46 protein-coding genes and 2 tRNA genes (1 of these 48 only partly in view) are annotated in these 57,671 nt (G+C 42.5%); 14 read left to right on the forward strand and 34 right to left on the reverse strand.

From position 1 onward, the window contains the following. Positions 1–242: 242 nt before the first annotated feature. The gene (locus ACFQ1M_RS04030; RefSeq protein WP_386404238.1) at positions 243–1,433 is read right to left on the reverse strand and encodes an LETM1-related biofilm-associated protein; all 1,191 of its coding nucleotides are present in this window, start codon (positions 1,431–1,433) and stop codon (positions 243–245) included. A gap of 162 nt (positions 1,434–1,595) precedes the next feature. Between ACFQ1M_RS04030 and ACFQ1M_RS04035 the strand changes: the two genes are divergently transcribed. The 5 genes from ACFQ1M_RS04035 (at position 1,596) to ACFQ1M_RS04055 (ending at position 7,194) form a co-directional block, all read left to right on the forward strand. After that, positions 1,596–2,279 (forward strand): DUF4331 family protein, encoded by a 684-nt coding sequence (locus tag ACFQ1M_RS04035; protein WP_386404241.1) that lies wholly within the window; start codon positions 1,596–1,598, stop codon positions 2,277–2,279. Positions 2,280–2,302: 23 nt separating this feature from the next. Continuing rightward, entirely contained in the window at positions 2,303–2,890 is a 588-nt protein-coding gene (locus ACFQ1M_RS04040) for a DUF4331 family protein (RefSeq protein WP_386404244.1), read from the forward strand. Between the two features lie 50 nt (positions 2,891–2,940). Next, entirely contained in the window at positions 2,941–4,233 is a 1,293-nt protein-coding gene (locus tag ACFQ1M_RS04045) for a tetratricopeptide repeat protein (protein WP_386404247.1), read from the forward strand. Positions 4,234–4,299: 66 nt separating this feature from the next. Then, positions 4,300–6,516, forward strand: a complete 2,217-nt coding sequence (locus ACFQ1M_RS04050) for a TonB-dependent receptor (RefSeq protein ID WP_386404250.1) — start codon at positions 4,300–4,302, stop codon at positions 6,514–6,516. A 204-nt stretch (positions 6,517–6,720) separates the two neighbouring features. Next, a complete protein-coding gene (locus ACFQ1M_RS04055; protein WP_386404253.1) occupies positions 6,721–7,194 on the forward strand; it encodes a hypothetical protein in 474 nt (157 codons plus the stop codon). A 5-nt stretch (positions 7,195–7,199) separates the two neighbouring features. Here the strand turns inward: ACFQ1M_RS04055 and ACFQ1M_RS04060 are convergent, their stop codons facing one another. The 6 genes from ACFQ1M_RS04060 to ACFQ1M_RS04085 form a co-directional block, all read right to left on the reverse strand. Next, positions 7,200–8,018, reverse strand: a complete 819-nt coding sequence (locus ACFQ1M_RS04060; protein ID WP_386404256.1) for an anti-sigma factor — start codon at positions 8,016–8,018, stop codon at positions 7,200–7,202. Continuing rightward, positions 8,008–8,550, reverse strand: coding sequence for an RNA polymerase sigma factor (locus tag ACFQ1M_RS04065; protein WP_386404259.1), 543 nt, complete (start codon positions 8,548–8,550; stop codon positions 8,008–8,010). The genes ACFQ1M_RS04060 and ACFQ1M_RS04065 overlap by 11 nt, the downstream gene beginning before the upstream one ends. A 75-nt stretch (positions 8,551–8,625) precedes the next feature. After that, complete coding sequence (locus tag ACFQ1M_RS04070; protein WP_386404262.1) at positions 8,626–9,213, reverse strand: superoxide dismutase family protein; 588 nt, start codon at positions 9,211–9,213, stop codon at positions 8,626–8,628. Positions 9,214–9,278: 65 nt separating this feature from the next. Next, on the reverse strand, positions 9,279–9,782 hold the full coding sequence (locus ACFQ1M_RS04075; RefSeq protein ID WP_386404265.1) for a YdeI/OmpD-associated family protein: 504 nt from the start codon (positions 9,780–9,782) through the stop codon (positions 9,279–9,281). Positions 9,783–9,785: 3 nt separating this feature from the next. Further along, the gene (locus ACFQ1M_RS04080) at positions 9,786–11,003 is read right to left on the reverse strand and encodes a bifunctional alpha/beta hydrolase/OsmC family protein (RefSeq protein ID WP_386404267.1); all 1,218 of its coding nucleotides are present in this window, start codon (positions 11,001–11,003) and stop codon (positions 9,786–9,788) included. Continuing rightward, on the reverse strand, positions 10,972–12,429 hold the full coding sequence (locus ACFQ1M_RS04085) for a pyridoxal phosphate-dependent decarboxylase family protein (protein ID WP_386404270.1): 1,458 nt from the start codon (positions 12,427–12,429) through the stop codon (positions 10,972–10,974). The genes ACFQ1M_RS04080 and ACFQ1M_RS04085 overlap by 32 nt, the downstream gene beginning before the upstream one ends. Before the next feature lie 107 nt (positions 12,430–12,536). Between ACFQ1M_RS04085 and ACFQ1M_RS04090 the strand changes: the two genes are divergently transcribed. Then, the gene (locus ACFQ1M_RS04090; protein WP_386404273.1) at positions 12,537–12,797 is read left to right on the forward strand and encodes a DUF202 domain-containing protein; all 261 of its coding nucleotides are present in this window, start codon (positions 12,537–12,539) and stop codon (positions 12,795–12,797) included. On the opposite strand, the gene ACFQ1M_RS04095 is transcribed toward ACFQ1M_RS04090, so the two are convergent. The 17 genes from ACFQ1M_RS04095 to thrA all read right to left on the reverse strand — a co-directional run bounded on the left by ACFQ1M_RS04095 (position 12,794) and on the right by thrA (position 33,465). Beyond that, positions 12,794–13,498: a DUF2490 domain-containing protein gene (locus tag ACFQ1M_RS04095; RefSeq protein ID WP_386404276.1), complete on the reverse strand. Its 705-nt coding sequence runs from the start codon at positions 13,496–13,498 to the stop codon at positions 12,794–12,796. The genes ACFQ1M_RS04090 and ACFQ1M_RS04095 overlap by 4 nt on opposite strands. Positions 13,499–13,628: 130 nt before the next feature. Continuing rightward, on the reverse strand, positions 13,629–14,321 hold the full coding sequence (locus tag ACFQ1M_RS04100) for a DUF2490 domain-containing protein (RefSeq protein WP_386404279.1): 693 nt from the start codon (positions 14,319–14,321) through the stop codon (positions 13,629–13,631). A gap of 90 nt (positions 14,322–14,411) precedes the next feature. Further along, positions 14,412–17,615: a VPS10 domain-containing protein gene (locus ACFQ1M_RS04105; RefSeq protein WP_386404282.1), complete on the reverse strand. Its 3,204-nt coding sequence runs from the start codon at positions 17,613–17,615 to the stop codon at positions 14,412–14,414. Positions 17,616–17,822: 207 nt separating this feature from the next. Beyond that, positions 17,823–18,821, reverse strand: coding sequence for a pirin family protein (locus tag ACFQ1M_RS04110; RefSeq protein ID WP_386404285.1), 999 nt, complete (start codon positions 18,819–18,821; stop codon positions 17,823–17,825). Between the two features lie 170 nt (positions 18,822–18,991). Further along, on the reverse strand, positions 18,992–19,567 hold the full coding sequence (locus ACFQ1M_RS04115) for a YdeI/OmpD-associated family protein (protein ID WP_386404288.1): 576 nt from the start codon (positions 19,565–19,567) through the stop codon (positions 18,992–18,994). Then, the gene (locus tag ACFQ1M_RS04120) at positions 19,567–20,901 is read right to left on the reverse strand and encodes a GntP family permease (RefSeq protein WP_386404291.1); all 1,335 of its coding nucleotides are present in this window, start codon (positions 20,899–20,901) and stop codon (positions 19,567–19,569) included. Before ACFQ1M_RS04120 ends, ACFQ1M_RS04115 begins: the two co-directional genes overlap by 1 nt. Then, positions 20,898–22,763: an NADP-dependent phosphogluconate dehydrogenase gene (gndA, locus tag ACFQ1M_RS04125; protein WP_386404294.1), complete on the reverse strand. Its 1,866-nt coding sequence runs from the start codon at positions 22,761–22,763 to the stop codon at positions 20,898–20,900. The genes ACFQ1M_RS04120 and gndA overlap by 4 nt, the downstream gene beginning before the upstream one ends. Positions 22,764–22,805: 42 nt before the next feature. Continuing rightward, a complete protein-coding gene (locus ACFQ1M_RS04130; RefSeq protein WP_386404297.1) occupies positions 22,806–23,408 on the reverse strand; it encodes a short chain dehydrogenase in 603 nt (200 codons plus the stop codon). A 10-nt stretch (positions 23,409–23,418) separates the two neighbouring features. After that, positions 23,419–24,312: an alpha/beta hydrolase gene (locus ACFQ1M_RS04135; protein ID WP_386404300.1), complete on the reverse strand. Its 894-nt coding sequence runs from the start codon at positions 24,310–24,312 to the stop codon at positions 23,419–23,421. 14 nt (positions 24,313–24,326) lie between these two features. After that, complete coding sequence (locus ACFQ1M_RS04140; protein ID WP_386404303.1) at positions 24,327–24,794, reverse strand: YybH family protein; 468 nt, start codon at positions 24,792–24,794, stop codon at positions 24,327–24,329. A 23-nt stretch (positions 24,795–24,817) separates the two neighbouring features. Next, positions 24,818–25,249 (reverse strand): VOC family protein, encoded by a 432-nt coding sequence (locus ACFQ1M_RS04145; protein ID WP_386404305.1) that lies wholly within the window; start codon positions 25,247–25,249, stop codon positions 24,818–24,820. Beyond that, on the reverse strand, positions 25,237–26,571 hold the full coding sequence (locus ACFQ1M_RS04150; RefSeq protein ID WP_386404308.1) for a M28 family peptidase: 1,335 nt from the start codon (positions 26,569–26,571) through the stop codon (positions 25,237–25,239). The genes ACFQ1M_RS04145 and ACFQ1M_RS04150 overlap by 13 nt, the downstream gene beginning before the upstream one ends. 57 nt (positions 26,572–26,628) lie before the next feature. Then, entirely contained in the window at positions 26,629–27,801 is a 1,173-nt protein-coding gene (locus ACFQ1M_RS04155; protein ID WP_386404311.1) for an MFS transporter, read from the reverse strand. Positions 27,802–27,810: 9 nt separating this feature from the next. Further along, complete coding sequence (locus ACFQ1M_RS04160) at positions 27,811–28,683, reverse strand: TolB family protein (RefSeq protein WP_386404314.1); 873 nt, start codon at positions 28,681–28,683, stop codon at positions 27,811–27,813. Between the two features lie 83 nt (positions 28,684–28,766). Next, a complete protein-coding gene (thrC, locus tag ACFQ1M_RS04165) occupies positions 28,767–30,068 on the reverse strand; it encodes a threonine synthase (RefSeq protein ID WP_386404317.1) in 1,302 nt (433 codons plus the stop codon). A 3-nt stretch (positions 30,069–30,071) separates the two neighbouring features. Next, complete coding sequence (locus ACFQ1M_RS04170) at positions 30,072–31,022, reverse strand: homoserine kinase (protein WP_386404320.1); 951 nt, start codon at positions 31,020–31,022, stop codon at positions 30,072–30,074. Between the two features lies 1 nt (position 31,023). Continuing rightward, entirely contained in the window at positions 31,024–33,465 is a 2,442-nt protein-coding gene (gene thrA, locus ACFQ1M_RS04175) for a bifunctional aspartate kinase/homoserine dehydrogenase I (RefSeq protein WP_386404323.1), read from the reverse strand. A gap of 80 nt (positions 33,466–33,545) precedes the next feature. Between thrA and ACFQ1M_RS04180 the strand changes: the two genes are divergently transcribed. After that, complete coding sequence (locus ACFQ1M_RS04180) at positions 33,546–33,719, forward strand: hypothetical protein (protein ID WP_386404326.1); 174 nt, start codon at positions 33,546–33,548, stop codon at positions 33,717–33,719. A gap of 45 nt (positions 33,720–33,764) precedes the next feature. Next, complete coding sequence (locus tag ACFQ1M_RS04185) at positions 33,765–35,312, forward strand: NAD(P)H-hydrate dehydratase (RefSeq protein WP_386404329.1); 1,548 nt, start codon at positions 33,765–33,767, stop codon at positions 35,310–35,312. 75 nt (positions 35,313–35,387) lie between these two features. On the opposite strand, the gene ACFQ1M_RS04190 is transcribed toward ACFQ1M_RS04185, so the two are convergent. Continuing rightward, a complete protein-coding gene (locus ACFQ1M_RS04190) occupies positions 35,388–36,755 on the reverse strand; it encodes a TlpA family protein disulfide reductase (RefSeq protein WP_386404332.1) in 1,368 nt (455 codons plus the stop codon). Positions 36,756–36,891: 136 nt separating this feature from the next. Here ACFQ1M_RS04190 and hutH point away from each other — a divergent pair, with 136 nt between their 5' ends. Continuing rightward, positions 36,892–38,406 (forward strand): histidine ammonia-lyase, encoded by a 1,515-nt coding sequence (gene hutH, locus ACFQ1M_RS04195; RefSeq protein WP_386404335.1) that lies wholly within the window; start codon positions 36,892–36,894, stop codon positions 38,404–38,406. On the opposite strand, the gene ACFQ1M_RS04200 is transcribed toward hutH, so the two are convergent. The 3 genes from ACFQ1M_RS04200 to ACFQ1M_RS04210 form a co-directional block, all read right to left on the reverse strand. Continuing rightward, positions 38,372–38,764: a SpoIIAA family protein gene (locus ACFQ1M_RS04200; protein ID WP_386404338.1), complete on the reverse strand. Its 393-nt coding sequence runs from the start codon at positions 38,762–38,764 to the stop codon at positions 38,372–38,374. The two genes, hutH and ACFQ1M_RS04200, sit on opposite strands and share 35 nt — an antisense overlap. A gap of 99 nt (positions 38,765–38,863) precedes the next feature. Continuing rightward, entirely contained in the window at positions 38,864–39,262 is a 399-nt protein-coding gene (locus tag ACFQ1M_RS04205; protein WP_386404341.1) for an STAS/SEC14 domain-containing protein, read from the reverse strand. 264 nt (positions 39,263–39,526) lie between these two features. Continuing rightward, entirely contained in the window at positions 39,527–42,082 is a 2,556-nt protein-coding gene (locus ACFQ1M_RS04210) for an ATP-dependent Clp protease ATP-binding subunit (protein WP_386404344.1), read from the reverse strand. Positions 42,083–42,341: 259 nt separating this feature from the next. Here ACFQ1M_RS04210 and gyrA point away from each other — a divergent pair, with 259 nt between their 5' ends. Beyond that, complete coding sequence (gene gyrA, locus ACFQ1M_RS04215) at positions 42,342–44,864, forward strand: DNA gyrase subunit A (RefSeq protein ID WP_386404347.1); 2,523 nt, start codon at positions 42,342–42,344, stop codon at positions 44,862–44,864. Between the two features lie 27 nt (positions 44,865–44,891). Beyond that, a complete protein-coding gene (locus ACFQ1M_RS04220; RefSeq protein ID WP_386404350.1) occupies positions 44,892–46,139 on the forward strand; it encodes a tetratricopeptide repeat protein in 1,248 nt (415 codons plus the stop codon). Positions 46,140–46,228: 89 nt separating this feature from the next. Here the strand turns inward: ACFQ1M_RS04220 and ACFQ1M_RS04225 are convergent, their stop codons facing one another. Together ACFQ1M_RS04225 and ACFQ1M_RS04230 are read right to left on the reverse strand one after the other, a co-directional pair. Continuing rightward, positions 46,229–46,981, reverse strand: a complete 753-nt coding sequence (locus tag ACFQ1M_RS04225) for a C40 family peptidase (protein WP_386404353.1) — start codon at positions 46,979–46,981, stop codon at positions 46,229–46,231. A gap of 23 nt (positions 46,982–47,004) precedes the next feature. Then, positions 47,005–48,183, reverse strand: a complete 1,179-nt coding sequence (locus tag ACFQ1M_RS04230) for an acetyl-CoA C-acyltransferase (protein ID WP_386404356.1) — start codon at positions 48,181–48,183, stop codon at positions 47,005–47,007. 128 nt (positions 48,184–48,311) lie between these two features. Here ACFQ1M_RS04230 and ACFQ1M_RS04235 point away from each other — a divergent pair, with 128 nt between their 5' ends. From ACFQ1M_RS04235 to ACFQ1M_RS04245, 3 genes are all read left to right on the forward strand, one after another. Next, positions 48,312–50,387, forward strand: a complete 2,076-nt coding sequence (locus ACFQ1M_RS04235; protein ID WP_386404359.1) for an HD family phosphohydrolase — start codon at positions 48,312–48,314, stop codon at positions 50,385–50,387. Between the two features lie 139 nt (positions 50,388–50,526). Continuing rightward, positions 50,527–50,608, forward strand: a tRNA-Ser gene (locus tag ACFQ1M_RS04240). A gap of 234 nt (positions 50,609–50,842) precedes the next feature. Next, a tRNA-Pro gene (locus tag ACFQ1M_RS04245) sits at positions 50,843–50,920 on the forward strand. Between the two features lie 268 nt (positions 50,921–51,188). On the opposite strand, the gene ACFQ1M_RS04250 is transcribed toward ACFQ1M_RS04245, so the two are convergent. The 4 genes from ACFQ1M_RS04250 to ACFQ1M_RS04265 form a co-directional block, all read right to left on the reverse strand. Continuing rightward, a complete protein-coding gene (locus ACFQ1M_RS04250) occupies positions 51,189–52,235 on the reverse strand; it encodes a UDP-glucose--hexose-1-phosphate uridylyltransferase (RefSeq protein WP_386404362.1) in 1,047 nt (348 codons plus the stop codon). Between the two features lie 4 nt (positions 52,236–52,239). Next, positions 52,240–53,379, reverse strand: a complete 1,140-nt coding sequence (locus ACFQ1M_RS04255) for a galactokinase (RefSeq protein WP_386404365.1) — start codon at positions 53,377–53,379, stop codon at positions 52,240–52,242. 29 nt (positions 53,380–53,408) lie between these two features. After that, on the reverse strand, positions 53,409–54,491 hold the full coding sequence (locus ACFQ1M_RS04260; RefSeq protein WP_386404368.1) for a formylglycine-generating enzyme family protein: 1,083 nt from the start codon (positions 54,489–54,491) through the stop codon (positions 53,409–53,411). A gap of 187 nt (positions 54,492–54,678) precedes the next feature. Next, a protein-coding gene (locus ACFQ1M_RS04265; RefSeq protein WP_386404371.1) for a glycoside hydrolase family 2 TIM barrel-domain containing protein crosses the window boundary here: on the reverse strand, positions 54,679–57,671 show its 3' portion. It continues 217 nt past the right edge of the window; the window shows 2,993 of its 3,210 coding nt (coding positions 218–3,210); its start codon lies beyond the right edge, outside the window — the gene reads right to left on this strand; it ends in the stop codon at positions 54,679–54,681.

Here is a 57,671-nt window from a genome sequence, read left to right on the forward strand (position 1 = left end):
CATACCCACTAAAATAGCACAATTTTGCGGGCAGAGCCGTTTCTAACCGTTAAAAACAGGTAATTTGAATAGTCTATAAACAGGGAGATACACCTCTTAAATGCAGTCTCATATAAAATTCCTATAGAAATCAAGAATTTTCAATGACGACAAGGGGAAAGCGCGATGTAAGCGCTTACAAACACTTACAAATGTTTACAAGCGACTACAAACGTTTAAAAATTCTTAATCGGATAATTGCGCTACTCCACCCGATTGTCATCAAAGGCCGAGGGTAGCAACTTCGGAATGAATTTTATCAATATGGGAAGCAATACGGTGCCTCCAGGAAGGGCAAAAATGGCCAATGAGGGGATGGTCTTGCAGATATCCAGGAGTTGTTCTCGTACTTTTTGTTTTTCAGTTTCGTCCAGTTCTTTTGAGGTGCTTTTAGATAACAAAACCAACAATTCTCTACTTTCGGTAAGTTCTTTCGTCAAGCGTTTCCTGTTTCTTAAGATCAGCATATTCACCATCTTAGATGATTGATCATAGAAGTGCTTTACAGGATTGCTGTGATTAAAGAAGGAGATCTTGTCCTGGTGTTGCATAATGAAGCCATGAACAAAGCTGATGGCAAAGCTGATTTCTTCTTCTTCTATTTCTAGATCCTTTCCTAGCGCCCAAATAAAATGATGTTCTCGTTTGTCCAACGCCTTATCATTCCACACGGCCATGGCAGCCATATCCATGATATAAAGACGCTCTAGCGTATTCCGATAAGGAGCGACCAATGCGCATAGGTCTGCAACAGAATGCTGTTCTGGAATTTGATGATATCGCAACGAAGACTGAAGTAACTTTACTAATAGCTCATCGTAATTGGTCTTTTCTTCTTTGGCGTTGAGGGCATTCAAAATAACCGATGTGATCGATTGCTCTAGATTTTCGGCATAGCTTTCAACCTCTTTATTACCATTGATAAATGCCTTAAAAGCCAAAACATCTACAAATAATAATGCATTGGTGATGATGTTGCTAAAGTTTCTCGTAAAGATATTCTGATTGGCCTGTACGCGGTAATGTAACACCTTCTCCAATTGAACAAGCTGCTTATTGCCTGCGATGATCTTATCGATCATCGTCAGCTTTTTTGCCTTTAGGTCTTTGTAGAATTCTAGGATATGACTTACGGCTCTTTTGGCATCGATCTTTGGATGATGCTGCTTGTAGGTAAATAATAAGGCTAGCAACAAGTTTACCTTGGTGACTTCCTCTTCGGTCAAGGAATGATCGGTTTTTAGTGATAGCCAAGGTGAAACATTGGTTCCATAGATAAACCCCGAGTGTCGTAATCTATGGTAATAAGAGTTCAGCGAAATACCGTTGAAAGCATCGCCCTCATCCAGCAGTTTCCAAAGCTTTTTGATCCAACCAGCAGAAGATGGGTTCATAACGCAGGTTTTTGTCTCGCTACGAATATACAATCTTCATCTTAAACAATGCCTCCAACGCTTTTATGAAATTGATAATTGCATTTTTTTTTGGACAAATGAAACCCTTTTAGACAAAACTCCGTAAGTGTCCGCAAATAATAACTTTTTAAGATTTCAATTATGAAAAAAATCAAAACCATTTACACGATCGGGGCATTGGCCATCCTAGCAGGTATTGCTATAGCCGCGGACCATCTAGAGGCGCCAAAAGTACGTATGGCTGCCACTTCAGACATTACAGACCTTTATGCTTTTGAAGGAAGCAATGCAGACAACACCGTCTTTGTTGTTAGTGTGCAGAGTTCGCTGGCAGCAGGAAACAATGCAAGCTTTGACGAAGACGTAATGATCGAGATCAACATCGATAACGATGGAGATCTTGTCGAAGATCTGGTGCTTCAAGCTGTACCGCGAGGCGATAGAATGTACTTTTTTGGTCCTGCCGCACCAAGTACCACTGGGTTGATCAGCTCCGTAGTGGATTCATCGGCAAGAAATGCCGTAAGAATTAGCGGTACTGGCGATGAGTTCACAGCAACCGATGATCGAGGCATTCAGTATTTCGCAGGATTGAGAGACGATCCGTTCTTCTTTGATTTTACACAATTCAATCAGGTAGTGCAGGGACCGTCCGTGGCGCCCAATGGATTTAACGATCCTGGTAACAACGACTTTTTAGACACCAATGTACTATCTGTGATCGTAGAGGTGCCAAACGCCCTCTTAGGTGGAACATTCGCACACCCGGCAGGCACAGGGACACAAGTATTTAATGTCTGGGCCGAATCAAAAAGAAAACAATAATTAACATGCTAATAAGACAAAAGATGAAAACAATCAATATAATTAAGACGTTGACCAGTTCTGTAGTAATGGTCACCTTTATGGTAGCTGCCGTTAGTTGCAGTAATGATGATGACAATGGAGCCACGGCCTTGGATTTTTCTGGAACCTTTGCCCAAGAGGATCAAATGGGGCGTCCTGGAATTGCGACAGTGTTTCCAACCACTGCCACAGAAGAAGATAGCTTCAATGTGACCATCCCTTCGCAGATGGGCGCTAATTTTCAAACCATTTTCGAAGATAAATTGAATGGTTTACATGCGGCTTTTGGTGTGAATTATGAGAACAATATCCTTGGATTGGATGCCACCACACTGACCACGGTGTTAGCATCAGATGTACTTCAAGTAGCACCCGATGAGATCACCACCTATTTCGATGGTACCAATGTCCTTACAGGAAGAAATCTTACCGATGATGTGATCGATATTTCATTAGTACTGTTATTCGGAGGTAATGATGGCCAGCGTTTCAATGGCGAAAATGGCACTCCTGAGCTTGTAAGCGATAATGTTGGTTCGCAAGACGAGCCAATTCTTTCGGTTTTTCCTTACGCAGGCAGACCCAATTAAATTCATCATAGGGAGTGCATTCGTGTACTCCCTTATTTAAACCATTCATTATGAAAACAAGACTTATAGCGACCTTTCTATTGGCCTCCATATTTGTTGGCTGTACTGGTGGGTCAGAAAAAATTACGGACCGAAGCGATTACGACACTTACCTCATGGTCGATTCCAGCGAAAAAACTTCAAATCTCAAAAGGGAGGTTGCATTCTGGAGCCAAAAGGTGAATCGCGATAGTATTCAGATAATATCCTTGGGAAAACTTGGAGACCTCTATACCCAACTTTTCGATAGAACAGGGGACATCCAATTTTTGAAGGATGCGGAACAGGTTCTTGCCAAAGCTGCCGATGTGGCGGCCATCGGGAAAGATTCCTACAGATTCGCATTGGCTAGAAACTATGTTACACAGCATCGTTTTAAGGATGCGCTAGCGCTGTTGCAACAGGTAAACGAGGATACGGGTGTTGTGAGTAAGCCACTTGCCATGCAGTTGTTTGATATACATCTGGAACTGGGAAATGATATGGCCGCAGAAGAATACCTAGGGATATTTAAGAATGACTACAGTTTTGATGCGTTGATACGCATAGCGAAATGGCAAGATAGTTTGGGCGAATTGGATGCTGCCATTTTCTATATGGAGAGCGCGATGAAATTGGCAAAAAAGAGCAAGAACAAATCGCTGATGCTCTGGAGTTATTCCAACCTAGCAGATTTCTATGGGCATGCAGGAAGATTGCAACAGTCCTATGAATACTATTTGAAGGCATTGCAATTGGATCAAGACGATACGTATGCACTAAAGGGTATTGCATGGATCCTTTTCTCTAAGGAAGGCGATGCAAACGAGGCCAGCAGAATTTTGGATGCCATTTCATTAAAGAAGAACACTCCAGACCTACAATTATTCAAGGAGAAGATCGCACGCTCCTTGCAAAATGAAAAAGAAGTGGAACAGCAACGTCTGGCATATTTCACTCAAGTGACGGATGCGAATTATGGCGTCATGTATGATTCGTATTCGATAGAATTGCTAGTAGAAAACCCAACAACTCTAGAAAAGGCGATCTCACTTGCAAAGAATGAAGTGAACAATCGGCCTACACCAGAGACGTATGGTCTATTGGCCTACGCACTTTTTAAATCGGGCGCAAAACAAGTGGCACTTCAAATCATCGAGGCGCATGTCGCGGGCAAAACGTCCGAACCGAAAACATTGTACCACATGGCTGCCATCTATAAAGCGAATAATAAGACTATGGAAGTTATTCCGCTTAAGGACGAACTAAAGGCATCATTATTCGAATTAGGTCCTATCTACCACGAAAAGATAGATCATTTATAAAATTCCTTTATAAATGGACTTATCCAATTCAGATTTTCACCAATCTTCAAATCCTAAAGAATAATTATGAGATATATCCTTATGATATCCATATTTTTCATCAACTGGCAAATATGGGGACAGCATTTTAGTGCTCAGATCTTAGATGAAAACAACGCTGCAATAGCAGATGCCTATGTGTATAACCTTCAAAACTCAGCACATGCACATTCAGATGTGAACGGATATTTTCGCATGATGCCTACAGAAGTTGGCGATACATTGCGAATAGGACGACTGGGTTTTGAAGTACATAAGCATGTGGTAAAGGCAAAGGATATAGCAACTATAGATACCATAATCTTAAAGGAATTACCGCTAAGCCTAAATGAAATAGTGATAAGTCCAAAATTGAACGCGCTCAAACGCATAGCAGCCGTAGATTTAAAGCTTACTCCAGTAGCATCTTCTCAAGAACTGTTGCAGCATGTGCCAGGATTATTCATAGGGCAACATGCTGGCGGCGGAAAGGCCGAGCAGATATTTCTAAGAGGTTTTGATATCGACCACGGAACGGATATAGGCATCGATGTTGATGGTATGCCAGTAAACATGGTGTCGCATGCGCATGGACAAGGCTATGCCGATCTGCACTTTGTGATCCCAGAAACGATAGCAGACATCGATTTTAATAAGGGAGCTTATGATGTGAGTAAAGGTAATTTCACTACGGCAGGTGCGGTAGGCTTCAAGACAAAAGACTATCTTGATTCAAGTACGTTGGGCATAAACTTAGGTAAATTCAACACAAAGCGTCTCTACGGTCTCTTTAACTTAATGAAAAATAACAACGGACAGAATGCCTACCTTGCTTCAGAATTTCTATCGAGTGACGGCTACTTCCAGTCCTCACAAAATTTTAGTCGATTTAATGTGTTTGGTAAATACAATGCTTGGCTGTCGGATAAAGCCAAACTCACCTTGTCTGCTTCACACTTTACCAGCACCTGGGATGCCTCTGGCCAAATTCCGCAAAGGGCAGTCGACGACGGTACAATATCTCGATTTGGAGCGATTGACGATACTGAGGGAGGACAGACCGCTCGAACAAATCTTAATATGTCATACTATAATAATATTGATGATAAAACCTCGTTGAAAACCAATATCTTCTACAGTCAATATGATTTTGAGCTATATTCCAATTTTACATTCTTTTTAGAGGATTCTATCAACGGAGATCAGATACGACAGAAGGAGGAACGAGAATTACTTGGTCTCCATACCAAATTGAAGAAGCAGCTTAGACCGAACGTATCTTTAACCTCTGGATTGGGGTTTCGATATGATATGATCAGCGACAACGAACTTTCTCGCACTAGGAATAGGAATACCACGCTTTCAAACACACAGTTAGGTGATGTCGAAGAGCTAAATTATTTTGGATATACCGGTCTAGAATTAAAATTTGGAAAGCTGATACTGCTGCCTGGCTTGCGATGGGATCATTTCAAATTTTCTTACGAAAATAAGCTAGCAACCGCCTTTGACAAGCGTTCTAAAGAAGAATCCGTCTATAGCCCTAAATTCAATGTATTGTTTTCTCCGAATGAGAGCGCTCAGATATTCCTGAAATCTGGGATGGGATTTCACACCAATGACAGCCGGGTGATCACTGATCGATCAGTGGACCATACCATTCCTCAGTCTTTTGGAGCAGATATCGGAACTATCTTGAAACCTACAAAAAGATTGATCCTAAATACTGCACTGTGGTACCTTTTTCTGGAGCAGGAATTTGTTTATGTAGGCGATGCAGGCATTGTAGAACCCAGTGGAAGGACCCGACGTCTCGGGATCGATGTCGGAGCACGTTATCAGATCAACGATCACTTGTTCTTTGACGGTGATCTCAACTATGCATACGCCAGAAGCATCGATGCCGACAAAGGTAACGATCGCATAGCGCTTGCACCAGATCTCACCTTTACCACGGGTCTCAGCCTAAATGATTATAAAGGCTTTTCAGGTGGATTTCGAACTCGCTATATCAAAGACCGTCCGGCTAATGAGGATAACTCTATCATTGCAAAGGGATATCTTGTCACCGATCTTAATGTCAGTTATCAAAAGAACAATTTCCAAATGGGATTGGTGCTCAACAATCTTTTCGATGTAAAGTGGAACGAGACCCAATTTGCAACCGAATCTCGTTTGGCAAACGAACCAAATTCGGTGGAGGAAATACATTTCACGCCCGGAACACCGTTCAATGCAAGCTTGCAGTTCCGATATAATTTATAGAGACAGGGTATAAGCCAAAGTGATAGCAATGATCTTTTGATTTTAGGTTGTTTGGTTAAGTTAGGTTGTGAAGCGCCTGCATTCGATTTTGGATGTGGGCGTTTCTTATGGTTACTGTATTTCTTTCTAATATTGGTATATAACATCAGACGCAACCTTTTTCTCTATAAAACATCCATTGGATAACAACTAACCTTAACAGAAATGAAAAAACTCGCTACCATTGTTTTAATATCAGTCACCATTTTAGGCTGTAGTTCAGATGAATCGTCATCAGAACAGTTCATTGTTGACGGCATCATATTTGGGGAGATTTACGGTTTTTGCGCTGGAGATTGTATCGAATTATATCTGTTGGATGATGAAAATATTTATAAGGATGCCGATGGTAATACCCAATATGGAAATTGGGAGGATACTGCTTTTGAACGAACACCGCTTTCAGTTGATGCATTCACCCTTGCACAGTCACTTTTAGAGATACCGGCGGCATTACTTACCACAGATGAGCCTGTCGGAAATCAGACGATAGCGGATTTTGATTATTATTTACATATCAATCGAGATGGCGTTATCAAAACTTTCATATTTGATGAACCCATGGATGGGGTGTCTACTTCCGTAAAAGAATATTTGGAAGAACTTATAAATGTCAGTGATCAATTATCGGAGAACTAACGTTGCTAGCTTTTCACCACGCCTAATGTATATAACTGCTCCAGTGTAGGTGACTCGCTACCGCCAGCAGGCTCTAAAGTGATCCCGAAGGCTTGGGATTCATTGGTGTTGGCCAATGTGAATACTTTATTGTCATCATCTACAAAGTCCTCTAGTAGCCCAAGGCTCGTAGGGGTAAGTGGGTCTAGTTTTAAAGACCATACCTGATATACCTTGCCCGCAGGAGGTTCTGGCAATCCTAAAGCGTCGATATATACCGTCTGCGTTTCCTTGTTCCAAAAAGCGGTTGCATACGAATCTGGAGCAACGTTTTGCCCATCCAATTTGGTAGCGACGATATTGCGGTCTCTGAGGATATCCACAAGCTCCTGTGCCGATTTTAGGCTGTTGTTAGCCTCGGCGATCTGTTGTTCGAGAAAATTATTTTCGAATTTGGTGGTCTGTAATTCGGATTCTAAGTTGCTTTTCTCTTGGTAGAAATAGAAAAGTCCAGCTGCCAGCAGCACTGATGCGGCCCATCCGGTATAACTTGTCCAATTCGTTTTCTTTTTTGAAGCTATCGGGATCACTTTAGGCGCTTGTGACTCTTTAGGCGCGTCTGTTGACAAAGCAGCTTCTCTTATGGTATCTTGTAAACCCGATGTGGCCTTTGGCGAGGCTGCGGCCGTGATCTGTAAAATGGCCTGCTCTATCTTTTCGACCTCTTCTTTGATCTCGGGATGCTGCATCATTAGTTCGTACACCTCCTGATTTTCTTTTTCAGAAAGTGAACCAGCTACGTACAGCTCTAAAACGCCTGATGCTATGTACTCTTTAATGTCCATATGATGCAGGTAATTTCTCCCTTAGTTTTGAAAGACAGCTACGATTTCTTGTTTTTACGGTTCCAATCGGAATCTCAAGCGTTTCTGCAACTTCTTTCTGTGTGAATCCTTTAAAATATAGGAGGTCGATGATCTTTTTGCACTTCTCCTTAAGGGTTTCCACGTAGTTTATAATTCCTTTTAGGTCGATCATAGCATCGACCCGATCATTCGATGCGAGGATATCTACGAAATAATCAGCAGTAAGGTTCTTTTTTTGGTTTCCAAAACTTTTAGAACGAAGAATATCAATTGCGCCATTGCGAGCAATGTTCAGCATCCAAGTGAATAAGCGGCCTTTGGCACTAGAGTAGCTTGTGGCGTTATTCCATACTTTGATAAATGTATCTTGGAGCACTTCCTCGGCAATTTCTACATCTTTTACAATGGCGTATATCACCCCTTGTAAACTCTCAGAATATTTTTGGTACAAAATATCAAAGGCCTTGGGGTCTTTTTCTACAAGTTGTTTTATGAGCTGTTCTTCGGTCAAAAATTTTTCATTCTTTAAGGTATAAAAATAACAAAAGCCACATTGAATGCGGCTTTTTTTATTGAGAAAAATATGCTATTCGATAATTCCTGCGCAGCTTATGCGTGCACCAGCTGCTCCGCTGGGTTGCGACGTGAAATCATCAACTCCTTGATGAACGATGACAGCCTTTCCGAGAATATTCTTGTTGGGGTCATCACAGCCAATACACCATTGGTCGGTCTCAAAGGTCACCTTTGCCTTTCCTTCTGCGTCTGCTTTAAAGTTACCGATATCCCCCTTGTGATATCCTTCCGATGCGCCCCATTTTCCGTGTGGCTGATGCGTAGGATTCCAATGACCTCCTGTAGATTTGCCATCTGCCGAAGAGCAATCCGCTTTTTCATGCAGGTGAATGGCATGCTCACCTTCGGTCAATCCCGAAAGGTAGGCGACCATCATCACTTTTCCTCCTTCTTCCCTAAAGGTGACTTCTCCAGTGACACCGCTATCGCTTTTGGCTTCCAAAGGAAACTTTACCTCTTTGGCCATAACTTCCTCAACTTCTTCCTTTACCTCCTCTACAGTTTCTTCTATGACCTCTTTGGCCTCTTTCTTTTCTTTTTTACAGCTTGTTGCAAAGATGAATAGCGAACAAGCCGTAAGTAAGGCTATTTTTTTCATGATATTAAGTTGGTTTTAATTCAATTACCAAGTTACTGTAATATTTAACTAATTGCAAAGATTGCCTAAAACTGTTTGAGTATTTCTCTGTGATCCCGAATACCTCTTTTGATATTCTCGCATAGGAGCAATGCCTTATCGATTCGAGTTTGGGAGTTTTTGAAGCGAGCGATCATATAGATGATACTTCTTTTTTTTCCCGGTGTGAAAGATTCAAAGATCTTATAAGCTTCAGTATCGGTCTCGAGCACTGCGGCTAATTCTTCGGGTACATCGACACCATATTTGGAATGATCTTCAAAAAGCTGAAGTTGAAAATAATCACTTGGAAATAGCCCTAACTGCTTTTGCTTGGATTTTCCAAAGGTAAGCCGATAGCGGCCTTGATATTTTTGTAAGGCCGCATGAAATTCAATGCTTTTTCCTTCAAAAGTTGCAATGACTCTTACCCTCTGTTGTCCGGCATCTATGAATGGTGTCACTATAGATTCTGGAAGGTCTATTGCATGCATCCCCTTTATCGTAACCTCAAAGGGGGTGGATCGTATTTTTTTATCGTCAATGGACATTTTTTACTTGAGAAGGGAGGTATTCACGTTTACCTCCGCGTGCAAGGTACGATGCACAGGACATTTATCGGCGATTTGCAGTATACGCTCTATTTGCTTCTCGTCCAGATTTCCTTCGAGTTTTATCTCGCGGTCAAAAGTGTCAATTCTTGCCTTAGGGTCATTCTCACAAGCCTCGCAATCGTCCGCATGTCTTCGGTCGTAGCTGGTGTGGACCTCCACATTTTGAAGATCCCATCCCTTTCGTTCAACATACATTCTTATGGTCATGGCCGTGCATGCCGACAATCCTGCCGACAGGAACTCGTAAGGAGATGGCCCAAAATCATTACCGCCAACATCTAAGGGCTCATCGGCCACCATATAGTGATTTCCTACCTTCATTTGTGTTGTAAAACCATTTTCGATGTCCAAACTGGCCACCACATGATGTACACTTCGTAGTGGTTCCGATTTTGGAATGCTCACATATCTCGAGGACCATCCGGCGATCACCTTTCCAGTATATATTGAATCTTCTTTGCGCGAAAGTAGGTGGTCGGCACCATCTAAGGTCACGAAACTCTTAGGATGATGCGCCGCATGATAAAGCTCTTCGGCATTTCTTATACCTACCGTATTATCTTGGGGCGAATGCATGATGAGCAATGGCTTTCTCAAGTTCTTTACAGTGTCTGGTAGCGACTTGGTTTCAAGATCATCTACAAATTGTTTTTTGATGGTAAAATCACGACCACTGAGATTGACCACCGCATGGCCATTCGCTTCAATTTCCTGTAAACTGCTCTTTAGTAGGTGTGTCACATGTTTAGGGTTGGAAGGAGCTCCGACGGTGGCGACCGCTTTCACCGCATCGATCTTGGCGGCTGCAAAGATCACCGCAGCACCTCCTAATGAATGTCCAACAAGCAATGCAGGAGCCTGATGATTCTCGGCTAAAAAATCTGCAGCTGCGATCAGGTCATCTACGTTTCCGGAGAAATTCGTATCGGCGAAGTCGCCATCGCTTTCCCCTAGACCGGTGAAGTCGAACCTTAGAACACCAAAGCCCTCCGAGGTCAATGCTCTCGAAATGTTTTTAACAGCACCTAAGTTTTTCGTGCAGGTAAAACAATGCGCGAAAAGTGCAAAATTATGCGGATGTTGGTCGGCGGGAAGTTCTAGTCTTCCAGAAAGGGTATGTCCTTCCTTATTTTGAAATGTGACCTTGGATAATTTCATCTGTTGATTTTATTTGGTTGGCGATATCAATGATCTTGTCTAACAATTGCTGGAAATGTGGTCGTTGGGTAAAGGGATTCATTACGGTAACACGTAAATAGTGCTGCTCGTTGATGGTGGTCTCTACGATATAATACGCTCCGTCATAGAGAAGGTGCTCACGTAACTTCTTATTAAAAGCGTTGCGTTCTTCCATATCAGTGTTGGTATATCGAAAACACACAATGTTGGAATCTGGTGTTAGCAGCAATTCAAAATCCTGCTGTTCTTCGATCATCTTAGCGAATCGTTTAGCCGAATCATACAAGGTATTCACATAATCGCTAAAGAAGTCGGTGCCATAGGCATTGATGATCGCATAGAATCGCAGGCTCATCATACTCTTGGTGCATTCAAAGGTGCGCCGAGCCATGTTATACCAATCTTCTTCTTCTCGTCCCCAAAGATATTGTGCCTTTTGGGTAAAGGTCTTATAGGAGTTCTTGTTCTCTTTAAAGAGCAATGCTGTTGTGATGCTAGAGGTGGCCATCATCTTATGGCCATCGATCACTACAGAATCTGCGTATTTGATGCCTTTTAAAAGAGATCGGTATTTTGCAGAAAAGATCGCAGCTCCCCCGTGTGCCGCATCCACATGAAACCAGAGCTGATGTTGCTTGCAGAAGCTTGCGATGTCACTTAGGTTATCATACATCCCGGTAGAGGTAGATGGCGCACTACCAACCACGGCGATCACCTTGTATCCTTTTTTAAGAGCGGCGTCATAACATTTTTGAAGTTGAGCAGTATCCATCACAAATTTTTCATCCACCGGAACTTTCACGATACCATCTTCGCCCAGCCCCATGATCTTTACAGCGCGAGTCACGCAGTAATGTGCCTCTTCACTTACCATGATCGCAAGTTTTTCTTGGAGTCCTTCGTTCCAACTATCGTTCTTGGACATCACATTTCGTGCACATAAAAGTGCGGTAAGATTTCCTAGCGTTCCACCAGAGGTTAAAAATCCTCCTGAACTGTCATCAAAACCAATGGCCTTATTGATCGTTTCGATCACAATGCGCTCCATAGCCGTCGGTGCCATACCCATTTCATATACCGCCATACCATTATTGAGCAGAGCGCTCTGCAAGGTGGCAAGCGCCGATATGGGAACGGTTGGAGATACTTGGTGCCCAATACATTTCGGATGATGTGTTTGTGTGATACGTTTCAGCACTTCGGAGAAAAGATCGCTAGAGGCTGTTTTCTTGTGAAGGAAATCATTCCAGAAGGCCAATTCATCTTCCGGAGATTGATAGTCGATCACCTTTTGATGATTTCCTGTGGTGGCACCTTCAAGATAATCTGATAGTATATCGATCAGTTGATGTCCCTCGTTTCTAAATCGATCAGCGTTGTATGCTTCTGCAAGCGTATGAGTCATGCGTCGTGGTTTTCTTCGAATACCATAAAAATACTACCTTGCTGATAGCTTTCAAAGGAAGGAAACCTAATTTTAACCTTTGTATATAACCATTCTATTCCATGCTTATGATCGATAATAACGATTTGATTACCAGAGATTGGCTTGCTATTGAGCGCACCAAATTGGCGAACGAACGGACATTTCTTGCTTACTTGAGAACATTCATAGTACTATTCGCCAGTGGGGTGGGTATTTTAAAGATCGATCTCTTTAGCGAACTCAAAACCCTAGGATTGATGCTCACCATTTTATCGCCCATTATCTTTATTGTAGGGTTATTGCGGTTGCTTAGGGTTCGAAAGAGAATCAGAGATCACTATTCTTAGTCAGCAGTGTTTTTTCGATAGTCTAAACGGAACGATAGGCAAATACGTATTCGGTCGAAGTTCGCATCACTAAAGGCGTTTCTCATATAGCCAATATCTAGACTTATATCATCATTTAGATAAGCCCCTAAACCTACGTAGCTCCTGTTTTGATTGAATGGTGATTTTTGAAGGTTGATGAATAGTTCGTTAAAGCCTCTTATATAATAATTTTTACGGATCGGATGTTTCAATTGAAACCGATATCGCAGGCGATGATAAGGATGAAAACGTTCACCGTCTTTTCGTATCCAACGTGTTTCATGCCGAAAGCGATGATCGAAAGCAAATTTCTGTAGATGAGACCTCAGATAGACTTCTTCATACATCCAATGCTGTGTTCCGCCTTTAGCTTCCCTATTTTTTGAAAAGGGCTCGGAACTGAGATATCCGTAGCCTATGGTAGTTGTTACTTTAGGGTTTAGATGAAGGCTGATACCTGTTCTAAAGAAGGCGAATTCGTAGTGGTTGAATAACTCGTAATGCTGCAAGATGCCAATCGTGGGGATACTGATCTTTTTATCTAGTCGATGATCGATAGAGAGCACTGACCAGGACCCTAAATAATCTTCTTTGTTATTTTGTGCAGAAAGAGGTGTTGTAAACAACATCCAGAGGATAAAACCTATGATATTTGATAGGCGCTTAAGGGTCAATTTCAAATGAATTTACCACAAAAGTATGCGCTAACGACAAGGCCAAAACTGACGGTTGTCAGTTGATAAAATCTACAACGTTATAGTTGAGAAATTTATCAAAAAAAGAAGGTTTTTCCCTTGATGAGAGATGCTTTCAGCTTTTAGGGTCGGTCTTTTTTCTTAGGTCAGTGTTGAAGAATACGCCCAATTGCAATCGATCGAATTGGGCATTTTGAAAGTGGTTCTTTAGGAAGCCCAATTGGATCTGAAAGTCTTTTTCGATCTTGTAGCCCACGGCGCCATACAAACGATTCTGACCAAACAGGTCGTTTTGAAAGTTGATGAACACTTCGTCATAGGCATTCAAGAACCATTTTTCTCCCAGCGGATAGGTTACCTGAAGGCGGTAGCGACCTCGGTGTTCTGTATCACTTCCATTTTGGCTATCTATAAAGCGCTGTTCGATGCGATAACGATGTTCAAAGGCGAATTTACCCTGTTGGTTCTTTAAAATGAATTGTTGGAAGATACGATGTTCTTTGGAATTTTCTTCGCCCTCCACATCCTCGAACGTACCGTCGGTATTGATATAGGCGTATCCAAAGGTGGCAATGGCCTTTTCGGAAATATGGTAATTTGCGCCAGTTCGCAGAAGTAGTTGGTTAAAGTTGGAAGCGGTCTCAAAGAATCGAAACTGTGCTTCAGTATGAATGCTCCAGCTTTCTGAGACCTTGTTCGTACCAAAATACATATACCAAGCTCCAAGATTGTCTTGACCATCAGATTGGGCATTCAATTTTATCAAACAAAAAATTACTGCAACAACAGTTATTAAGTTGCACTTCATACATAGAAATTTTATTTTTTGAAAATACGCTCCCTTTATTTTAAGGAGAAATAAGTTAACCTTTAGAAGGGGCGTATCCGTATTTTGGCACTACTCCATGCCAAACTTCTCAATCTTTTTAAAGGGGGTTAGTTCCACTTTTTTCATTTGGTCTTGGTACACGCTCCATTCTTTACTGAAAAACTCATTGGTTTTGACCAACGCTTCCTTTAAGGCATTTTGAGCCTGTGTCATCAAACGTGTTTCTGTCGTGGTCAGACCAGTTTTCCTTGAGCTTACATAAGCACTGGCAGTACCTATACGCTGAACGACATTCGGTTCTGGGCTGCGAATGATGCCCTGTCGCTTATCTTCCTTGCCAAGATAGATGGCAATGAGCTCATCTATCTTTTTAGTGATATCTTTTGAGGCCTTTATTTCCCCTTTGTATTTTTCCTTGTCCCCTTTCTGTTCTTTTTTGAGTTTGGACTGGAAGTCCTTGGCGATATTCTTGCTCTCTACCAATTGCTTTGTGGCATCAGCAGCTGTTTGCATCATTTTTTCCAATCGCTTGCCCGCTGTATATACCTCATTGATGTTCTTTTGAGATACCTCAAGTCTGGGGTCACTTTCTACTTTGATACTCGATTCTGAAACTTGATCACCAAAGAGCATCTTTAATTTATAGGTGCCTGGTTTCACAGCAACACCACCGCGTTCTCTCTTTGTTTTTGGGATGGTTCGAGAAGGCCGATCGGGGCCAGCCTCATCTAACCCCCAGTACATCCTATGGAAGCCATTCTTCTTTGGAACTTTGCGCTTTAATGTTCTTATGAGTTTGTTACCGTTAAAAATTTCCAAATTAATGGAATCCCATTTTACTTCTTTGGTTTCAGTACTATCCTCCTCCGTCTCTTTTTCGTCATCCTTTTCGGCCTCCTCCAGCTCTGGCTTGTTTAGGTAATAGGTGAGCATGGCACCACGGTCCTTGTTGGTGCCCTGGTACATGGCATCTGCCCCAAATCGGCTGCCAGTTGGTTGTTGATAAGCTGCCAGATATGCTGTTGGAGCATCAAACAGATGGATTTTTTTAGCGAGTAAGCTTTTGTTTTGCGCAAGTGCTCGGAGTGGACGGATATCATCCAATACCCAAGCGGCTCTTCCAAAAGTGCCGATCACCAGATCGTGCTCCCTTGGCTGTATCACCAGATCTTTGGTTGAGACCGTAGGAAAACCTTCGGTCCATTTTTGCCATTTGTTCCCAGCATCGAGCGAAACGTAAAGTCCATCATCCGTACCTAAGAAAAGTAAATTCGAGTTGATGGGGTCTTCCACGATAGACAGTGTATAGCTTTGAACATCATTTTGGTCGACTATCCGTTCCCAGGTCTTTCCATAATTCTTGGTACGAAAGGCGTAAGGCGTATAGTTGTAGCGACGATAATCATTGGCGATCAGTAAGGCTTCACCCTTATTTTTGTTTGAAGCTTTTATCTGGGGAATCCAAGTTCCAGCGGGCAAACCTTTAATATTTTTAGTGACATCGGTCCACGAAGCACCGCCGTTGGTCGTATAGTGAACTTTTCCGTCATCTGTACTTACCCATAGCATATCTTTTTCTATAGGAGATGGCTCAATCACTAGAATTGTGCAATAATTCTCAGCACCCGTTGCGTCGAGTGTAAGTCCACCACTCTCATGTTGTTTTTGCTTCTCTTTATCGTTAGTTGTAAGATCTGGAGAAATAATATCCCAAGTAAGACCTTTGTCTGTAGAACGATGTACGAACTGGCTTCCAAAATAAAGCGTGCTATGGTCGAAAGGGTCAATGTTGATCGCGGCATTCCAGTTGAATCGAAGTCGTGTGTCTGGGTCTGGATGCGTGGGACGCACTATATAGTTGTCACCTGTTTTCCAATCGTATCTCAACACAAAACCCTGCTGGCTCATGCTCCATCCATACTGACCATTGCTAGGATCTGGAACGACATCAAAACCATCTCCAAAAGAGATCTCTTGCCAGTAGCTATTTCGAATACCTTGATCTTTCCATACATAGGCTGGCCCTCTCCAAGACCCATTATCTTGCATGCCTCCGTACACATTATACGGAAATTCATCATCAACTGCGATATGATAGAACTGTGCAACGGGGATATTTCCGATGAAGCGCCATGTCTTTCCTCCGTCTTTAGAGATATTCAAACCGCCATCATTACCATCGATCATGAATTGTCCATTTTCGGGGTGGATCCACCAGGAATGATGGTCTGGATGTACCCCATTATCCACGCCGTAGGAGCCCATAAGTTGGTTAAAATTCTTTCCGCCGTCTTCGGAGACATTCACAAAGGTGAAGATAGAGAATATCCTATTTTCATTTTCAGGATCTACATAGATCTCCGAATAATAAAAAGGGCGATTGCCAATACCTGGTTTATCACTGACCTTTGACCATTTGAACCCGCCATCGGTACTTTTGTAAAGGGCATTCTTTTTAGCTTCAACCAGCGCATACACCACATTTGGTTTGTTGCGTGCGATGGCAATACCTATTCGGCCCAGCTCACCCTTTGGCAAACCATCCTCATCGTTTAGTTTTTTCCAATTTTCGCCACCATCATGTGTCATATACAGACCGCTGCCATCACCGCCAGATTTAAAAAACCATGGGTCGCGTTTGTGCTCCCACATAGCTACGAATAGTTTATTGGGGTTTGTAGGATCCATCACCATGTCAGCGACGCCAGTTCTATCGTTATTGAATAGTATCTTTTTCCAAGTTTTTCCTCCATCGTTCGTTTTATAGACCCCCCTTTCTTTATGTGCTCCCCAAGGCGAACCTATGGCGCCTACATAAATGGTATTTGGGTCGTTGGGATGGATAATGATGCGATGAATATGTCTTGTCTCGCGCAATCCCATCGACTGCCAGTTCTTTCCACCGTCTAACGAACGATAGATGCCGTAGCCTCCATTTAGAGAATTTCGGGGATTTCCTTCTCCAGTTCCTACCCAGATCACAGATGGATTGGACTGCTGAATAGCCACCGCACCTATCGAAGCTGTCACTTCCTTATCAAAGACCGGTTCCCATTTGATTCCGCCAGAGGTGGATTTCCAGAGGCCTCCTGAAGCCGTTCCTACATACATGACATCTGGGTCATTATGCACAACATCGATTGCTGTTACGCGGCCACTCATACCTCCCGGACCAATGTTTCGAGGTTTCATGTCTTGAACGAGGTCCATATTGAAATCTTGCCCGAAGAGGAATGGAGAGATGAAGAGTAGGGGGAGTAGTAATTTTTTCATACTGTTATAATATTCTAATCGCATTAATTGTCCTTATTGGTCAAAAGAATATCTTACCGCAAAGATTCTCTTTCAAAAAAGAAAATTGCGGTAGTCTTTATCGCAGATAAGCAAAAGGATTTCTAATCATGAAATTAACAAATGACTATAAAGATTTAAAAATACGGAAAAGAATGATGAAAACTCTAAAAAAGGATGTTAATGATCTTATACACGAATATCTTCGCTTCCATCCTCATAAATGGCGAATCTTCCCTTTTCTTTTGGATGAATTGGATCGTGCCTGTCCCATGGCCAACCACCAAATTCGGTAGCGCGATATTCTGCGATCGCCTCATTCATTTCTTGTTGAGAATTAGCAACGAACGGGCCCTGCTGCACGACAGCTTCGCCGATAGGTCTCCCCTGTAGCAGCATCAAATGGGATTCATGTTCGCCATTTTCCATGCTAAATTCTTCTGCCGCGTGCAAGTGCAGCCCATGCATTTTTGGGATTTCATATCCTTCGGCGTAGACGTGGCCTCCTTCATAAAAATAGAGGCTTCTATTTACGTTTGAAGTATTCTTTGGAAGTGTAAATGTAGTTTTCGGAGCTAACTTTATGAGCCAAATATTCACGTCGTTTTTGGTATCCGCTGCCCATGAATTCGGGGTAGGAGCGGGACCGCTGACATTGACATAGGTTCCAGCAATGACCTTTATGGAAATACCATCTTCTTCAACGATCGGAATATCTTCATTCCAAAGCATCTTATAATGAGCGGGGACTTTCTTGTCCTTGGCTGGTAGATTCAGCCAAATTTGAAAGAGCAATAATTCATTCGCTTCTTCACTATTTAACAATGGAAACATCTCACTATGTTGGACGCCCTTGCCTGCGGTCATCCATTGTACATCGCCTTTGCCAAAACGGCCGTGAGCACCCAAAGAATCAAAATGATCGGCAACTCCTTTTTCAACAATAGTTACCGTCTCAAAGCCACGATGTGGATGATGCGGAAAGCCAGGGACGGTGGTACCGTGATACATGTTCCAGCCGTCTTTATTGGCAAAATCCATCCCGATATTGCGTCCAGTAATTGAGTCCTTTGGTCCAAGGTCTTCATTTCCTGCAGGAAAGTGGTCATGATGATAGGCACAAAACAGAAAAGGGTCTTGGGTCTGCCATTGATTGCCGAGTTGAATGATCTTTTTGATAGCGGTCATATACTTTGGTTTCAACTTTTATAAGCCATAATGAACCTAAATTTTTATGTTAGAAAATAGTGATTTCAATAGGGCATATTTATTAAATAATCAATTAAATATATTCGATTAATTCCATTAAGTCATCGGATTCTAAAAGTTCCATTTTAAAGAACGAGGAAAATCTTATTCTATAACCACTTGGACTTTATGTTTCCCTCACAAAGTCGTATGATCTCCTCAATTCTATTTTGCCTCGTAGCTTCACGCTTGGCTTGATGCAACCAAGAAAGGTAACTTTTGCGATAGCCACGGGCGAAGTTCTGATAATTTTCATAAGCACGCAGGTTTTCGTCGAATGCTTTTTGGAGATCCTTTGGAATAATGCCATTCTCCACATCGTCCATTTCTGACCAGGACCCGTCTTTTTTGGCACGTCGAATAGCATCTAAGCCGCTTTGGTGAATAAGCTCTTTTTCTTTTAACTCTTTAACATGATCTTTGTTTACCTTGCTCCAAGGACTTTTAGGGTTGCGAGGACAAAAATACTGTCTTCGTTTTGGACCTCCCATGTTCTTCACCGTAGAATCTATCCATCCAAAGCAAAGTGCGGTCCTTACAGCCTCTTCCCAACGCATTGTTGGAATACCAGCCTCCAGTTTGTAAAAAATCAGATATACGCCCTGCGGATATTGATCGTGATTGTTCAATAACCAATCGTACCATTCCGTGTCATTCTGAAAGTATAATTCTGGTCTTTCGTCCATCAGATCAATAGATATATGATAGAAACAAAGATAAGTCCTGTCACGGAAAGTACGGTTGTAGTGGTCGTCCAATAGCGGAAGGTTTGCCTTTCGTTGATGCCCAAATATTGCGAGATCAACCAAAAACCACTATCATTTACATGTGAGGCGATCGTTGCTCCCGAAGCGATAGAAATGACCAGACAGGCCAATTCCATCTGACTAAGATCTGTTCCAGCAATGAGTGGAGCGACCAAGCCGGCACCAGTGATCATGGCTACCGTTGCCGATCCTTGGATGACCCGTATCAAGGCCGCAGCTAAAAAAGCAAATAATAACAATGGAAATCCGATGTCGGCGAGGGATTTTGCGATCATTTCTCCACCGCCAGTATCTACTAACACTTGTTTAAAAACACCTCCAGCGCCCGTTAAAAGAATGATGGTCCCCGCTGGGGCGAATGATTTGGTGCTGATGTCCAATAGTTTTGCTCTGGTGAATCCTCTTTTAATTCCTAAAAGATACCAGGCTAGGAGATTGGCGATGATCAGTGCGGAGAACGGATGTCCCACCAATAAAACGATATTTGCAATATTTGTCGGAAGTTGAATGATCTCTGTCGAAACGAAACTACTTAGAAGAATTAGTAAAATGGGAATCCCGATCAAGCTGAAGGTCAACCCGATGCTAGGTAAATGTTGTTGTTCTTCAGCAATCATGATGTCTGGAGCGGCGATATACTCCTTTTTGGTAATGCGTTTAGCATACACGAGCCCAGTGATCAGTGCCGTTGGTATTCCAACCATTGCCCCGATGAATATCACATAACCAAGTTGAACGCCAATGATCTCGGCTACCGCGATCGGGCCGGGTGTTGGAGGAATGAAAACATGCGTGGTGGCCAATCCTACTAGCAAGGGTATGGCGAATACCAAAAGTGATCTTTTGGTGGTCCTTTGTAGTGAATAGATCATTGGAACAACAATGATGAATGCCACATCGAAGAAAACGGGAATGGACATTACAAAACCTGCGATGACCATGGCGAGTGGCGCACGTTCTGTCCCTAATCTTCGCACCAAAAAATTAGCAATGGCCTTGGCTCCTCCCGAATGTTCTAAGATGGCACCAAAGATGGCGCCGAGACCGACAACCGTAGCGACGAAGCCCAATATGCCGCCCATACCATTCTGAACGGTCTCCATCATTTTTGCAGGACTTAGGCCCGAAAATAGCCCTACAAAAATACTTGCGATCAAAAGGGCTAGAAACGCGGATAACTTTATTCGAATGATCAAAAAAAGCAGTAGCAAGATTCCGAGTAGAATTCCTGCGAGTAGTTGATAGTCTATCATAATGGGTCGTTTTTCCAGTTGGTATGAAAAGAGCCTTCCTTATCAACGCGTTGATAGGTGTGAGCACCAAAATGATCGCGTTGCGCTTGGATCAAATTAGCAGGGGAATCTGATGTTGAAATACCATTGAGATAGGTAAGCGCTTCGGTAAAACAGGGAAGCGAGATATCATTGTCGATCGCCACTCTTACGATCGATCTTAGTGATGCTTTGGTATTTCTAACAAGCGCTACGGTATCAGTTTCAAAAAGTAAGGGTAGTTCTGACTTCATCGACCTACTTAGGGTTTTCATCAACCTAGAGCGAATAATGCAGCCGTTCGTCCAGATACGCGCAATGTCGTTAAGGTTTAAGTTCCATTTAAAGTTTGAAGAGGCAGCTTTTAACAGTTCGAAACCTTGATGGTGATTGATCACACGGGCTAGTTGATATGCATTCTTTAGGTCTTCAATGCTGAAATTAGGCACAGTTGATTCGCCTCCTAAGAGCAAGGCTCCCTTTTGACGTTCTTCTTTAAATGCAGAAACATATCTTGCAAAGAGCGCACTGGCTATCATCGTACTTGGCGTGCCCAACGCTGCTGAGGAAACCGTCGTCCAATTGCCTGTACCTTTATTCGCAGCCTTATCCAAGATCTTATCGATCAACCAATCATCACCTTCCTTTTTCTTCAGAATATCAATTGAAGTTTCTAACAAAAAGCTATTTAATTCGCCCTTATTCCAAGCTATAAATACCTTTGCTATCTCATCTGGGTTCTTATGTTGAAGTTTTAAGAGGTGATAGGCTTCTGCCAGCAATTGCATTTCGGCATATTCGATACCGTTATGGACCATTTTCACATAATGTCCGCTTCCTTCAGGACCGAGATAGGAACAGCATGGCGTTCCATCCGCGTCTTTTGCCGCGATCGTTTCGAGATATTTACCGACTTCTTTGTAGGCTTCCATAGCTCCTCCGGGCATGATCGAAGGGCCCTTCAGCGCGCCTTCTTCACCTCCCGATATACCAACTCCCATAAAATGAACGCTCGATTCCTTTAATTGGACCATACGTCTATAGGTATCCTTATAATGCGAATTGCCACCATCGATGATGACATCACCTGCGTCCAACATGGGTTGTAACTCTCTGATCACCTTGTCCACAGCTTCACCGGCATTGACCATGAGCATGATCTTTCTAGGGGTGGCGATCGAATGGATAAAGTTTGAAATATCATCAAAGGCCTTAGCGTCAGATAGCTCCTGATAAGAGGATTTGAAGTCGATGGCAATCTTTTCTTCCAACTGGGTAACATGACGGTTGTACATGGAGATCTTAAAACCGTTTTGCGCAAGATTTCTACAAAGGCTTTTCCCCATCACACCCAAACCGATCACACCAAATTCGGAGGGGTTGAAAAGGATATCATAAATATTGTGTACGATCTCTTCTGGAGAAAATTCTACGGAAAGTGTGATAGCATCATTCGGCTTTTCGAGGGTCTCGAACTGTGATCTCAAAAGATCCGTTGGCATAAAATGGTCTGTTCGTTTGACCATTCTTTCTTTTATAAGTTCAAAACTACCTTCTAAATGAACAAAATATATCCGCTGTAACCTTTTTTTAAGTTGAATCCGATACTTCTCCTTTAAGGCAGAGCATGCAATGATGGCACCTTTACGTTCCTGTTCCTTGTTGGCTAGATCATTTAATGCCTGCAACCAAGAAGAACGATCCTTATCGGTCAACGGATTTCCTGATGCCATTTTTTGTTTGTTCGCTTCAGGATGAAAGTCATCGCCATCAAAAAAGGGAAGATTGGTGCGACCGGACAGCAGCTTTCCCACCGTGGTCTTACCAACTCCTGAAACGCCCATTATGATAATGATTGAACCTTTGTTATTCGCCACTTTTCGAAATTAGCTATAAATTCTGATGATCTCTCCTTTTCCCTTTCCTTCGATACTTCTAAGATAGCCATTTACAACCTTATCCATGGGAATCGGATGATGTCCTGGGAAATAATCGCGATATTTTTCCACGGCATCGACCACCAGACCTGAGGCAACGACGTTGATGCGATGTCCGTTGGCAAGTTCTAAGGCGGCTGCTTTTACAAAACTATGAATACCTCCATTGACCATGGCGGCACTTGTGGTCATATCAACGGGGTCGTCTGCGAGGATACCTGTTGTGAGTGTAAAGGATCCACCATCGGATAAATAGGCACTTCCGATGCGAACCAGATTTACTTGTCCCATGAGCTTGCTTTTTATTCCAATGTAGAAATCTTCTTCGGTCATTTCGTTAAAGGGAGCCCATTTGGCTTCGCCAGCAATACATACGATGGCATCAACAGTTCCTGTTTTTTCGAACATCTCTTTGATGGCCGTCGTATTTGCAATGTCAACTAGAATATCACCTTTTGTTCTTCCTGCGATGACGAGATCGTGTTTTCTGGAAAGGTGTTGTGTTACTCTTTTGCCAATAGTTCCATGTCCTCCAATGATCAAAATTTTCATATGCGAGCAATTAATTTAGCAGAAATAAGAGTGGGATATGTACGCGAGCGCGCCAGCTTTTCTCGCTATGGTCCGCACCTTCAAACTTTTTAGTGACCCAGTTCTCTCCTTCAATATATCCGGCATCGCGCATCAGCAGGTCCACTTTTTTTTGATGAGGTTCGTAAAGCGAATCCAAGGTTTTGGTTCCGTAATCGAAATAGATCCTATGATTGTTGGGCGAGGGGAGGCTCTCGGGAAGCGTATTCATATAGGCACCACCGATCATCGGTACAGGCCAGTGCGTAGAAACGCATCCTGCGGCGCCAAATTCATTTGGGTATTCACAAATGGCATACAGCGAGATAAGACCGCCCATGGAAGACCCCATGATGGAGTTGTCCTCCACTTTTTTGGAGACGTTATAGTTCCTTTCGATATAGGGTTTTAATTCTTTTACCAAAAACTTCAGGTAATCATCCGAAAGTAAGCTGTCTACACCAAAATTTTGTTTTAAAGAGGTTTTGGCCTCATCTGATGCAGTGATAAAGGCGGGTGCCTTTGGCATATATTCCGGAAAGCGTTTTTGCCCATTATTCCATGAGGCAACAACTATGGTAGGTTCGATTTTCTTCAAGGCCATTAGGCTGTCAATGGCTTCATCAACACCCCAATCTATCTTTGTATAGGATGTTTCAGGATTAAAGACATTTTGTCCATCATGCATGTAAAGGACCTTATATTGCTTTTTAGCGGTTGGGTCATATCCTTTTGGGAGAAAGATCTCTACATTTCGTGGGTCTACAAAGTTCGACTCAAAGTTTTCAAGAAGGATTATGGTAGATTCACTGGAAGAAGACGACGGCTGTCCTTGGCAGCTGAAGAGAACAAATGACAGTGAAAATAAGATGACAAAGTACTTCATTGGTAATGGATTTGCTATTTGATATCGGTCCAGATTCGTTGTATGATCTTCCAATCTCCATTGGTATCTTTACTATAGATTGAAGTCGCGGTACTTTTGGAGCTCTTGGTTATTTGATGATCTCCTTTTGTATAGGTAAAGGAAAGATCTCCACTTTCTAGCGTATATGCCAGTTTTTTACTTACATGTATCGATAAGATCTCCAGATCATATTTTGTGACCTTTGTGGTTGAACTATCTCTTGGGAACCAAAAAGCTGTCATCGCGTCTTTACCATTGATCGGTACGCTACCGCTTGGAATGATCACTGCGTTCTCGTCAAAACAATCGAGCACCTTTTCTTTATTGCCTTCCAGCCAGCCATTTACATAATTATCGCTTACAGCTCTTATTTTTTTGAGGTCGGATGTATTTTCGGTTTCGGGGGTTTTCTCACAAGATATAAAAGTGAGAAAGGCAAGAAGTAATGCCAATCTTTTCATAGAATTAAGTTTGTCTATTGATGTTATACATTTCCATCACTATCCAGCGGCAGGTATGGGTTAAAGGCAATTTCCCAAAGATGGCCATTCGGGTCTGCGATATAGCTGCTATAACCTCCCCAGAAGACTTTCTGAGGTCTTTTAACGATGTTAGCGCCTTTTGCTTCAAGCGTATCGATCAGGTCGTCAACTTCTTCTTCGCTACGGGTATTGTATGCGAGGCTAAACCCCTTAAATCCGCTTCCCTCTGCACTAACTTCCGCATCTTCTGCCAATTTATCTCTAGGATAAAGCGACAAGAGGATTCCGTTGAGTTGAAAGAAGGTGATATTTTCATTGCTCGAATCTAACTTTTTCCATCCGAACACCTTTTCATAGAAAGTATTTGATACTTGAAGGTCATTTACTCCAAGTGCTATGATCGTGAGTCGTTGTTCCATAGCTAGTTTCTCCATATTTCGTTGGGAAATACCACAACACTTTCATGGCCGTTCTCGCCAACTGCTGCAACGCCAAAATAGAAATTGTCAATAACGATTCCCTCTAAAGTGAACTCTGAGACATCTCCAACGTAACGACTGTGGTCCCAGGTGGGTGAGGTGGTATCACGCCAGTAGACCTTGTAGCCTGTTGCTCCTTTCACCTTGTCCCATTTCAGTTTGGCCGAAGGTTCCACGATACCGCCGATAGCCACTTTCTCGGGTGAAGGTGGTGCCCAAGCCAAACTCGCCATATTTATAACGTTCACCGAGGTCAATTTTTTGGCATACTCAAAATTCACATGTTCAAAGGTGTCGCCGTAGTCAATTCCATTTTCGGTACGAATATCCTGATGCTGCTGAGTGTAATTCTCATGGGCTTCCATAATCCTAATTCCAGGATAACCAGCGTCATTAAAAGGACGGTGATGCCCACCTCGACCAAAACGGTCCAAGCGGTAGACCATCATCGGATTCATTTCGGGCATATAGGTTTTGGTAGTTTTATGAACGTAGCGGGCCAATTGACGAGAGATGCCATCTACCTCGCCTCCAAAGAAGCGACGCGCTCGGCGCTGTCGTTCTGTTTCGTTCGGAGGTACGGGTTCGGAGAAGATCCGGAAGGTGCGATTGTCGATCACGCCGTCCACACCAGTGATATTTCCTATCATGTCGTTGTTAAGGACGCCGATGATGTCCCAGCCTTTTTCCTTCGCATATCGGGCCAATCCCTGCCCACCAAAAAGTCCCTGTTCTTCGCCCGAAAGTCCGACGTAGATAATACTATTGTCGAATTGATATTTGGAAAGTACTCGTGCTGCTTCAATGGCACCGGCCATCCCACTTGCGTTATCATTGGCGCCAGGAGAATCGCTGGTATAATCCGTGGGATCCGAAACTCGAGAGTCGATGTCTCCGCTCATAATGATATAGCGATTTGGGAATTTTGTACCCCTTTGAATGGCCACTACATTTACCACTTCGACATCTTTTACAATACGCTGATTGGTACCTTTTTTTACAAGGTCCTTTTGATAGAAAACCTCTAGACAGTTCTTACAATCTTTAGAGATCTTATCAAATTCTGATTTTATCCAACGCCTGGCGGCACCTATTCCACGAGTTTTGGAGACAGTGTCACTTAAGGTATGCCTTGTGCCGAAATCGGCTAATCTCTTTATATCATTTTTGATCCTCTCGGAAGAAACCGCATCGATAATATCGTAGATACGAGCATCGGTCTGTGCAAAAATAAAAGCGGAGAAAAGCAACAGGAGGGAGGTGGTTATTATTCGCATGGTTAATTTTTCCCCCTAAAATACGTCGATTTTCACAAATAGTATATCCGAACCTTATTAAGAACTTCTTTTTGCAATGCTCACCAGTCCAAAAATAGGTCCGATGGCCAAGGGAAGAAAAAGATAGGTGATGGATTGCTCAGAAAAATCCTCACTGAATGTAGATAAAAGTTGAATGCTGACGATGGTGACAGCAAATCCGATACAATTGGTGAGGGTCAATGCTGTACCAGTCAATTTAGAAGGTGCCGCTTGCGCGACCAAGGTAGAGAATTGTGGGGAATCCGCGATTACGGCCATGCCCCAGAGGATATAGAAAGTTAAGAATACTCCGGTAGGTAACTTAAATAGAACGGGAGATAATAAGCAACAGCATCCAGAAATGAGGAGTGATGTCATGGCTACTTTCCGGCTTCCAAACTTTAAAGAGAGTTTCCCACCGATGATACAAGATATGCTGCCAATACCGATGATCAAAAACGACCAAAGAGGGATGTTGATGTTGGCATCGGTAAGGCGATTATGTAGGGCCAGAGCGAGTGGAACAAATGCCCAAAAGGCATAGAGTTCCCACATATGGCCAAAATATCCGAAAGCAGCTCTTCTGAATGATGATACACCGAAAATTTCCCAAAAGGCATTTAATTTCAATCTTGATGCGGGCTTTCTGTAAGGACCGTCGGGTACTAGAAACCATAACATCACACCTCCTAAAGAAGCCAGTATTGAAATGCTGACAACTACAAGTCGATAGTCATTACCAATATCGAACCATTTTAGTAAATGAGGAAAAGCAGTTCCTAATACCAAGGCACCAACTAAATAGCCCAATGCTTTGCCAAGGCCTGTGTTAAAATAATCCGCAGCGATTTTCATCCCAACAGGATAGATGCCAGCAAGAAAGAAGCCGGTACCAAATCGCGCCAGTAATAAAGGAGTTAATGATATAGATTTTGATAATAGATAGATATTGCACGATGCAGCTAGCAATGCACTCACCAAAAAAACCCGAGAAGGGGAGAATCTGTCTGCGATCATCAAGAAAGCAAAGCTCAAGGTTCCGACAATAAACCCAAGTTGAACCGATGAAAGTATATAAGGTATGAGCTTTGATCCTAGGTCGATGCTTTGTACAAGATCATCGGCGACCGCATTTCCAGCAAACCATAAGGAAGTACAGGCAAATTGTGATAGGATAATAATCGGAAGGATATGTTTCTTTGGTCTCAAAAGAAGAGGCTATTCTTTTTCGGCTACGACGACCGCAAGCTTCTTGCCTTTTGGGCTTAATGCTATTCGGGTGGCTTCCCCTAACCCAAAATCTTTCAGATCGGCAAATTTGACCCAACCTTTTTGATCTTTGGATTTGGGGTCAAACTTGAAGAGTTCCGTTCCTTTGGTCATTAAGATCACGCCTTTTGATGTCCAGCACATATCTTCACTGCCTTCCAAGGTATGGATAATGAAATTCGTCTGGCCATTCTTAGGGTTCAGAGAACGAATCTCCCAATGATCCTTTTCTTTAGAAATATAACTAATCAAGTCTGTTCCGGGTATTACATGCAATGACCGACCAATATTTTTTGCAACAGGAGTATTCGTTTTTTTACGTAGTTTGGAAACCATTAAGCTCGAACCTTCATCCTCCAAGGCAAAAGAAACGATCGTATTGCGGTTGGCCCAAACATAATAGCCAACTTTAATACCTTTGATCAATTCCCATGGCTCTACATGGATGCGCTTACGTTTGTATTCAAAAAGTCCTTGGGCGCCATCCTTCTCCAATTTAACCGCAGTCAACGTATGATCGGATGGTGTGAGTTGCGGAGAATATTCATTTGCTTTTGTATCTGTAAGCCAGAAATGACGCTCATTGAAGAAATTATAGGTTCTTACATCGGTTTGCCCGTCGCGTGTTGCCGTAAAATAGATCATGCGGTCATCCGGAAAAAAGGGTTGGTTGTCATATTTCCCTGGATTGTTAGAAATATTGACAGGTTCACTCAATTGAAACTTTCTATCGAAATCGAACAGATAAACTTCAGTTGCTGTTTGCGCAACGCAAAACATACTGCATAGTAGGAGGGGTAGGGTAACGTTTAGTCGTAACATGGCAAATAAATTTGAACTAAAATAATGAAAAAGAAATAATCAAAGTACGTGCCATTCTGGGTCGAGCCCCTGTAGGATGTAAGTCATGACATAAGATACGACTTCAACTCATTATAGTTATTGATGCTAATGCTCACCTTTTCTTTATGCATGATCTCTTGAATTTGACGAGGGATGTCAACAGTCATTTTTAAGGTATTCTCAACGACCTCTAGAAATTTGACAGGATGTGCTGTTTCTAAGAAAACCCCCATGACCTCGGGATGGTCTTTCGCGTATTCTTTTAGGCCCAAATATCCGACAGCGCCGTGGGGGTCAGCGATGTAATGACTATTCTTGTAGATGTTCTTCAGGGTCTTTTTTGTTTCTTTATCGTTAAAGCTCCAACTGCTGAAAATGGTCTTCAATTTGGTCTGATCATTATTCACTAGGCGTTGAATACGTACAAAATTGCTAGGATCCCCAACATCCATGGCATTGGAGATCGTTGCCTTTGAAGGTTTTGGTTCGTAAAGGCCGCTTTCCATGTATTGCGGTACGGTATCATTGACATTGGTCGCTGCAATAAAGTGTTTGATAGGGAGCCCTAACTTATGCGCCATCATCCCGGCACAGATGTTTCCGAAATTCCCACTTGGCACAGAGAAAACAACATCTTTTGCTTTTCCTTGAAGCTTCAATTGTTTGTAGGCAATGAAGAAATAGAACATTTGAGGAAGCCATCTAGCTACATTGATCGAATTCGCCGAAGTAAGATTTTTCACCTTTTTTAGTTCATCATCCAAAAAAGCCGTCTTTACCATATCCTGGCAGTCATCGAAAACACCATCTACCTCCAATGCCGTAATATTCTGCCCGAGCGTCGTCAATTGCTTTTCCTGAATATCGCTTACCTTCCCGCTTGGATATAGGATCACCACATCAACTCCGGTCACACCCAAAAATCCACTTGCCACCGCACCTCCCGTGTCTCCAGAGGTAGCTACCAAAACAGTGACATGCTCGTTTTTTTTCTCTTGATTGAAATACCCGAGGCAACGGGCCATAAAACGGGCCCCTACATCCTTAAAGGCCATCGTAGGGCCATGAAAAAGCTCCAATGAATGAACATGCTCCTCAACTTTGACCAGTGGGAAATCGAAACAAAGCGTTTCTCGGATGATCTCTTTTAATTTTTCTGAGGGGATGGTGTCGCCCACAAACTGTTTGATGGCTTCGAAGGCGATTTCCTCGTTACTATAGTTTTCGATATTTTGAATGAACACTTCAGATAGCGGTGTAACGTTTTCTGGAAAATACAGGCCTCTATCTGGCGCAAGTCCTTTGATCACCGCATCTTTGAAATTTACTTTTGGAGCGTTATTGTTTAAACTGTAATAGATCATTTTTTAAAGTTCTAAAATTGGTTGGTCGATCACTTTGACACCTTCTGCATTGATTCCAGCAACGTGGATGTCATAATCGATACCGACGTTTTCATAAATGGATTGCATCGCTTTGGCAACCTTATTGGCATTTTCTTTTCCTTTGCTCAAGGCAAAGATAGAAGGCCCCGAGCCAGAGATTCCGCTACCGAGTGCTCCGGCCTCGATCGCTGCTTGTTTTACCTTGTCAAATCCAGGAATTAGAATGGCCCGAAGCGGCTCTACAATGACATCTTTCAACGAGCGACTTATTAGATCATAATCTTCGGTGTAAAGTCCGCTGATAAGTCCGCCGACATTTCCCCATTGGGTGATCGCATCTTTTAGGGTAACCGTTGGTTTTAAAACTGCTCGGCTATCCGCAGTCTTCACTTCGATCTGCGGATGAATGACCGTGGCAACTAATTCTTTAGGCGTATGAATGCTTATTATATCCAGCGGATCATAACATCGAACCAACGTAAAACCACCAAAGATAGCTGGCGCCACATTATCTGCATGTGCATTGCCACTTGCCAATTGTTCCCCTTGCATCGCAAATTTCACAAGTTCGGTCTGATCGTAAGGATTGCCCAAAAGTCTATTGATCGCAAAAACGGCACCGGCAGCACTTGCTGCACTGCTACCGATACCACTTCCGGGTTTGATATTTTTTTTAATTTCTATTTCAAAGCCAAAATCCAATTCTCTGTCCAAATTTGTAAGAAGCGCCAAAGCGGCAACGCCGGCCACATTTTTTTCCACTTCTAAGGGCAGGTCTTGGCCAATGATCTTGGTGATCCTCACTCCTTTGGAAGTCACTTTGCGAATGGTCATTTCGTCTCCAACGCCGTCCAGGCAGAGTCCAAGGACGTCGAAGCCGCAAGAAATGTTGGCGATGGTGGCCGGAGCGAATATTTTTAATTGTTCTCCCATATTAGACTTTTCCTACTCTGATAACATCTGCAAAAATTCCTGATGCGGTCACCTCGGCTCCCGCACCTGCTCCTTTGACGATCAATGGTTGTTCGGGATAGCGGTCTGTATAGAAGAGCACGATATTGTCGCTTCCTTCCAAGTTATAAAAATCGTGCCCTTCAGGAATGTGTTGCAGCCCTACTTTTGCCCTTCCATCTTCGAATTGTGCCACATATTTTAATCGGCAGTTCTTTGCTGCGGCTTCGGCATATAAGGTGTTGAATTCATTCTCGTGCTTCTTCAAGCTTGCGAAGAAGTCTTCGTTCGTACTTGTGTCAAGACTTTCTTTTGGTAAGAAGGATTCGTTCTCAATGTCTTTGAGGTCGATGGTATTTTTGCTTTCGCGTGCCAGGATCAGAATCTTTCTAGCGACATCCACGCCACTTAGATCGATCTTTGGGTCAGGCTCTGTATATCCTTCTTCCTGTGCTTGTTTTACCACATCGTGAAAGGAAACACCTTCTTTGAAATTGTTGAACACAAAATTGAGACTTCCAGAAAGTACGGCTTGTATCTTACGCACATTATCACCAGAGGCGATTAGATTCTTAAGCGTATCGATGATCGGTAAACCGGCTCCCACATTGGTTTCAAATAAAAATGGTGCGTTGTATTTCCTAGAGAGGTCCTTTAGTTCTTGATACTTATCAAAATCTGAAGAACATGCGATCTTGTTACATGTTACCACAGCTATGCTATTCTTCAAGTAATCGGCGTATTTATCTGAAACTGCCTCGTTGGCGGTGTTATCTACAAAAATACTGTTCCGTAGGTTGAGCTCTCGTACCTTGTCTAGGAAACCATCTAAACTTGCCTTTTCACCTTTTGCCAATATTTCATGCCAATTTTCCAGGTCGACCCCATCTTCAGCAAAGACCATGGTACGCGAATTGGAGAGGGCGACGACTCTAAGGTTCAGGCGTAGTTTTTCTTTAAGATAGTCCTGTTGCTGTCTTATTTGATTGAGAAACTTTTCTCCGACATTCCCGACGCCGGTCACAAATAGATTCAGTTGTCTTACGTTGTCTTCAAAGAAACTTTCATGCAGCGTGTTGAGCGCTTTCTTTACATCCCTTTTGTCGATGACGGCAGAGATGTTCTTCTCTGAGGCTCCTTGAGCTATCGCACGGATATTCACATTGTTTTTACCAAGGCTACTAAACATTTTCCCACTTAGGCCTTGATGACTTTTCATATTGTCGCCCACCAGTGCGATGATCGCTTGTCCTTTTTCGAGGATGGCAGGTTCTACCTTTCCCAATGAGATCTCATAGGCAAAGACTTCATCGATAGCTTTTTTGGCGGTTTCGGCCTCGGCTTCTGCGATCGCAAGACAGATCGAATGCTCCGAGGATGCTTGGGTGATCAATATGATATTGATTCCCTCTTGGAACAATACCTCAAAAAGACGTTTCGAAAAACCTGGGATGCCTACCATACTGGCACCTTCTAAAGTTACAAGGGCAATCTTTTCGATATGGCTAATTCCTTTGACCGGTTTCGCTTTGCCATTGGTGTTTTTGGTGATATAGGTTCCAGGATGCTCCGGCTCGAAAGTATTCTTTACCCATATAGGAATTTCTTTGGAGAGCACCGGTTGGATGGTAGGAGGGTAGATCACCTTTGCTCCAAAATGGGAAAGTTCCATCGCTTCTTGATACGAAATGTGCTCGATGGGGAAGGCCTGCTTTACCAATTTCGGGTTTGCCGTGAACATGCCGCTGACGTCAGTCCATATTTCTAGATCATCCACGTCTAGGGCCGCAGCGATGATAGCGGCAGTATAATCAGATCCTCCTCGACCTAAGGTGGTTGTTTCGCCGCTTTCTGTGGACGCTACAAAACCTGGAAGAATGACCACCCGATTGGTGTTCTTTTCAAAAAAGGCCTTGCAATTGGCGTTTGTTGCCTTAAAGTCTACAGTCGCCTTACCATAACCATGACTTGTCTTTATAAGCTCTCGACTATCTTTTCTAATCGTATCTATTCCCTTTTGTTTGGCGGCTTCGGCAATGATAAAGGATGAAAGTAGTTCTCCATAGCTGGCCACAATATCGGCGGTTCTTGGCGAAAGTTCTCCCAACAGATAGGCCCCTTGAAAGAGTGTTTCTAATTGGTTAAGTTCACTCTTCACCTTGCTCAAAGTAGCACTTTGTTCAGTAATGGGAATCAACGCTTTTACGGCATCTAAATGTCTTTTCTCAATTTCCTCAAAAGATTCTTTATAGGTAAGATCTTTATTGGCTGCTACGGCTGCTGTATGGAGCAGTAGGTCCGTTATGCCCCCAAATGCAGAGACGACCACCGCGACCTTTTGCGCCTTATGGTTTACAATGTTAAGGACCCTTTCTATATTCTCTGGATTGGCAACTGATGTTCCGCCAAATTTTAAAACTTGCATGTGCTATGAATGCTGATGGTTGTTGTTTGTTTTACGTGCTGAATTGCAATTCGTTAAATTACGAAATAAGGATGGACGATATGAATATATTATACCCCAATCGGGGTAATGGTAATGATAATAGTGCCCATGGCGTTGGTGCCTCGGAAGATCGAGTTACCAATGGTGGTTATGGTACTGGTGTTTTTCATGAGTGTTTCACTATATCAACTGTTCAAATGTATTACTTTTACCAAGCACTGCAAACCTCGTAGTGTATTTTTAAGGATTTAACATTTTTATTATTAGTTTTTTAGGGAATGAAGATTTTTACTGCTGAACAGCTATATGAGGCTGATAAAATCACAATAAAGAAAAATAAGATAGCTTCTTCCGACTTGATGGAGCATGCTGCGACGCAAGTCTTTACTTGGATACATAGTAGAATGCAAGGAGCGCCTGTACCAATTCATGTCTTTTGTGGAATTGGGAATAATGGTGGGGACGGATTGGTGCTTGGACGTCATCTTTTACAGCACGGATACAAGGTTCAGGTCTATGTTGTGAACTTTAGTGATCAACGCTCCGAAGATTTTTTGCTGAATTATAATCGATTGAAGGATGCGGAATGCTGGCCAACACTGATCAAAGGAGAAGGAGAATTCCCAAAAATCACAAAGGATGACATTGTGGTCGATGCTATTTTTGGCCTAGGATTGAATCGGGCTCCCGAGGGTTGGGTCAAAGCTCTGATGCAACACGTCAATGATGCCAGGGCCTACACCATTGCCGTTGATGTACCTTCGGGCTTATATGCCAATTCGGCGCCAGATGATATGGAGGCCGTGGTGCATGCAAATATGGTACTTACGTTTCAGGCGCCAAAATTATCGTTCTTTTTACCAGAAACAGGAAAATTTTTACAATCTTGGGAGGTTTTAGATATCGGACTGGATCCCGAATATCTAAACGCCACCGATGTTACAATGCAATTGATCGGGAAGCAGGAAGTACTTCCGATGTACGTACCAAGACAAAAGTATTCACATAAGGGCAATTATGGCCATAGTTTGATCATCGGAGGGAGTTTTGGTAAAATAGGTGCGGTAAGTTTAGCTGGTAAAGCATGTCTTACTACTGGAGCGGGTTTGGTCACCGCATATATTCCAGAATGCGGCTATGAAATTTTACAGATCGCTGTTCCTGAAGTGATGGTGACCTCTGATCCGGGAAAAAGGCAAATAGCCGATATCAAGTTCGATATGGCACCTACGGTCATTGGGGTTGGTCCTGGCATGGGTACGGATGACCAAACAAGGAATGCCTTCGCAGAATTCATAAGAACAAATGAATGCCCTCTGGTGATCGACGCAGACGGATTGAACATCCTAGCGGCCGAAAAGGAGTTATTGGAATCCCTTCCTGCTAAAACAGTTCTAACTCCGCATCCAGGTGAGTTAGAACGGTTGATAGGTGCGTGGACCGATGATTTTGACAAATTGGAAAAAACAAAAGCCTTCGCTAAAAAATATGACCTTGTGATCGTGGTCAAGGGTGCACACAGCGTTACCGTCTGCGACCAGAAGTTGTATATAAATACTACCGGTAATCCCGGAATGGCCACTGGTGGCAGCGGAGACGTGTTGTTGGGAATGATCACTGGTCTGATATCTCAAGGGTATGACCCTCTGCAGGCCGCCGTATTTGGAGTGTATCTTCACGGAAGAGCTGCAGACATCGCAGTGAATGACACAAGCTATCAAGGGCTATTGGCATCTGATATCATCGATTATATCGGAGATGCTTTCATAGATCTTTTTAAAAGGCCGGAACCACCTGTTCACGAAGAAGAGGGAAAACACGAATAATAAAAAATAGCCTAGGATTAAAACCCTAGGCTATGAATAGTATATTTCTTGTTCTAATAGGACGATATAGACCGATCAAATGTTCAATTCTTCAAAAAGCGCTTTTAGTTCTGGGTCCGACGGTCTAGGGGCATCCGCAGTTACGATCTTCCCTTCGGTATCGATCAAAATAAATCTAGGGATCCCTTCGATCGCATAGTCTTTAACAAATTTAGATGACCAATCGTTGTCTGCCATCAGTTGAATTCCTCCAAGCTCTTTATCATCGACCATTTTTCTCCATGCTTCATAATCTTTCTTTCGATCGATCGAGATACTTACAAATTCGATATTCTTATCATGGTATTCAGTTTCCACCTTTTTTAGTGACGGTATTTCTCTTAGACAAGGGCCACACCAGGTCGCCCAGACGTCGATATAGACATACTTTCCCTTGAGGTCTGCCAGGCTGGTCGTTCCTCTCTCGTAATTTTCGAAATCAAAGGTTGGGGAAGAGGCGCCTTTGGCGAGCGTTTTTAATTTATCATATTTCTCTTTATAAGATTTTAAATATTCAGGATTCGTAACATTTTCGGTGAAGGTTGCATACATGGCATCCAAATTTTCATTTGGATTGAGAAAGGCGAAGGCCATTTCGTTCAAATATTCTTGTTTGATATATCCTTTAGGGATGGACGCAGTTAATTCTAAAAAGGCCTTGTCGTAATTACCCTCATATTTTTCAGACAGTTTTACAAGCCTATTGGAAAAATGACTTTTCACAAGGTCTCTGTAGTTTGAAAATGTTTTATAGGTTTCTTCGTCTTGGTAATTGAAGCCATCGAGGTCACTCAAGAAATTCTCGGGCAAATTCACCTCTTCGACTCTCGCATAGTAACGATGAAAACTTTTGTAATTATTCAGGTGCAATAAATAATCATACTCGATACTTTTTTGCTCAGTAGCCTCGAACGAATCGCTTAGCGATGTATCCTTAGACAATAGGTCCAAGAACGTATTTTTTATCTCCTTCGCTTTATCTTTAAATGCGTCTGCGCTCAACGAATAGAATTCTTGGTCACCTCCTTTGAGCATTTCTCCTTTTAAGTACTTTTGTGCCAAAAAATTATTCTCTTCCGCACCCAATCCCGTATAAACGATAGATTCGTCAAACTCCTGTACATCGATATTGAGGTCGATATCACTTCCTTTAGTGAGATATAGCTTAGAGGATTCCCTTCCTATTCGAAAATTGTAGTAGCCATCGTTTTCTATCTTCAGGGTGTCAGAAAAAGTTCCGTCTTCGTTGATCGCAATGGATTGTTCAAAATCATTCCCTCGAATTTCAACCTCTTTTGCTTTGTTATTCAAGACGTTTCCCTCGAAAAGGGCATAATCCACATCGGCCTCTTCTTTACATGCGAAAAATGCAACGATCAATCCTAGCAAATATGCTTTTTTCATTATTTTGTTTTTATCGATTAAGGGTAAAAGTACGATATGGAAGAGAAATTCGCTTTAAAAGAAATCAATTATTAACAATTTTTGGTTTTTATGGGTTGAATATAGAATTTTGACACATACAACCTAACCCGATCGCATGCAAGAATTTCATTATATAAGTAGCGAATTACTTGACCTACCAGAATTGCAGGATATTTTACGTCTTGGGAAGAAACTCAGACTTTCTGAAGAGGCTAGATTGAATATTGAAAAGTGCCGCGCTTATCTAGATAAAACGCTGGCAACACAGGATGAGCCAGTATATGGTATCAATACCGGATTTGGATCCCTTTGTAATGTAAAGATATCGAAAGATAATCTGACGAAGCTTCAAGAGAATCTGGTGATCTCTCACGCCTGTGGAATGGGCGATCGCGTACCTAAGATCATTGTAAAGTTGATGTTGTTGTTAAAGATCCAGTCCCTGAGCTATGGGCATTCTGGGGTACAACTTTTAACGGTAGAGCGGCTTATCGATTTTTATAATAACGATATTTTACCGGTCATCTACGAGCAGGGCTCTCTGGGAGCTTCTGGAGATCTGGCACCACTGGCGCATTTGGCATTGCCACTCTTAGGGAGAGGAGAGGTCTATTTTAATGGTGAGATCGTATCTTCTGAAAACGTACTTAAGACTTTTGATTGGAAACCCGTTCAATTGATGGCCAAAGAAGGCCTGGCTTTGCTGAACGGCACACAATTTATGAGTGCTTATGGCATATATGCTCTATTAAGGGCACATAAACTGTCGTATATGGCAGATATCATCGGAAGCATCTCTTTGGACGCCTATGATGGACGAATAGAACCTTTTAATGCGATGGTTCATTTGGTAAGGCCGCATCGGGGACAGGTAAAGACCGCGGAGCGAATCGAAAGGTTTTTAAAGGATAGTGAGCTTATTTCACAAGAAAAGAAGCATGTGCAAGACCCTTATTCGTTTAGATGCATCCCTCAGGTACATGGCGCCAGTAAGGACACCATTGTTTTTGCTCACAGGACGTTTAAGACGGAAATTAACTCCGTGACCGATAATCCCAATATTTTTATCGATGAGGACATGATCATCTCGGGTGGAAATTTTCACGGACAACCGTTGGCCTTGGCCTTGGATTATCTAGGTATCGCCTTGGCAGAACTTGGAAATATCTCGGAAAGACGAACGTTTCAATTGGTTTCTGGTCTAAGAGGCTTACCGGCATTTTTAGTCGATGATCCGGGATTGAATTCAGGATTTATGATTCCTCAATACACTGCTGCGAGCATCGTAAGTCAAAACAAACAACTGGCATCGCCAGCAAGCGTGGACAGCATTGTGTCGTCTAATGGACAAGAGGACCATGTGAGCATGGGAGCTAATGCTGCGACCAAAGTGTTTCGAATCGTTGACAACTTGGAACGGATCTTGGCCATTGAGCTCATGACGGCTTCACAAGCAATGTTCTTTAGACAACCACTAAAGAGTTCCCCTTTCTTAGAGGCTTTTCTAGCTACTTACCGCCAAGAAGTACCCTTTATCGCTGAGGATAAGGTATTACACGATGATATGGAAAAAACGGTGTCTTTCCTAGTGGAATTCATGATTGATTCGAGTGAGCTTTTTCACTCTTGATAATATGTTCGATCCATTCTTTTGCCTCATCGATCTCTTCAAAATATTCAAATTCGCGATCGAAGAACAACTTCTCAATATTGGCACTGAGCTTTTTCAATTCGCCAGAAGCGACGACAGCAATAGCGACCAAGTTGCTATTTTTGGCCGTATACTTGTAGACCGTCGGGTCTACCGAATAGGAATTGACGCGATTGGAAATATAGCCAAAGGGCCTTTTTGGAAAATGTGCGGAACAAATATCGAGAAGAATTTCGTTTAGCGCAGTGTCAAGATTGATGCCCTCGAATATTTCGGCAATTATATAATCGTCGAAGACCTTGATCTTTCCAAAACTTAGTGAATATTGTTTTATCATTGATTCGAGTCAAGTTGAGGATGAACAAAAGTGATGGAAGGCAATTGATGGATCGTGAGAGCTTGAAAAAATACAGTTACAACATGAAAATTGGGGATATCATCCATAGGACTCTTTCAATATTTCTTTGTGCCAATTGATCGCATCGGCTAAATTATCAAATATCTGCATCGGTCTTCCAAAGAAGCGCTGTTCTACATTAAAATTTTTCTTGTCGATTTGTTTTGAGGATACGATCGCTATTCCTTTCAGTTGTGTCAATTTCATTACCTCTATGTAATTGATAGGGTCGACCGCATAAGAATTTTTTCTATGCGTTATATATACAAAAGGTGTATTCTTGAAATGCAATTCAGCTGCTTTTATCAATTCACTGGCATTTTCCATATTCAAGGTAACCCCTTCGTCGATCTCCGCAATCATATAAGAGTCGCAAATGGTAAGTTTTCCTACGTTGAGATGATACGTTTTTAATATGGCTCCAATCTCTTTGGTCATAGTTAGTCGTTAGCAATCAATTAAAGTTAAACATTTATTTTAAAAAGTGGTCAAAAGTTTGTGGTGAATGTGATCCGCTTGGTAAAAGAGATATGGCATGTATAGCCATGACCCCCCATATAAGAATCATTAAATGTTTCTTCATGGATAGCTGTTGAGAATAATAAAGTGGGTGGGCGGAATTCTATGGCGCAAGCAAATATTGAAAATTGAGACCCACACTTCGACGAAGTGTGGGTCTCATGTATGTCTTGCTTTATACTATTAAGATTTCGTTGACTTTTCCTCTCGTTTAATTTCTATGGAGAGTTCTTCGCTGTCTTTTTTCAAGTCCATAAAGATGCTGTCGCCCTCTTGAAGTTTGGAGGTAATGATCTCCTCCGCAAGGGCATCTTCGATATACTTCTGAATGGCCCTTTTTAGTGGTCTTGCCCCATATTGCTTATCGAAGCCTTTGTCTGCAATAAATTCTTTCGCTTTTTTCGTCAACGAAAGATGATAGCCGATATCCTTAATTCGATTAAAGAGCTTATCTAATTCAATATCGATGATCTTATGAATGTCTTTTCGTTCTAAGGTGTTGAAAACAACTACATCGTCTACCCTATTGAGGAATTCCGGTGCAAAGGCCTTCTTCAATGCATTCTCGATCACACTTTTGGCGTATTCGTCTGCTTGGGCCTTCTTTGAAGAGGTACCAAAACCTACACCGCCGCCAAAATCCTTCAATTGACGTGCGCCGATGTTCGAGGTCATGATAATGATGGCATTTCTGAAGTCGATCTTTCTCCCCAAACTATCGGTGAGGTATCCATCATCTAATACCTGAAGTAACATGTTGAACACATCTGGGTGTGCTTTCTCTACTTCATCTAGCAATATCACGGCATATGGTTTCCTACGAACCTTTTCCGTTAACTGTCCTCCTTCTTCATAGCCTACATAGCCAGGAGGCGCGCCTATAAGCCTGGAGACTGAAAATTTCTCCATGTATTCGCTCATATCTATTCGGATAAGTGCATCTTCGGAGTCGAAGAGCTCTCTTGCCAGTACTTTCGCAAGCTGTGTCTTTCCAACACCCGTCTGTCCAAGAAATATGAAAGAACCTATGGGTTTGTTCGGGTCTTTCAATCCGGCACGATTCCGTTGTATGGCCTTGACTACTTTGGCCACGGCTTCATCTTGTCCAATGACCTTGCCTTTGATCAATTGTGGTAGTTCGGCAAGTTTATTGCTTTCGGTCTGTGCGATTCTGTTCACGGGAATCCCAGTCATCATAGAGACCACATCGGCTACATTGTCTTCTGAAACGATCTCTCGGTGTAGTTTCGATTCTTCCTCCCACTTCTCTTGTGCCGTTTGTAATTCTTTCTCAAGACGCTTCTCGTCATCTCTTAACTTGGCCGCTTCTTCATATTTTTGTTTCTTAACGACCACATTTTTAAGCTCCCTTACATCGTCTAGCCGCTTCTCTAATTCGAGGATCTGTTTTGGCACTTCCATATTGGTGATGTGAACACGCGACCCTGCTTCGTCCAACGCATCGATCGCTTTATCTGGCAAGAAACGATCTGTCATATACCGATTTGTAAGCTTTACGCAGGCCAAGATGGCTTCATCGGTATAATCCACATTGTGATGGTCCTCATATTTCTCCTTGATATTGTTCAATATTTCAATGGTTTCTTCAACGGTGGTAGGCTCTACCATCACTTTTTGAAAACGTCTTTCTAAGGCCCCATCTTTTTCTATATACTGTCTGTACTCGTCCAAAGTGGTTGCACCGATACATTGTATTTCTCCTCGCGCAAGCGCAGGCTTGAACATATTGGAAGCGTCCAAGCTACCAGTGGCACCTCCAGCACCGACAATCGTGTGTATCTCATCGATGAACAGAATGATATCGTCATTTTTCTCTAGCTCATTCATTACCGCCTTCATTCGTTCCTCAAATTGACCACGGTATTTGGTTCCAGCAACTAGACTAGCGAGGTCTAAGGTAACCACACGTTTACCATATAAGATGCGTGAAACTTTTTTCTTTACGATGCGCAACGCCAATCCTTCGGCAATTGCAGATTTACCAACACCTGGTTCTCCAATCAAAAGTGGGTTATTCTTTTTTCTTCGACTTAGGATCTGCGAGACACGTTCAATCTCTTTTTCCCGTCCTACGACAGGATCTAATTTACCGAGTTCGGCGAGCTCTGTCAGGTCTCTTCCGAAATTATCTAGAACTGGTGTTTTGGATTTTTTGTTGGATTTGGTATTACCTCCTGATGAGCTAAAAGGGTTTTCCTTTGAGCCCTCATCACCCATATTGCCCTCATCTGAGAAAGATTCGGCAGATGGGCCCTCTATATAATCATCTTCTTTGTTGGTCATATGCTTGAATTGCTCTTTTACATTATCATAATCGATCTTAAGCTTGTTTAGAAGCTTAGTGGTGGGGTCATTTTCGTTGCGCAGTATGCACAACAAAAGATGTGCTGTATTGATCGAGGCACTCTGAAATAATTTTGCCTCTAGGAATGTTGTCTTCAGCGCTCTTTCTGCCTGGCGGGTAAGATGTAAATTTTTCTTACTGTTGGTCGCGACTGCAATATTTGGATTCGCAGGACTCAGAATTTCGACCTTTCTTCTCAAGTGGTCGAGGTCGATCTCTAAAGAACTAAGGATGTTAATGGCTTTTCCGCTACCATCTCTAAGCAGCCCTAGCATGAGATGCTCCGTTCCGATAAAGTCATGGCCCAATCGCAAAGCCTCCTCCTTGCTATATGCTATTACATCTTTTACTCTTGGCGAAAAATTATCATCCATGGTAGATTTCTTTCTTCTATAAAATTAATAATTATGATTGTCAGGGGCAAAAACTATTCCGTTCTATAAGCTTGTCATAGCTAATAGACGAAAAAAACGTTCAATATCAAAAAAATTAACACCATTTTTTGTCAAAATCGCCCCAGTTGGAAATGTTGATAAATCCGTTTAAAAAACAATGCTGCACGGCCCTTCAAGATTGATATTTATTGTATATTGGCACGATTTATAAAATAACAAAAACATTAATATTTTTTGTATGGCTGAAGGAGAAAAGCTTATTCCTATAAACATTGAAGATGAAATGAAATCTGCCTACATCGATTATTCGATGTCGGTCATTGTGTCACGTGCTTTACCAGATGTTAGGGATGGTCTTAAACCTGTTCACCGAAGAGTGTTGTACGGTATGCACGAGTTAGGGGTAAAATCCAATAGTGCCTATAAGAAATCGGCTAGAATTGTTGGTGAGGTGCTAGGTAAATATCACCCTCATGGCGATACTTCGGTATATGATACGATGGTTCGTATGGCACAAGAGTGGAGCTTGCGATATATGTTGGTCGATGGACAAGGTAACTTTGGTTCGGTCGATGGTGACAGTCCAGCGGCAATGCGTTACACAGAAGCTAGAATGCGGAAGATATCTGAGGACATGTTGGCAGATATCGATAAAGAGACAGTAGACCATCAATTGAATTTTGATGATTCTTTAAAGGAACCTACGGTTTTGCCCACCAGGATTCCTGGGCTGCTGATCAACGGAGCTTCTGGGATCGCCGTAGGTATGGCGACCAATATGCCACCCCATAATTTGAGCGAGGTTGTTGATGGCACCATTGCCTATATCGACAATGATGAAATTGAAATTGAAGAGCTTATTCAGCATATCAAAGCTCCAGATTTCCCGACAGGGGGAATCATCTATGGTTATGACGGCGTCCGAGAGGCTTTCAAGACCGGCCGTGGGCGGGTGGTGATGCGTGCAAAGGCAAATATTGAGGAAGTCAAAGGAAGAGAATGTATCATTGTTACTGAGATCCCTTATCAGGTGAACAAAGCGAACATGATCAAGAAGACCGCCGATCTTATCAATGATAAGAAGATCGATGGTATCTCGTCCATTCGAGATGAATCTGATCGAAAGGGAATGCGCATCGTTTATGTCTTAAAACGCGATGCTATACCCAATATCGTACTTAATACGCTTTATAAGTACACGGAGCTTCAGTCATCCTTTAGTGTTAACAATATCGCACTGGTCAAAGGACGTCCGAAGTTGTTGAATCTTAAAGAGATGATTCATCATTTCGTAGAACATAGACATGAAGTGGTGACGCGAAGAACCACATACGAACTTCGCAAAGCAGAGGAAAGAGCACATATTTTAGAGGGATTGATCATCGCCTCGGATAATATCGATGAGGTGATTGCCTTGATACGAGCTTCGGCCAACGCCGAAGAGGCTCGAGAGAAACTCATCAAGCGCTTCAAACTTAGCGAGATTCAGGCAAAGGCAATTGTAGAAATGCGTCTGCGACAGCTTACTGGACTAGAGCAAGATAAGTTAAGGGCAGAGTACGATGATTTGATGAAGACCATCGAAGACCTGAAGGATATTTTGGCAAAGAAGGAGCGCAGAATGCAGATCATCAAAGATGAGTTGATCGAAGTGAAGGACAAATACGGAGATGAAAGACGCTCTACGATCGAGTATGCTGGGGGAGATTTTAGTATTGAGGACATGATTCCGGACGAAAAGGTGGTTATTACCATTTCGCATGCTGGTTATATCAAACGTACCTCGTTGGCAGAATATAAAACACAAAACAGAGGTGGTGTTGGTCAAAAAGCATCGACAACACGCGATCAGGATTTCTTGGAGCATCTTTTCGTTGGAACCAATCACCAATACATGTTGTTCTTTACTCAGAAAGGAAAGTGCTTTTGGATGCGCGTTTTTGAAATCCCCGAAGGAAGTAAAACCTCAAAAGGAAGGGCCATTCAAAACTTGATAAATATTGAGCAAGATGACAAGGTCAAAGCGTTTATTTGTACGCAAGACCTTAAGGATGAGACCTACATCAATGACCATTATGTGATCATGGCCACCAAAAAAGGTCAGGTTAAGAAAACATCATTGGAACAATATTCGCGACCAAGAGCAAATGGTATCAATGCCATAACTATCAAAGATGGTGACGAATTGTTAGAGGCCAAACTTACAACTGGGAATAGCCAAGTGATGTTGGCGTTGCGATCGGGTAAAGCGATTCGATTCGAGGAAGGCAAGACCCGTCCGATGGGAAGAAACGCTTCTGGTGTCAGAGGAATAACACTGGCCGATGATAAGGATGAGGTCGTAGGAATGATCTCTGTGAACGACATGGACAGCAATATTCTAGTAGTTTCTGAAAATGGCTATGGAAAACGCTCAAATTTAGATGATTACCGCATCACCAATCGAGGTGGTAAGGGAGTTAAAACCATCTCAGTTACAGAAAAAACTGGTAACTTAGTGGCTATAAAGAACGTAACGGATGCGGATGATCTGATGATCATCAACAAATCGGGCATTGCAATAAGAATGGCAGTTGAGGATCTTAGGGTTATGGGACGTGCTACACAGGGTGTAAAACTCATCAATCTTAAAGGTAAGGATAGTATCGCTGCAGTAGCAAAGGTGATGCACGATGAAGATGATGTAAAGGACATCAATGACATCGAGGTGATAGAAAATGGCACGGATGTTGCAAATGATGATTCAAACTCTGAAAATTAACACTTAACCCCGATTAAATATTTTAAAATGAAAAAGACAATTTTAATAGCATCAGCGCTCCTGTTAGGAACTTTTTCTTTTGCACAGAAAAAAGAATTGAAATCTGTGGAAAAAGCGCTTAAAAGTGGAAAAGCTGCTGAGGCTAGAACTACACTGGATGGTATTCAGGGAATGATAGATGGTGCCGATGACAAATACAAGGCGCAATATTACTTTCTCAAAGGAAAGACCATGAACAATCTCGGATCTTACAAAGAGGCGGTAAGCTCGCTTAAAGAAGCGATCGCTTTTGAAGAAAGTAAGGGCATGAACAAATATACGGGTGAGGCCAGAACAATCCTTAATGAAGTTGCTGGCAACCTTGTGAACTCTGCCATCGAAGATAACAAGTCGAAGAAATACGGTGAGGCTGCTGAAAAATTATATATGGCCTACGAGGTAGACACAAATAATCAAGATTATTTATACTATGCAGCATCCAGTGCGGTGAATGGTAGTGATTATGAGAAGGCCCTAGAATATTATTTAAAGTTGAAGGACCTCGGCTATACGGGAGTGGTAACAGAATACTATGCCACTGATGCCGCTACAGGGGAAAAGGCAAAATTTAATTCTGAAACAGAACGCGATCTGATGGTAAAGGCGAAAAGCCATGTAAAGCCTGAAAATATCGATAGCGAATCGCGTTTGCCTGAAATCGTAAAGAATATTGCATTGATATATTCACAGCAAGGAAAGGTAGAAGAGGCAATCGCTGCCGCGAAAGAAGCCAGAGAGTCAAATCCTGATGATATGGGCTTGTTGCTTACCGAGGCGAATCTTTATATCAAGCTCGATAAGAAAGACAAGTTCAAGGAGCTCATGACAGAAGCCGTTCAAAAGGACCCAAACAATCCTGATCTACATTATAACATTGGTGTGATCAGTATGCAGCAAGGTAATATGGAAGAAGCGCGCGCCACATTCCAAAAGGTTCTTTCGCTTAAACCATCTTATACCAATGCGGCACTTAACCTTTCAACTACCTACGTAGATGAAGGAAATGCCTTAATTGAGGAAATGAACAAATTAGGAAACTCCAGAGCGGATAATGCCAAGTACGACACCTTAAAGAAGAAAAAGGATAGTCTTTTTAGAAAAGGTGCTGATGTGCTAGAAGACTTAGTTGCCAATGGTCAAGGAAATAATGATATCTTGAATCAATTGAAAGGTATTTATGGGGCCTTGGGTGACAATGAGAACTTCATGAGAGTGAAAAAGATGATTCAGGAATAAGAACTATAAAACTGAAACAAATGAAAAAGACCGCTTTTTGGCGGTCTTTTTCATTGATGATAATTTCTGGTCTAATGAACTCTATAGTATCAGTCGATGATCTTTTTTATCACTCGAAGCTGATGGGAATGTCTTCGAGTATCCACGTTGAAAATGCCAGTGTGGTCAATTCTATCGATGCGTACTTTGCCATGCGCATGGATGATATAATTGTTCTCCATAATGATTCCTACGTGAATGATATTGCCTTCGTCATTGTCAAAAAACGCCAAGTCGCCAGGGGTACTCTCTTCGATGAAACTCAATGCTTCGCCTTGTGTTGCTTGCTGTGACGCATCTCGTAACAATTTGAAGCCATTTAATTTATAAACCATTTGGGTGAAGCCAGAGCAGTCGATTCCAAATGGGGTCTTACCTCCCCATTGGTAGGGAGCGTTGAGATACATAAAGGCCGTTTCAATAAGGGCTTCTCTATTCTTTTCACCGCTTGTTTGAGGTCCGTCGAACCGATGTCCCAGATAGCTGGTGTTATGCACTGAGGCCCCCAAGGGGATGGGCGAAAGTCTTCCATCGGTATCCGTGATCAGTTGCAGCACATCGGGCGAGAGTATTAATTCTTTCTTGTCGATCTCCTTGTAAGATTCCTCATCAAGTTCTAAATATTGCTTGTTATCTACCCAACCTTCATACTTGTCGAAGGCCAAACGAATTCTGCTCCATTTTTTACGTCGTTCCAATACTTTGAAATGCTCACCATAGAGCACTTGCGAAACTTGTTCGCTGGTGTCTTTTGGTTCCAATCGTAAAGAAATAATACTAAGGTTGCAGATTCCGTATTGCATCTGGGGCGAGCTTCTATTGTTGCTTAATTTCTCGCTAAGACCATGGCCGATGCTCCGCCACCGCCATTACAGATGGCCGCAGCACCAAGTTTGGCGTCATTTTGCTGAAGCACACTTAATAAGGTGATCAAAATTCGCACTCCCGAACATCCCAACGGATGCCCTAGCGATACCGCACCTCCATTAACATTGACATTTTTATCGGTAAGTCCAAGCAACTTCATATTGGCCAATCCAACTACCGAAAAGGCCTCGTTGAATTCAAAGAAATCGATGGCGTCGATGTCGAGATTTGCTTTTGCCAATGCCTTTGGTAAGGCTTTAGCCGGAGCTGTTGTGAACCATTTTGGTTCGTGCGCAGCATCTGCATAACTTTTGATCGTGGCCAAGGGTTTTAATCCGAGTTCCTTAGCTTTTTCCTCACTCATAAGGATCATAGCACCAGCTCCATCGTTGATGGTTGATGCATTCGCAGCGGTAACGGTTCCTTCTTTGGTAAAAGCTGGTCGTAAGGATGGTATCTTTTCCATCTTTACATTCTTAAATTCTTCATCCTCATTCACCACTATAGGTTCTCCTCTTCGTTGGGGAACTTCTACAGGCACAATTTCGTCATTGAATTTCCCTTCTTTCCAAGCTGCCGCCGATCGTTTATACGATTGGATGGCAAAGGCGTCTTGATCTTCTCGGGAAAACTCATATTTTTCAGCGCATGCATCCGCACAGACACCCATGGCGTTATTGTCATAGACATCGACCAGTCCGTCTTTCTGCATTCCATCTTCCATGGTGACTGGCCCGAATTTCGCGGCGGTGCGAGCGTGATAGTAGTGCGGTATAAGACTCATGTTCTCCATACCTCCAGCGACGATGATATCAGCATCACCCAGCATGATGGCTTGGGCCCCCTGCATCACGGCCTTCATTCCCGATGCGCACACCTTGTTCACCGTGGTACATGGCACGGTATCAGGAATTCCTGCATAAATTGCAGCCTGTCTTGCAGGGGCTTGCCCGGTTCCAGCTTGAACTACATTACCCATCAGCACCTCTTGTACCATTGCTGGGTCTAGTTTTATTTTGTCTAATGCGCCTTTGATAGCGATGGCTCCTAGCTTAGGAGCCGGTATGGTAGATAGCGCACCCATAAAGCTCCCGATAGGAGTTCTTGCAGTGGATACGATCACAACTTTTCTGCTCATGATTCAAAATTTCATTTATTGATGCGAATTTAGGTATTTTTAAAACAAAAAGGGCTTTTATGTTAATTTAACAAGGAGGCAGTGCAATCATTTTTTTAATGCTATTTTTGAACGATCAATCGTGATAGATGAAACAAATTGTTAGACAATTTTATAAAAATCAATCGCTTCTATATAAGCTATTCTTATATGTGGCCTCGACGGTGCTCATCGTATACTTCTTTCCAAAGGGTGGGAAGTTCAAGTATGAGTTTCAGAAAGGAAAGCCTTGGCAATATGAGACGTTGGTGGCACCCTTTGATTTTGCCATTGAAAAACCTGAGGAAGAACTAGAGGAGGAGCGGACCGCTGTGATCGACAACGCGAGGCAGTATTACGATTTTGACCTGGACATCTATAATCGGGTCAAAGAATCATTACCCGCCAGTTTTGAAAGGTTCTTCTCAGGTGATGAACAGCCTAAAGGATTTAAGAAGAAGGAGCTTAAGGCCTTTGCAGACAAATTACTTGATCAGATCTATGAAAACGGGATCCTTCCTAGAAATGTCGTCAATGAGGGAAGTGCGATTGTTACATTGATCAAGGATAAGCAGAGCAATGAGATACATTTTGATCGATTTTTAACGCCCAATGAGGTAAGGAGCTTTATTAGGGTGCGGTCTAGAGGAACCAAGTTTGAACCATTGGCAGACCAGTACTATAATATGTTCTTTGATATTCTTCAACCGAACGTTACCTTAAATAAAAAGTTTACCGAGCAGGAGCTTCAGCAGCGATTGCTAAATATATCCTATACCAGGGGAAGTATCGTTAGAGGAGAACGTATCATCGCCAAAGGAGAGGTCGTAGAAGGCGAGAAATTCAACGTACTCAATTCTTTAAAGAACGAATACGAGTCACAACTGTGGAGCGAGTCCAACCAAAATTGGATCGTTTTTGGTTATACGATCTTGGTGGCATTGACATTGTTGATGCTTTTGTTATTCCTTCGAAAGTATCGTGCTTCGATCTATGAGGATAATAACAAGGTTACTTTCATCTTTTTCAACATCATCTTCATGGTGTTCCTCACAACCTTGGTTGTAAAATACGATATTGGGTTGTTGGTCAAGTATAAAGTGAATTATGTCTATATCGTGCCGTTGTGTATCCTTCCCTTGATCATCAAAGCATTTTTCGATGCCCGGTTGGGATTGTTTACACATGTGCTCACCCTCTTGCTGTTAGGGTTTATAGTGCCAAATAGTTTCGAGTATATTTTCCTTCAGATCATCGCCGGAATTGTCACGATTCTTACCGTATCGGAATTATATAAGCGCGCGAATCTCTTTATATCTGTCGGACAGATAACTTTGATATACATCATCAGTTATTTTGCCTTTTACATCATCCATGAGGGAAATTTGTCCAATATAGAATGGATGACCTTTGGGTTGTTCGTTATCAATGGTCTCGCAACCTTATTTGCCCAACCGTTGATATACATTTATGAGAAAATATTTGGTTTGGTCTCCGATGTATCGCTTTTAGAGCTTTCCGATACCAATTCGAAGTTATTGAAAGAGTTGTCCAATAAGGCCCCTGGCACCTTTCATCATTCGTTACAAGTGGCCAATTTGGCTGAAGCAGCGGCCAACGAAATAGGGGCGAATGCGATGCTTGTGAGAGTGGGGGCGTTGTACCACGATATCGGCAAGATGAACAATCCGACCTATTTCACCGAAAATCAAGCCACCTCGGTGAATCCTCACAACGAATTGGCTCCGACCGAGAGCGCCCGAATAATTATCGATCACGTGATTGAAGGTATCAAGATCGCGAAGCGGAATAATTTGCCAGATCGTGTTATCGATTTTATAAGGACGCACCATGGGACGACCACGGTGTATTATTTCTACAAGCAGCAAGAGGGAATGGAAGAAGGGGTTAATATCGAAGACTTTAGATATCCCGGACCGATACCATTCTCCAAGGAAACGGCTATCCTGATGATGAGCGATGCGGTAGAAGCAGCTTCCAAGAGCTTAAAGGAGCCTACAGCTTCGGTCATTGACACCTTTGTAGAACAGATCATCGATGGGCAAATGGGAAATAAACAATTTCTAAATGCGAATATAACGTTTAAGGAAATTCAGCAGATAAAGAAGGTGTTGAAGCGCAAGCTGAATAATATTTATCACTTGCGAATAGAGTATCCGGAATGATGGATAACTTTGGATTTCAAGATAATAGGATGCGCACTACTTTTTTGCGATAAAAAGCCATAAATTTGTTGCGTTGTATCGTATGAAAACATACATTTGCAACCGCAAAATCAGATAGCGAAGTTCATTTAAATATTTAGGAGAGGTGGCAGAGTGGTAATGCAGCAGCCTGCTAAGCTGTCAACCTTCGGGTTGCCCGGGTTCGAATCCCGGTCTCTCCGCCTGCGTCGGCCGAAACCCTTTAGGTGTAGGCCGACTTTTTAATAAGCCGAACTTCGGCGGATAGATCCGCCTTTCAGGAGTTGGTATTTGAAATATTGATCATTCACACCATTCGGGGTGTAGTACCGCAACAAGTGCGGCACAGGCTCCGCCCGTCATCGGGCTACTAGGTTTTGGAGTAGTTATTGAAACTTAGTATTTGGTATTTGACATATTGTTTTATTTACACCATTCGGGGTGTAGCGTAGCCCGGTCATCGCGCCTGCTTTGGGAGCAGGAGGTCGCAGGTTCGAATCCTGCCACCCCGACCAACAAAAGCCAGACACACTGTGTCTGGCTTTTTTGTTTTCAGCGATGCAAGCTCGCTTGCAAGCGCATGGAAAACAAAAAAGACACCAAGCGCAGCTTGGTAGGCTTTTATTGAGCAACACAACCCTTTTCAGGATCAGGAGCGAAGCGAGTAATCTTGCCACCCCGACGATATATGCTACACATACATATGTTTGGCTTTTCTTGTTTTTCTTCGATACTGTTTTTATAACTGACTTTGCTTAAATGATATAGCTTTGCAATAGACGCTTAGGTCATTTTATAGTGCTTCAATGGTAATTCTCTTAGCATTTTTGCAGCTTGTTCGGCAGTGATATCGCGCTGTGGATTGGCAAGCATCTCATATCCGACCATAAACTTCTTAACTGTGGCCGAACGCAAAAGCGGAGGGTAGAAACTCATATGTAAATGCCATTCAGGATGAAGTTTGCCGTCTGTTGGGGCCTGGTGTATGCCTGCGGAATACGCAAAGGAGGTCTGAAACAAATTGTCGTACATGACAGTGAGCTTTTTATAAGCATCTGCAAAAGCTTGCTTTTCGGCATCATTTAATTCTAAAAGACTTGTAATGTGACGTTTGCTCAGGATCATAGCCTCAAAAGGCCAAATGGCCCAAAAGGGTATCAATACTACAAAATGCTCGTTCTGAAGAAGTATTCTCTCTTGCTTCTGCAACTCTCTTTCCAAATAATCAGAGAGAAGCGACCTATTGTGCCTTTGAAAGTATTCTAAAAATTGTCTGGATTTTTTCCTTGGTTCTACAGGGATTGATTCTTGTGCCCATATCTGCCCGTGGGGGTGTGGGTTAGAACACCCCATGATGGCTCCTTTGTTTTCAAAGATCTGAACGTGATTTATATAGTCTCGCTTTCCGAGCGCTCGGTATTCTGAGACCCAAAGCTCCACTACCTTAGTTATTGCCGCAATGTCCATTTCGGGAATAGTGAGGTCGTGACGCGGAGAAAAGCAAATTACTTTGCATATTCCTCTTTCACTTTTAGCGATAAAAAGATCGTCTTCCTGAAATTTTCCTATAGGAATATCTGCCCGCAGGGCTGCAAAATCATTCGTGAAGGAATAAGTATCGCTGTAGGCTGGATTTTCTTCCCCATTGGCTCTAGTGTTTCCTGGACACAAATAACAATTTGGATCATACTTTGCTCTTACCTCTTGCACAACCTTTTCTATCTGTCCCTGCCAAGGACGTTTTGAACGATGTGGTGATACCTGCACCCATTCTCCCGTCAGTGGATTATAGCGGCGATGTGAATGTTCTTCTAAATTGAATTGTCCCATGGTCTCAAGGCTTTAAAAGATGTGTGCCGTTCACTAATTCTACTTCATAGCATTCGAGTTCAATCTGATACTGCTCCTTGTACTTTGTACTTAGTTGATCGATCAGGCGCGGTTTTGCTGTTCTTTTGATCAAATTAATTGTACATCCACCGAATCCGCCTCCCATCATTCGCGACCCTAAAACATCGGGATCTTCTTTTACCTGGTTCACTAAAAAATCGAGTTCTTTACAGCTGACCTCATATTTTTCGGATAAGCCTCTATGGGATTCGAATAATAGCGCTCCGAATGAAGCCAAGTTACGTTGCTTAAGTAGCTGAGTCGCTTTTTGCACTCTTTGATTCTCTTCAATTACATAAGAACAGCGTTTGAAAATAGTATCTGTGATCGATGCCTTAATGGCGTCCATCATTGTTAAGGTGGCATCCCTTAGACTGTTCACTTTGGGATATTTTTTTTGTAAGGCAGCTACTCCGATCTCACAAGAGGACCTGCGCTCATTGTAGGATGATTCTGCTAGGGAATGTTTTACTTTTGAGTTGCACAGAAGTATTTGATATTCTAAAAAGAACAAAGGAAAATACGAATAGGACAAAGATCTACAATCCAACCGAATGACATGATTCTTTTTTCCTTTGATACTAGCAAATTGATCCATGATACCACAACGTACACCAACGAAATTATGTTCAGCCATTTGTCCCACTTTCGCAATGTCGATCTTTTTCAAACCTAAATCAAAAAGCACATTCAGTACGAATCCAATACCACACTCCAATGCCGCCGAGGAAGACAGACCCGATCCAATGGGAATATCGCCACCAAAGACAACATCAAACCCCTGAATTTTCGGATTGGTCTTTTTTAGTTCGACCAAAACACCTAATATGTAATTAGCCCAATTAGCTGACATTGGTTCTATCTGACTTATAGCTGCACTCGCTTCTTCATCAAAATCGTAAGAGTACATTCTGACACGCTGCAGATCATTCTTTTCAAATGCCATGTAAATTCCCTTATTGATGGCTCCAGGCATTACGAGGCCCTCATTATAGTCGGTATGTTCTCCGATAAGATTGATTCTTCCTGGTGAAAATAACAGTCTGGGACCGGTTCCATATCGCTTTTTGAATATAGTTATCAAACTTGAAATCAAATTCTGTGAATAGATCATCAATCCTTGCTATTGTGAGTTATTAAATCTACGGTGGTCACAGTTCTGAAACCTAAGTGTTCTGATCCTGTATCGTAACTTGTAGCCATTCGTGCAGAGATCCGATAGCTGGCGCAATAGGAATCGTGACATAAAAATGAACCACCGCGAATCACTTTCTCTTTGGCAAGTGGATTTGTTCGGTTTTTTGGTTTTTCTGGTCCCTTTGGATTGTCAATAGGTTGGCGACCCGTCAACGCTTTATAATGGTCATAACTATACCAATCTTGGGTCCATTCCCATACATTTCCGGTCATGTCATACAATCCATAGGCATTGGAGGGATACGATTTTACGGGAGCGGCTCTTTCATAGCCGTCTTCCTTTGTATTTCGTGTAGGGAACACTCCTTGCCAGGTATTGGCATTTTGTGTAAGTAGGCTTGCATCGTTTCCCCATGTGAAAATGGCATCTTTAGTACCTCCTCTGGCAGCAAATTCCCATTCAGCTTCTGTAGGTAATCGTCGGTTTGCCCATTTACAATAGGCAGATGCATCATCATAAGATATATGTACCACCGGATAATTCTCTTTTCCTTCGATGCTACTTCCCTTACCTTCGGGATGTCTCCAGCTTGCTCCAATTTTCCACTGCCACCATTGTGAATAATCGTTTAAGTTATTTACTGCATGATGTGCGCATTTAAAGGATAGCGATCCCGGTTTCAATAATGAATCAGGGGGCTTTGGAGTTCCAGCAGGCAATTGTTTCTTTAACTCTTCCCAATCGACCTCCCGCTCGGCGGTAGTGATATACCCGGTTGCATCAACAAATTGCTGGAATTGTCTATTGGTCACTTCGGTGACGTCCATAAAAAAGCCGTCTACCTTTACGGCATGTCTTGGCTTTTCATCGTTTCTGGCAGAGGAATCTCCTTCAACGGCCCCACGGTAATACTCGCCACCGGGTATCCAAACCATTCCTTCTGGTGTGCCCATCTCAACATTGCGTTTTCCATGAGCATTTTTTGGTGAAGGCACTTCCTCCTTATTGTTTTCGCAGGAAATAAGGATCATCAATATTATGCAAAGCAGGTTTCTCATTACTCTATGTTCACGCTTGAAAATAAATATAAATAAATATCAGCAGGATTCTTATTGAGACTATAATTTGGTGCGTTTGGCTCAACCAATAAGCGCTTAGCAACTTCTATAGAACTTCGACCATAAAATGGAAGATAACGGCGGCAGACAAGGTTGTATCTAGATCAGCAACTTCGTCCATAGACTATTATCTTGTTGGTAACGAAAAGCGTTTGGTGATTTTAGGCCTATCGATCGGTCGTATCATGTAGCTGTAGCTGTAATCTTTAGCAGGAACTCTAAACTCTTCATGTGGCAAGGCATTCATAGACCAACTATCATCACCACCCACGCCCATCTGTTTGTGATCGATGTTCAAGGTGATGAAGTTTCTCTTCTCAAGGTCATACGTGTGTAGTGCACCTTCAATGTCTTCCGTTGTGTAGGGCCAGGCACTCACACTAAGATGATCATCTACACCGGCAACATACAATCCTTTTCCTTGATCATTGGTCAATGTAAACCACCGTACTTGAGTCTTATTGCTACTTTCTTGTGGGCGTATGTACGATTGGTAGTCGGATGATACAGATGCCGTAAATAAACCGATGTCCGCTCCTTTTTTTCGATCCTCATAATTCTCATGTGGGCCATGACCCAACCACTGAAACACGTCTAGATCTTTAGCCAATTGCACTTGCATTCCGAACTTAGGAAGTATTGGCAAGTTGGCGTCGTCCACAACCGAAAAGGTATTTTGGACTTTGATCATACCATCGCTGAAAATAATATAATTCAAGTCGAGTAGTGCGCTACCATCAGCTATTATATAACTACTCATAACATGATACTGCTGCTCGTTAATTTTTTTAACGTCAAATGATTTCAACGCTTTCTTTTTACCTGCATCTCTCCAAATGGCAAGTTTCTTAAGAGTTCTTCCACCACCTCGGTCATTATCGGTGGAGGGCCTCCAGAATTGTGGGGTCAGCCCACCTGTGATCAGAGGCGTCTTTTTATAGATATATGACGTCAATTCACCAGTTCTTTTATCGAAGACAACAGAGAAGTTATTGGTAGAAAACCGTATTTCAGAAACCAGATCGTCGCTTTTTAGTTTAGCTTTGGATCTGTTGTTGTATGCTGGTGCTTCCAAATTGTAAGGAAGCTTAAATTGTTGTGAGGCCACCTCATGGCCTCGCGGTGCCCACATGCTGTTGTTCTTATATCGAAATCCAATCCGGAGAAAGTATTCAGCTCCTGGCTCGAGGCGCGGTTTCTTTATGGGAAGTGTTGTTTTTTTTGTAGACTTTGGTTCGATATTTAGATCGATGAGATTTCCTTGCTGAATGGTTTTTCCATCTTCCTGAAGTTCCCATGCCATTTCAAATTCGTTCAAATTCGTAAAGTTATGTCTGTTTTCAATCTCAAAGGTAGCCTCTTCAAGATCGGCGGCTTTGACTTCTATTGGTTGAAAGATCTTCTTGCATTCCCAAAGGGCTGGCTGCGGAGTTCTATCAGGGTTTACAATGCCATTTAGACAAAAGTTCTTATCGTTGATCTTCGTATCGCCCATATCACCTCCGTAAGCATAGTATGGTGTGCCATCGTCTGTCTTTTGAAGCAATCCTTGGTCTACCCAATCCCAGATATAGCCACCGATCATGCGCTTGTTGGATCTTATAGCATCCCAAAACTTGAAGAGATTTCCCGTAGAGTTTCCCATAGAATGTGCATATTCACACCAAATAACCGCACGGTTGTCACTTTCTAAGTTCGCCATTTTTACCATTGGTTCAATTGGCATGTACATCCTACTCATCATATCCACATAATCGGGGTCCTTCAAAAATTCTTTACCATCATGGTTTAAGGTCTGCGCTCCTTCATAATGCACGAATCTTGTATCGTCATAGTTCTTTATCCAACCTGCCATTGCCTGATGATTGGGCCCTGAACCCGACTCATTACCCAACGACCAAAAAATGATAGAAGGATGATTTTTATCTCGCTCTACCATTCTAGTGGCTCTTTCTAAAAAGGAACTACCCCAAGCGGATTGGTTGCTCAAATATCCTCCAAGCTGATGTGTCTCTAAGTTGGCTTCGTCCATCAAATAGATACCATATTGGTCGCATAGTTCATACCATCGCGGATCGTTAGGGTAGTGCGAAGTGCGCACGGCATTGATGTTAAATTGTTTCATTGTAACAATATCCTTGATCATGAGATCTTCACTGATGACTTTACCTTTGACAGGATCGTGGTCATGACGATTGACTCCATACAGCAAGGTAGAAACACCATTTACAAAAAGTTCCCCATCTTTAATTTCCACTTCTCTGAAGCCAACTCGTGTACTTCTGTATTCTAGGATTTTACCTTTATCGTCTTTTAGATAAAGGACCAAGGTGTATAAGTTGGGTTTCTCAGCACTCCATTTTTTTGGGTTGGCAATATTCGCTTCAAAGAATCCAAATTTTGGTTTTCCTCTTTGATTGTAATATTCGTAAATTATGTTATTCAGGTCTTTGGATAATTTATCTTTCAGGACGGCATTTCCGGTCTCATCAAACAGTTGTGCTTCCAATTTCCAACCGTCAAAATTTTGATGCTCATAAATTTTTATCTTCGGACGTATTTTCAACTGTGCATCTCTGTACACCTCATCCAAGTCGGTCTTGACGAAGAAGTCATACAGTTGCACTTTTGGGGAAGCGGTGATAAATACATCGCGCTGAATACCGCTTAACCGCCAATGGTCTTGGTCTTCTAGATAGACGCCGTCGCTCCAGCGATACACTTGGACGGCCACGGTATTTTCACCAGGACGAATAAATGGGGTGATATCAAATTCGGATGGAAGCATACTGTCTTGAGCATACCCGACCTTCTTACCATTGACCCAAACATAAAATGCCGAACTAACGCTGCCAAACTGTAAGGTGATCTGCATATCTTTCCAATCTTCTGGAACCTCGAAGGTCGTTCGGTAGCTTCCTGTAGGATTGTCATCATCAGGGACATAAGGTGGATTAACAGGGGTAAATGGATATCTTATATTGGTATAAATGGCCGTTCCATATCCGTGTAACTCCCAATTAGAGGGTACAGGGATCGTTTTCCAATTGGAATCGTCGTAATCAGTGCTATAAAATTCTTTTGGCGCTTTTTCAGGAATGGGTGCCCAAGAAAATTTCC

It is taken from the genome of Sungkyunkwania multivorans (assembly GCF_042675645.1).
In the GTDB taxonomy this organism is placed as follows: Bacteria; Bacteroidota; Bacteroidia; order Flavobacteriales; family Flavobacteriaceae; genus Sungkyunkwania; species Sungkyunkwania multivorans.

Bases quoted from the DNA above. Each gene is read 5' to 3' on its own strand.
- ACFQ1M_RS04030 (WP_386404238.1), bottom strand. From the start codon at position 1,433: ATGAACCCATCTTCTGCTGGTTGGATCAAAAAGCTTTGGAAACTGCTG.
- ACFQ1M_RS04035 (WP_386404241.1), top strand. From the start codon at position 1,596: ATGAAAAAAATCAAAACCATTTACACGATCGGGGCATTGGCCATCCTA.
- ACFQ1M_RS04040 (WP_386404244.1), top strand. From the start codon at position 2,303: ATGAAAACAATCAATATAATTAAGACGTTGACCAGTTCTGTAGTAATG.
- ACFQ1M_RS04045 (WP_386404247.1), top strand. From the start codon at position 2,941: ATGAAAACAAGACTTATAGCGACCTTTCTATTGGCCTCCATATTTGTT.
- ACFQ1M_RS04050 (WP_386404250.1), top strand. From the start codon at position 4,300: ATGAGATATATCCTTATGATATCCATATTTTTCATCAACTGGCAAATA.
- ACFQ1M_RS04055 (WP_386404253.1), top strand. From the start codon at position 6,721: ATGAAAAAACTCGCTACCATTGTTTTAATATCAGTCACCATTTTAGGC.
- ACFQ1M_RS04060 (WP_386404256.1), bottom strand. From the start codon at position 8,018: ATGGACATTAAAGAGTACATAGCATCAGGCGTTTTAGAGCTGTACGTA.
- ACFQ1M_RS04070 (WP_386404262.1), bottom strand. From the start codon at position 9,213: ATGAAAAAAATAGCCTTACTTACGGCTTGTTCGCTATTCATCTTTGCA.
- ACFQ1M_RS04075 (WP_386404265.1), bottom strand. From the start codon at position 9,782: ATGTCCATTGACGATAAAAAAATACGATCCACCCCCTTTGAGGTTACG.
- ACFQ1M_RS04080 (WP_386404267.1), bottom strand. From the start codon at position 11,003: ATGAAATTATCCAAGGTCACATTTCAAAATAAGGAAGGACATACCCTT.
- ACFQ1M_RS04085 (WP_386404270.1), bottom strand. From the start codon at position 12,429: ATGACTCATACGCTTGCAGAAGCATACAACGCTGATCGATTTAGAAAC.
- ACFQ1M_RS04090 (WP_386404273.1), top strand. From the start codon at position 12,537: ATGATCGATAATAACGATTTGATTACCAGAGATTGGCTTGCTATTGAG.
- ACFQ1M_RS04100 (WP_386404279.1), bottom strand. From the start codon at position 14,321: ATGAAGTGCAACTTAATAACTGTTGTTGCAGTAATTTTTTGTTTGATA.
- ACFQ1M_RS04105 (WP_386404282.1), bottom strand. From the start codon at position 17,615: ATGAAAAAATTACTACTCCCCCTACTCTTCATCTCTCCATTCCTCTTC.
- ACFQ1M_RS04110 (WP_386404285.1), bottom strand. From the start codon at position 18,821: ATGACCGCTATCAAAAAGATCATTCAACTCGGCAATCAATGGCAGACC.
- ACFQ1M_RS04115 (WP_386404288.1), bottom strand. From the start codon at position 19,567: ATGGACGAAAGACCAGAATTATACTTTCAGAATGACACGGAATGGTAC.
- ACFQ1M_RS04120 (WP_386404291.1), bottom strand. From the start codon at position 20,901: ATGATAGACTATCAACTACTCGCAGGAATTCTACTCGGAATCTTGCTA.
- gndA (WP_386404294.1), bottom strand. From the start codon at position 22,763: ATGGGCGTTTCAGGAGTTGGTAAGACCACGGTGGGAAAGCTGCTGTCC.
- ACFQ1M_RS04130 (WP_386404297.1), bottom strand. From the start codon at position 23,408: ATGAAAATTTTGATCATTGGAGGACATGGAACTATTGGCAAAAGAGTA.
- ACFQ1M_RS04135 (WP_386404300.1), bottom strand. From the start codon at position 24,312: ATGAAGTACTTTGTCATCTTATTTTCACTGTCATTTGTTCTCTTCAGC.
- ACFQ1M_RS04140 (WP_386404303.1), bottom strand. From the start codon at position 24,794: ATGAAAAGATTGGCATTACTTCTTGCCTTTCTCACTTTTATATCTTGT.
- ACFQ1M_RS04145 (WP_386404305.1), bottom strand. From the start codon at position 25,249: ATGGAGAAACTAGCTATGGAACAACGACTCACGATCATAGCACTTGGA.
- ACFQ1M_RS04150 (WP_386404308.1), bottom strand. From the start codon at position 26,571: ATGCGAATAATAACCACCTCCCTCCTGTTGCTTTTCTCCGCTTTTATT.
- ACFQ1M_RS04160 (WP_386404314.1), bottom strand. From the start codon at position 28,683: ATGTTACGACTAAACGTTACCCTACCCCTCCTACTATGCAGTATGTTT.
- thrC (WP_386404317.1), bottom strand. From the start codon at position 30,068: ATGATCTATTACAGTTTAAACAATAACGCTCCAAAAGTAAATTTCAAA.
- ACFQ1M_RS04170 (WP_386404320.1), bottom strand. From the start codon at position 31,022: ATGGGAGAACAATTAAAAATATTCGCTCCGGCCACCATCGCCAACATT.
- thrA (WP_386404323.1), bottom strand. From the start codon at position 33,465: ATGCAAGTTTTAAAATTTGGCGGAACATCAGTTGCCAATCCAGAGAAT.
- ACFQ1M_RS04180 (WP_386404326.1), top strand. From the start codon at position 33,546: ATGAATATATTATACCCCAATCGGGGTAATGGTAATGATAATAGTGCC.
- ACFQ1M_RS04185 (WP_386404329.1), top strand. From the start codon at position 33,765: ATGAAGATTTTTACTGCTGAACAGCTATATGAGGCTGATAAAATCACA.
- ACFQ1M_RS04190 (WP_386404332.1), bottom strand. From the start codon at position 36,755: ATGAAAAAAGCATATTTGCTAGGATTGATCGTTGCATTTTTCGCATGT.
- hutH (WP_386404335.1), top strand. From the start codon at position 36,892: ATGCAAGAATTTCATTATATAAGTAGCGAATTACTTGACCTACCAGAA.
- ACFQ1M_RS04200 (WP_386404338.1), bottom strand. From the start codon at position 38,764: ATGATAAAACAATATTCACTAAGTTTTGGAAAGATCAAGGTCTTCGAC.
- ACFQ1M_RS04205 (WP_386404341.1), bottom strand. From the start codon at position 39,262: ATGACCAAAGAGATTGGAGCCATATTAAAAACGTATCATCTCAACGTA.
- ACFQ1M_RS04210 (WP_386404344.1), bottom strand. From the start codon at position 42,082: ATGGATGATAATTTTTCGCCAAGAGTAAAAGATGTAATAGCATATAGC.
- gyrA (WP_386404347.1), top strand. From the start codon at position 42,342: ATGGCTGAAGGAGAAAAGCTTATTCCTATAAACATTGAAGATGAAATG.
- ACFQ1M_RS04220 (WP_386404350.1), top strand. From the start codon at position 44,892: ATGAAAAAGACAATTTTAATAGCATCAGCGCTCCTGTTAGGAACTTTT.
- ACFQ1M_RS04225 (WP_386404353.1), bottom strand. From the start codon at position 46,981: ATGCAATACGGAATCTGCAACCTTAGTATTATTTCTTTACGATTGGAA.
- ACFQ1M_RS04230 (WP_386404356.1), bottom strand. From the start codon at position 48,183: ATGAGCAGAAAAGTTGTGATCGTATCCACTGCAAGAACTCCTATCGGG.
- ACFQ1M_RS04235 (WP_386404359.1), top strand. From the start codon at position 48,312: ATGAAACAAATTGTTAGACAATTTTATAAAAATCAATCGCTTCTATAT.
- ACFQ1M_RS04250 (WP_386404362.1), bottom strand. From the start codon at position 52,235: ATGGGACAATTCAATTTAGAAGAACATTCACATCGCCGCTATAATCCA.
- ACFQ1M_RS04260 (WP_386404368.1), bottom strand. From the start codon at position 54,491: ATGAGAAACCTGCTTTGCATAATATTGATGATCCTTATTTCCTGCGAA.